Source organism: Streptomyces sp. NPDC086554 (assembly GCF_040686095.1).
Taxonomy (GTDB): Bacteria; Actinomycetota; Actinomycetes; order Streptomycetales; family Streptomycetaceae; genus Streptomyces.
On the sequence record NZ_JBFBJK010000004.1, the window covers coordinates 110,530 to 166,466 of the forward strand.

Annotated in this window: 50 protein-coding genes and 2 pseudogenes (1 of these 52 running past the window's edge); 30 read left to right on the plus strand and 22 right to left on the minus strand. The window is 71.0% G+C overall.

The genetic code is table 11. The annotated features are described in order from the left end of the window. Positions 1 to 120 precede the first annotated feature (120 nt). Positions 121 to 603, minus strand: a complete 483-nt coding sequence (locus tag AB0O76_RS07740) for an ATP-binding protein (protein WP_365486535.1) — start codon at positions 601 to 603, stop codon at positions 121 to 123. A gap of 303 nt (positions 604 to 906) precedes the next feature. After that, complete coding sequence (locus tag AB0O76_RS07745; protein ID WP_365486537.1) at positions 907 to 1,827, minus strand: heavy metal transporter; 921 nt, start codon at positions 1,825 to 1,827, stop codon at positions 907 to 909. Positions 1,828 to 1,889: 62 nt separating this feature from the next. Here AB0O76_RS07745 and dapE point away from each other — a divergent pair, with 62 nt between their 5' ends. Continuing rightward, positions 1,890 to 2,981 carry a succinyl-diaminopimelate desuccinylase gene (gene dapE / locus AB0O76_RS07750; protein ID WP_365486539.1) on the plus strand — a complete coding sequence of 364 codons (1,092 nt, stop codon included), beginning with the start codon at positions 1,890 to 1,892 and terminating at the stop codon, positions 2,979 to 2,981. Between the two features lie 80 nt (positions 2,982 to 3,061). Then, positions 3,062 to 3,817 carry a TIGR00730 family Rossman fold protein gene (locus AB0O76_RS07755; RefSeq protein WP_365486541.1) on the plus strand — a complete coding sequence of 252 codons (756 nt, stop codon included), beginning with the start codon at positions 3,062 to 3,064 and terminating at the stop codon, positions 3,815 to 3,817. Between the two features lie 51 nt (positions 3,818 to 3,868). Here the strand turns inward: AB0O76_RS07755 and folP are convergent, their stop codons facing one another. Further along, positions 3,869 to 4,729 (minus strand): dihydropteroate synthase, encoded by an 861-nt coding sequence (gene folP / locus AB0O76_RS07760; protein WP_365486543.1) that lies wholly within the window; start codon positions 4,727 to 4,729, stop codon positions 3,869 to 3,871. Positions 4,730 to 4,877: 148 nt separating this feature from the next. Between folP and AB0O76_RS07765 the strand changes: the two genes are divergently transcribed. Next, positions 4,878 to 5,270 (plus strand): DivIVA domain-containing protein, encoded by a 393-nt coding sequence (locus tag AB0O76_RS07765; protein ID WP_365486545.1) that lies wholly within the window; start codon positions 4,878 to 4,880, stop codon positions 5,268 to 5,270. Then, positions 5,267 to 5,848, plus strand: coding sequence for a DNA-3-methyladenine glycosylase I (locus tag AB0O76_RS07770; protein ID WP_365486547.1), 582 nt, complete (start codon positions 5,267 to 5,269; stop codon positions 5,846 to 5,848). Before AB0O76_RS07765 ends, AB0O76_RS07770 begins: the two co-directional genes overlap by 4 nt. Before the next feature lie 36 nt (positions 5,849 to 5,884). Here the strand turns inward: AB0O76_RS07770 and AB0O76_RS07775 are convergent, their stop codons facing one another. Further along, complete coding sequence (locus AB0O76_RS07775; RefSeq protein WP_365486549.1) at positions 5,885 to 6,685, minus strand: enoyl-CoA hydratase-related protein; 801 nt, start codon at positions 6,683 to 6,685, stop codon at positions 5,885 to 5,887. A 320-nt stretch (positions 6,686 to 7,005) separates the two neighbouring features. Here AB0O76_RS07775 and AB0O76_RS07780 point away from each other — a divergent pair, with 320 nt between their 5' ends. After that, positions 7,006 to 7,173: a DUF3117 domain-containing protein gene (locus AB0O76_RS07780; RefSeq protein WP_003966491.1), complete on the plus strand. Its 168-nt coding sequence runs from the start codon at positions 7,006 to 7,008 to the stop codon at positions 7,171 to 7,173. Between the two features lie 87 nt (positions 7,174 to 7,260). Here AB0O76_RS07780 and AB0O76_RS07785 read toward each other — a convergent pair whose 3' ends face one another. Beyond that, on the minus strand, positions 7,261 to 7,959 hold the full coding sequence (locus AB0O76_RS07785; RefSeq protein ID WP_135333317.1) for an O-methyltransferase: 699 nt from the start codon (positions 7,957 to 7,959) through the stop codon (positions 7,261 to 7,263). Positions 7,960 to 8,112: 153 nt separating this feature from the next. Here AB0O76_RS07785 and sigE point away from each other — a divergent pair, with 153 nt between their 5' ends. The 5 genes from sigE (at position 8,113) to AB0O76_RS07810 (ending at position 13,533) form a co-directional block, all read left to right on the plus strand. Continuing rightward, positions 8,113 to 8,880, plus strand: a complete 768-nt coding sequence (sigE, locus tag AB0O76_RS07790) for an RNA polymerase sigma factor SigE (RefSeq protein WP_365486551.1) — start codon at positions 8,113 to 8,115, stop codon at positions 8,878 to 8,880. After that, complete coding sequence (locus AB0O76_RS07795; protein WP_365486553.1) at positions 8,877 to 9,899, plus strand: zf-HC2 domain-containing protein; 1,023 nt, start codon at positions 8,877 to 8,879, stop codon at positions 9,897 to 9,899. The genes sigE and AB0O76_RS07795 overlap by 4 nt, the downstream gene beginning before the upstream one ends. Before the next feature lie 126 nt (positions 9,900 to 10,025). After that, a complete protein-coding gene (locus AB0O76_RS07800) occupies positions 10,026 to 12,134 on the plus strand; it encodes a trypsin-like peptidase domain-containing protein (protein WP_365486555.1) in 2,109 nt (702 codons plus the stop codon). An 82-nt stretch (positions 12,135 to 12,216) separates the two neighbouring features. Next, entirely contained in the window at positions 12,217 to 12,690 is a 474-nt protein-coding gene (locus AB0O76_RS07805; protein WP_365486557.1) for a sec-independent translocase, read from the plus strand. A 174-nt stretch (positions 12,691 to 12,864) separates the two neighbouring features. Next, positions 12,865 to 13,533, plus strand: a complete 669-nt coding sequence (locus tag AB0O76_RS07810) for a hypothetical protein (RefSeq protein WP_365486559.1) — start codon at positions 12,865 to 12,867, stop codon at positions 13,531 to 13,533. Positions 13,534 to 13,604: 71 nt separating this feature from the next. Here AB0O76_RS07810 and AB0O76_RS07815 read toward each other — a convergent pair whose 3' ends face one another. From AB0O76_RS07815 to AB0O76_RS07825, 3 genes are read right to left on the minus strand one after another with little or no spacing between them, the layout of a single operon-like run. Further along, a complete protein-coding gene (locus tag AB0O76_RS07815; RefSeq protein ID WP_365486561.1) occupies positions 13,605 to 14,738 on the minus strand; it encodes an Mrp/NBP35 family ATP-binding protein in 1,134 nt (377 codons plus the stop codon). Positions 14,739 to 14,782: 44 nt separating this feature from the next. Further along, entirely contained in the window at positions 14,783 to 15,355 is a 573-nt protein-coding gene (locus AB0O76_RS07820; protein WP_365486563.1) for a DUF1003 domain-containing protein, read from the minus strand. Then, positions 15,342 to 16,625 carry a CBS domain-containing protein gene (locus tag AB0O76_RS07825; protein WP_365486565.1) on the minus strand — a complete coding sequence of 428 codons (1,284 nt, stop codon included), beginning with the start codon at positions 16,623 to 16,625 and terminating at the stop codon, positions 15,342 to 15,344. Before AB0O76_RS07825 ends, AB0O76_RS07820 begins: the two co-directional genes overlap by 14 nt. A gap of 188 nt (positions 16,626 to 16,813) precedes the next feature. Between AB0O76_RS07825 and AB0O76_RS07830 the strand changes: the two genes are divergently transcribed. Beyond that, positions 16,814 to 17,590: a hypothetical protein gene (locus AB0O76_RS07830; RefSeq protein WP_365486567.1), complete on the plus strand. Its 777-nt coding sequence runs from the start codon at positions 16,814 to 16,816 to the stop codon at positions 17,588 to 17,590. A gap of 17 nt (positions 17,591 to 17,607) precedes the next feature. Here the strand turns inward: AB0O76_RS07830 and AB0O76_RS07835 are convergent, their stop codons facing one another. Together AB0O76_RS07835 and AB0O76_RS07840 are read right to left on the minus strand one after the other, a co-directional pair. Continuing rightward, positions 17,608 to 18,114, minus strand: coding sequence for a hypothetical protein (locus AB0O76_RS07835; protein WP_365486569.1), 507 nt, complete (start codon positions 18,112 to 18,114; stop codon positions 17,608 to 17,610). Between the two features lie 24 nt (positions 18,115 to 18,138). Then, the gene (locus AB0O76_RS07840) at positions 18,139 to 19,254 is read right to left on the minus strand and encodes a magnesium and cobalt transport protein CorA (RefSeq protein WP_266870568.1); all 1,116 of its coding nucleotides are present in this window, start codon (positions 19,252 to 19,254) and stop codon (positions 18,139 to 18,141) included. Positions 19,255 to 19,725: 471 nt separating this feature from the next. Between AB0O76_RS07840 and AB0O76_RS07845 the strand changes: the two genes are divergently transcribed. Beyond that, a complete protein-coding gene (locus AB0O76_RS07845; protein WP_266870569.1) occupies positions 19,726 to 20,310 on the plus strand; it encodes a suppressor of fused domain protein in 585 nt (194 codons plus the stop codon). A gap of 18 nt (positions 20,311 to 20,328) precedes the next feature. Here AB0O76_RS07845 and AB0O76_RS07850 read toward each other — a convergent pair whose 3' ends face one another. Further along, entirely contained in the window at positions 20,329 to 21,582 is a 1,254-nt protein-coding gene (locus AB0O76_RS07850) for an MFS transporter (protein ID WP_365486571.1), read from the minus strand. A 172-nt stretch (positions 21,583 to 21,754) separates the two neighbouring features. Here AB0O76_RS07850 and AB0O76_RS07855 point away from each other — a divergent pair, with 172 nt between their 5' ends. The 3 genes from AB0O76_RS07855 (at position 21,755) to AB0O76_RS07865 (ending at position 24,163) form a co-directional block, all read left to right on the plus strand. Next, positions 21,755 to 22,396, plus strand: a complete 642-nt coding sequence (locus AB0O76_RS07855) for a DUF6758 family protein (protein WP_365486573.1) — start codon at positions 21,755 to 21,757, stop codon at positions 22,394 to 22,396. Positions 22,397 to 22,616: 220 nt separating this feature from the next. Continuing rightward, positions 22,617 to 23,483 carry a PHP domain-containing protein gene (locus tag AB0O76_RS07860; protein ID WP_365486575.1) on the plus strand — a complete coding sequence of 289 codons (867 nt, stop codon included), beginning with the start codon at positions 22,617 to 22,619 and terminating at the stop codon, positions 23,481 to 23,483. A 74-nt stretch (positions 23,484 to 23,557) separates the two neighbouring features. Next, positions 23,558 to 24,163, plus strand: coding sequence for a MarC family protein (locus AB0O76_RS07865; RefSeq protein WP_365486577.1), 606 nt, complete (start codon positions 23,558 to 23,560; stop codon positions 24,161 to 24,163). Positions 24,164 to 24,238: 75 nt separating this feature from the next. Here AB0O76_RS07865 and AB0O76_RS07870 read toward each other — a convergent pair whose 3' ends face one another. Next, positions 24,239 to 24,391: a hypothetical protein gene (locus tag AB0O76_RS07870; RefSeq protein ID WP_167829028.1), complete on the minus strand. Its 153-nt coding sequence runs from the start codon at positions 24,389 to 24,391 to the stop codon at positions 24,239 to 24,241. A gap of 210 nt (positions 24,392 to 24,601) precedes the next feature. On the opposite strand from AB0O76_RS07870, the gene AB0O76_RS07875 reads away from it, so the two are divergent. Next, positions 24,602 to 25,498 (plus strand): NYN domain-containing protein, encoded by an 897-nt coding sequence (locus AB0O76_RS07875; RefSeq protein WP_365486579.1) that lies wholly within the window; start codon positions 24,602 to 24,604, stop codon positions 25,496 to 25,498. Positions 25,499 to 25,547: 49 nt separating this feature from the next. Here the strand turns inward: AB0O76_RS07875 and AB0O76_RS07880 are convergent, their stop codons facing one another. The 3 genes from AB0O76_RS07880 to AB0O76_RS07890 form a co-directional block, all read right to left on the minus strand. Continuing rightward, positions 25,548 to 26,243 (minus strand): ester cyclase, encoded by a 696-nt coding sequence (locus AB0O76_RS07880; protein WP_365486580.1) that lies wholly within the window; start codon positions 26,241 to 26,243, stop codon positions 25,548 to 25,550. 44 nt (positions 26,244 to 26,287) lie between these two features. After that, complete coding sequence (locus AB0O76_RS07885) at positions 26,288 to 27,166, minus strand: alpha/beta hydrolase (RefSeq protein WP_365486581.1); 879 nt, start codon at positions 27,164 to 27,166, stop codon at positions 26,288 to 26,290. A gap of 292 nt (positions 27,167 to 27,458) precedes the next feature. Continuing rightward, complete coding sequence (locus AB0O76_RS07890) at positions 27,459 to 29,798, minus strand: DEAD/DEAH box helicase (protein ID WP_365486583.1); 2,340 nt, start codon at positions 29,796 to 29,798, stop codon at positions 27,459 to 27,461. Positions 29,799 to 30,260: 462 nt separating this feature from the next. Between AB0O76_RS07890 and AB0O76_RS07895 the strand changes: the two genes are divergently transcribed. Next, complete coding sequence (locus AB0O76_RS07895; RefSeq protein ID WP_365486585.1) at positions 30,261 to 30,998, plus strand: ferritin-like fold-containing protein; 738 nt, start codon at positions 30,261 to 30,263, stop codon at positions 30,996 to 30,998. 71 nt (positions 30,999 to 31,069) lie between these two features. Here the strand turns inward: AB0O76_RS07895 and AB0O76_RS07900 are convergent, their stop codons facing one another. The 4 genes from AB0O76_RS07900 to AB0O76_RS07915 all read right to left on the minus strand — a co-directional run bounded on the left by AB0O76_RS07900 (position 31,070) and on the right by AB0O76_RS07915 (position 32,893). Continuing rightward, complete coding sequence (locus AB0O76_RS07900; RefSeq protein WP_365486587.1) at positions 31,070 to 31,342, minus strand: hypothetical protein; 273 nt, start codon at positions 31,340 to 31,342, stop codon at positions 31,070 to 31,072. 180 nt (positions 31,343 to 31,522) lie between these two features. Beyond that, positions 31,523 to 31,750, minus strand: a complete 228-nt coding sequence (locus AB0O76_RS07905; RefSeq protein ID WP_360767698.1) for a DUF3107 domain-containing protein — start codon at positions 31,748 to 31,750, stop codon at positions 31,523 to 31,525. Positions 31,751 to 31,894: 144 nt separating this feature from the next. Beyond that, positions 31,895 to 32,536, minus strand: coding sequence for a TetR/AcrR family transcriptional regulator (locus AB0O76_RS07910; protein WP_365486589.1), 642 nt, complete (start codon positions 32,534 to 32,536; stop codon positions 31,895 to 31,897). A gap of 144 nt (positions 32,537 to 32,680) precedes the next feature. Next, the gene (locus AB0O76_RS07915; protein WP_365486591.1) at positions 32,681 to 32,893 is read right to left on the minus strand and encodes a hypothetical protein; all 213 of its coding nucleotides are present in this window, start codon (positions 32,891 to 32,893) and stop codon (positions 32,681 to 32,683) included. Positions 32,894 to 33,063: 170 nt separating this feature from the next. Here AB0O76_RS07915 and AB0O76_RS07920 point away from each other — a divergent pair, with 170 nt between their 5' ends. From AB0O76_RS07920 to moeZ, 9 genes and pseudogenes are all read left to right on the plus strand, one after another. Continuing rightward, positions 33,064 to 34,053: an alpha/beta hydrolase gene (locus AB0O76_RS07920; RefSeq protein ID WP_365486593.1), complete on the plus strand. Its 990-nt coding sequence runs from the start codon at positions 33,064 to 33,066 to the stop codon at positions 34,051 to 34,053. Between the two features lie 71 nt (positions 34,054 to 34,124). Then, positions 34,125 to 35,504, plus strand: coding sequence for a DUF3152 domain-containing protein (locus AB0O76_RS07925; RefSeq protein WP_365486595.1), 1,380 nt, complete (start codon positions 34,125 to 34,127; stop codon positions 35,502 to 35,504). A 149-nt stretch (positions 35,505 to 35,653) separates the two neighbouring features. Continuing rightward, positions 35,654 to 35,971: pseudogene (locus tag AB0O76_RS07930) on the plus strand (ABC transporter permease subunit); the annotation flags it as partial. Further along, positions 35,971 to 36,435, plus strand: a pseudogene (locus tag AB0O76_RS07935) (hypothetical protein); the annotation flags it as partial. The pseudogenes AB0O76_RS07930 and AB0O76_RS07935, both read left to right, overlap by 1 nt. Positions 36,436 to 36,636: 201 nt before the next feature. Beyond that, entirely contained in the window at positions 36,637 to 38,373 is a 1,737-nt protein-coding gene (locus AB0O76_RS07940; protein WP_365486597.1) for a DUF3492 domain-containing protein, read from the plus strand. Beyond that, positions 38,370 to 39,719: a hypothetical protein gene (locus tag AB0O76_RS07945; protein WP_365486599.1), complete on the plus strand. Its 1,350-nt coding sequence runs from the start codon at positions 38,370 to 38,372 to the stop codon at positions 39,717 to 39,719. Before AB0O76_RS07940 ends, AB0O76_RS07945 begins: the two co-directional genes overlap by 4 nt. Positions 39,720 to 40,594: 875 nt before the next feature. Next, positions 40,595 to 41,548 carry an NAD-dependent epimerase/dehydratase family protein gene (locus AB0O76_RS07950; protein ID WP_365486601.1) on the plus strand — a complete coding sequence of 318 codons (954 nt, stop codon included), beginning with the start codon at positions 40,595 to 40,597 and terminating at the stop codon, positions 41,546 to 41,548. After that, positions 41,536 to 42,285 (plus strand): spherulation-specific family 4 protein, encoded by a 750-nt coding sequence (locus tag AB0O76_RS07955; RefSeq protein WP_365486603.1) that lies wholly within the window; start codon positions 41,536 to 41,538, stop codon positions 42,283 to 42,285. Before AB0O76_RS07950 ends, AB0O76_RS07955 begins: the two co-directional genes overlap by 13 nt. A gap of 63 nt (positions 42,286 to 42,348) precedes the next feature. Next, entirely contained in the window at positions 42,349 to 43,527 is a 1,179-nt protein-coding gene (moeZ, locus tag AB0O76_RS07960; RefSeq protein ID WP_266870597.1) for an adenylyltransferase/sulfurtransferase MoeZ, read from the plus strand. A 46-nt stretch (positions 43,528 to 43,573) separates the two neighbouring features. Here moeZ and AB0O76_RS07965 read toward each other — a convergent pair whose 3' ends face one another. The 3 genes from AB0O76_RS07965 to AB0O76_RS07975 all read right to left on the minus strand — a co-directional run bounded on the left by AB0O76_RS07965 (position 43,574) and on the right by AB0O76_RS07975 (position 49,808). Beyond that, the gene (locus AB0O76_RS07965; RefSeq protein WP_365486605.1) at positions 43,574 to 45,133 is read right to left on the minus strand and encodes an alpha/beta hydrolase; all 1,560 of its coding nucleotides are present in this window, start codon (positions 45,131 to 45,133) and stop codon (positions 43,574 to 43,576) included. Between the two features lie 108 nt (positions 45,134 to 45,241). Next, entirely contained in the window at positions 45,242 to 46,786 is a 1,545-nt protein-coding gene (locus AB0O76_RS07970) for an alpha/beta hydrolase (RefSeq protein WP_365486607.1), read from the minus strand. 127 nt (positions 46,787 to 46,913) lie between these two features. Then, positions 46,914 to 49,808, minus strand: coding sequence for a lysylphosphatidylglycerol synthase transmembrane domain-containing protein (locus tag AB0O76_RS07975; protein ID WP_365486609.1), 2,895 nt, complete (start codon positions 49,806 to 49,808; stop codon positions 46,914 to 46,916). Between the two features lie 161 nt (positions 49,809 to 49,969). Here AB0O76_RS07975 and AB0O76_RS07980 point away from each other — a divergent pair, with 161 nt between their 5' ends. From AB0O76_RS07980 to AB0O76_RS07995, 4 genes are all read left to right on the plus strand, one after another. After that, on the plus strand, positions 49,970 to 50,380 hold the full coding sequence (locus tag AB0O76_RS07980; RefSeq protein ID WP_365486611.1) for an MGMT family protein: 411 nt from the start codon (positions 49,970 to 49,972) through the stop codon (positions 50,378 to 50,380). A gap of 189 nt (positions 50,381 to 50,569) precedes the next feature. Next, a complete protein-coding gene (locus AB0O76_RS07985; RefSeq protein WP_365486613.1) occupies positions 50,570 to 53,992 on the plus strand; it encodes an ATP-dependent DNA helicase in 3,423 nt (1,140 codons plus the stop codon). A 149-nt stretch (positions 53,993 to 54,141) separates the two neighbouring features. Continuing rightward, positions 54,142 to 54,852, plus strand: coding sequence for a hypothetical protein (locus AB0O76_RS07990; RefSeq protein ID WP_365486615.1), 711 nt, complete (start codon positions 54,142 to 54,144; stop codon positions 54,850 to 54,852). A gap of 73 nt (positions 54,853 to 54,925) precedes the next feature. Then, on the plus strand, positions 54,926 to 55,937 hold the beginning of the coding sequence (locus AB0O76_RS07995) for a UvrD-helicase domain-containing protein (RefSeq protein WP_365486617.1). 2,552 nt of this gene lie beyond the right edge of the window; the window shows 1,012 of its 3,564 coding nt (coding positions 1-1,012); it begins with the start codon at positions 54,926 to 54,928; its stop codon lies off the right edge, out of view.

Consider the following 55,937-nt stretch of genomic DNA (forward strand, 5'->3'; position numbering starts at 1 on the left):
GGGGGGTCGGGCCGGGCGGGGCGGTGTGGGGGGGGGGGGGGGGTGGGTGCGGGGGGGCGGGGGGGGCGGGGGGGGGGGGGCGGGGGCCCGCCGCCCCCCCCCCCCCCCATGCCTGGTGGATCAGCCGAGCGGGAGGCCCTTGACCGGCAGCTGGTCGGCGGGCAGGCCACCGCCTACGGCGCCGGTGGGCAGACCGCCCTCGGTGGCCGTGTTCGCGGTCTGGCCGAGCAACCTGCCCGCGCTGCCCGCGACGCCGCCGGCGGCCTTCTGCGCCGCGGGGGCGGTGGTCTTGGCGCTCTTGGTGCCCGAGCGGACGGCCTTGCCCGCGGTCGGCACGGACTTCTTCACTGCCTTGCCCGCGGGCGGCACGGACTTCTTCACGGCCTTGCTGCCGGTCTCGCCCGCGAGACGGGTGACGTTCTGTGCCGCGCCGTCGACGGCGTTGCCCAGGCCGGCACCGTCGAGGGCGGTGACGCCGCCGAGGTTGGGGGTGGCGGGGAGTTCGGCGGCGCTTGCGGAGCCGGCCGCACCGACCACGGGAGCCGTCCCCGCTGCGATGAGCAGCGCGGCGCGGGCGATCCGGCGGGTCAGGGGGAGGGACATGATGCTCCTTCAGACGGGAGAGAACGTGGGTGTGTCCGGCCGGATGGGGCCCGGCGTTCGGACGCAGTGAATACCGCTCGAAGCCCGCGAAGGTTGCGGTGGCCCAACGTAAAGAGTTGGCAATGCATCGCATAATCGGCTGCGGATAAAGACGGGCAAAGGACTCGCCTCACGCGAGCCTGCTGAATCGTCAATGCCCTGTGTTCGCAAGGGGTTTGGCGGATGTGGCGGGCAGTGCGCGAAAACCTGGACGGTGCGTCGCCCCTGAGTGATCAGCGTGGTCAGATCGGGTGAAGCGTCGTACTACTGTCCAGTGACGATTCGGACCTCGCCCGCGCCGTTCCCGGCGTCCGTGCCCGACTCGTCCGCGTCCGCCTTGCCGGGCTTGTGCCATTTCTTGCCGGAATCCCCGACACGCCACTCCCGGCCCGCGTACGACACCTTCTCGATGCCGAGCGCGGACGCCTGGGCCACCGCCCAGTGCGCCAGCTCCCAGCCCCGCTGTCCGGCCCCGCCCCCGGCGGTCCCCGCCGTCGCGGACACCGGCACGGTCACCGCGCGGCCGTCACCCTCGGGCGCCACATCGCGGCCGAAGTCGCGTACGAGCGCGGCCTGCACCTGAGCCGGATCGCCCGGCTCCGCGGGCTCCCGGCCCTCGCAGCTGAGGGTGGCGGGGGCGCGGCCGGTCAGCGCGGCGGCAAGCAGCGCCGCGTTCGGCTCGTGCTTCGCGTACGCCTGCGGATAGCCGCTGCGCTGCACGCGCTGCGCGGCGACCGTCAGGGGGAGGCGGGAGTAGCCGGGGACCTTGTCGAGATGGGCGTAGAAACGCGCGGCCGAGTACGCCGGGTCCATGATCTGCCCTTCATTGCCCCAGCCCTGCGAAGGCCGCTGCTGGAAGAGGCCGAGCGAATCCCGGTCGCCATGGCTGATGTTGCGCAGACCGGACTCCTGCAGGGCGGTCGCGATGGCGATCGTCACCGCGCGCTCGGGCATGCCGCGGGATGTGCCCACGGCGGCGACCGTCGCGGCGTTCTCCGCCTGCTCGGCCGCGAACTCGTACGACGCCCCGTCGCCGTCGCCCGACACGACCTCGCAGCGTGGCGCGGCCCTGCCCCCGGATACGTACTGCACCACCACATAGCCGACGAGGGCGAGCAGCACCGCGACGGCCGCCCCGATACGGAGGAGGCGGCCGCGCCGGACGAGGGTGGGGGGCTCAGGCACGCGACCAAGGTACTGGAGGCCGCTGACAAGGCGGCGCGCCGAGGGGCGTTAGGGTCGAAGCCATGGCTCAGACCTCGCATCAGCCCCCGCTCGACCTCACCCTCGACGCCGCCGAGCTCACTGCCCGGCTCGTCGACTTCCCGTCGCCGAGCGGCGAGGAGAAGGCGCTCGCGGATGCCATCGAGACGGCGCTGCGGGGTCTGCCGCACCTGACCGTCGACCGGCACGGCAACAACATCGTGGCCCGCACGAACCTGGGCCGCGCCGAGCGCGTGATCCTTGCCGGGCACATCGACACCGTGCCGATCGCGGACAACGTGCCCTCCCGCCTGGACGAGCACGGGATCCTGTGGGGCTGCGGCACCTGCGACATGAAGTCGGGCGTCGCGGTGCAGCTGCGCATCGCCCAGACGGTCACCGAGCCCAACCGCGACCTGACCTTCGTCTTCTACGACAACGAAGAGGTCGCCGCCCACCTCAACGGCCTCGGCCATGTCGCCGATGCCCACCCCGACTGGCTCGCGGGCGACTTCGCGGTCCTCCTGGAGCCGACGGACTGCCAGGTCGAGGGCGGCTGCCAGGGCACGCTGCGGGTGTTCCTGAAGACGAAGGGCGAGCGCGCCCACTCCGCACGCGCGTGGATGGGCTCCAACGCGATCCACAAGGTCGCGCCGATCCTCGACAAGCTGGCCGCGTACGAGCCGCGCAAGCCGGTGGTCGACGGGCTTGAGTTCCACGAGGGACTCAACGCCGTACGGATCGAGGGCGGCGTCGCGACCAACGTCATCCCCGACGAGTGCACCGTCGTCGTCAACTTCCGCTACGCGCCCGACCGCACCGAGGACGAGGCGCTCGCCTTCGTGCGCGACTACTTCGCCGACTGCGACATCGCCGAGTTCATCGTCGACGACCACACCGGCGGCGCACGGCCCGGTCTCACCCACCCCGCGGCGGCGGCCTTCGTGGCGGCGGTCGGCGGCACTCCGCGGCCCAAGTTCGGCTGGACGGACGTCTCCCGCTTCAGCGCGCTCGGCGTGCCCGCGGTGAACTACGGGCCCGGCGCCCCGCTGCTCGCCCACAAGGTCGACGAGCGGGTCGAGGCCGCGCTGATCCCGGAGGCGGAGAAGCGGCTCACCGCCTGGCTGACATCGTGAGTTCCCGCAAGGATGCGCCGTTTGTAACGCCCGTAGACCTACGCTGAAGCGGCAAGTGAGCGTGACCGCAGCGGAAGGGGATGTTCGTGGGTAATCCAGAAGCGCAGGGGCCGCCGGAGGAGCAGTACCTGGGGCCCGTGGTGCGGCGGCGTGAACAGATCACTCCCGGCACCACCGACCAGCGGCTGCTCGACACCGAGGGCGACTCGGAGTGGGTGCACACCGACCCCTGGCGGGTCATGCGCATCCAGTCGGAGTTCGTGGAAGGCTTCGGCGCGCTCGCCGAACTCCCCAGCGCCATCAGCGTCTTCGGCTCGGCGCGTACGCCGCCCGGTTCGCCCGAGTACGAGGCGGGCGTCCGCATCGGCAAGGCACTGGTCGACGCGGGCTTCGCGGTGATCACGGGCGGCGGCCCGGGCGCGATGGAGGCCGCGAACCGGGGCGCGCGCGAGGCCAGGGGCATCTCCGTCGGCCTCGGCATCGAGCTGCCCTTCGAACAGGGGCTCAACGACCACGTCGACATCGGCGTCAACTTCCGCTACTTCTTCGTACGCAAGACCATGTTCGTGAAGTACGCCCAGGGCTTCGTGGTCCTGCCCGGCGGACTCGGCACCCTGGACGAGCTCTTCGAGGCGCTCACCCTCGTCCAGACCCGCAAGGTGACCCGCTTCCCCATCGTCCTGTTCGGCTCGGAGTACTGGGGCGGCCTCGTCGACTGGCTCCGCCACACGGTGGTGGCGGGCGGCAAGGCCTCGGAGCACGATCTGCACCTGTTCCACATCACGGACGACGTGGAAGAGGCGGTGGCCCTGGTCACCAAGGAGGTCGGCCGCTAGGCCCTGCCGGGCGGGCGGGTCTCTCCCGCCCGCTCACGCGACCGCCTGGTGTTACGCCAGTCCGCGCCGGGCGACAGCCGGGTCCCGGTGCCCCGCGATCGTCGCCACCATGTCAAGGACCTGCCGCGTCTCCGCGACCTCGTGCACCCGGTACACCTGCGCCCCCAGCCACGCCGAGACCGCGGTCGTCGCCAGCGTCCCGATGACCCGCTCCTTCACCGGCCGGTCCAGCGTCTCGCCGACAAAGTCCTTGTTGGAGAGGGAGACAAGCACCGGCCATCCCGTCTCCACCATCTCGCCGAGCCGCCGGGTCGCCTCCAGCGAATGCCGGGTGTTCTTCCCGAAGTCGTGCCCTGGATCGATCATCACGGACTCGCGCGGGACTCCGAGCTCCACGGCGCGCTCGGCAAGACCGACGGTGACGTCGAGGATGTCGGCCATCACGTCCTCGTACGCGATCCGGTGCGGACGGGTCCGCGGCTCGGCACCGCCCGCGTGCGTGCACACAAGACCCACCCCGTACCGCGCGGCGACCTCCGCCAGCTTCGGGTCGACGCCGCCCCAGGCGTCGTTCAGGAGATCGGCCCCGGCCTCGCAGACCGCCTCGCCGACCTCGTGCCGCCACGTGTCAACGCTGATGACGACGTCGGGGAAGCGCTTGCGTACATCGGCGACGAAACCGACTGTCCGCCGCGCCTCCTCCTCGGCCGTGACTTCCTCGCCGGGACCGGCCTTGACCCCGCCGATGTCGATGATGGCCGCGCCCTCGGACACCGCCTGCTCCACGCGGGCGAGCGCGGGTTCGTCGCGGAACGTGGCGCCCTGGTCGTAGAAGGAGTCAGGGGTCCGGTTCACGATCGCCATGATCACCGGCTCGTGCGCGTCGAATGCACGCCTGCCAAGCCTGAGCATCCCCTGTGATCCTCCTCTGTCGGTGCCGTAGGCCGCCGCTGCCCGGCCGCCTGCGACCTTAACTGTCACAGCCGCATGGCACGATCGGACCCTGACAGATTCAGCACCGAGTTGCTGCATGGGCAGTCGAGCGTGGGGGCCCGAAGAGATGGTCTTGTTCTTGTTCCTGGTCATCGCCCTTGTGGTGGTGGTCGGCGCGGTGACGCTCGCGGTGGTGGGCGGCGGCGATCGCGCCGCGCTGCCCGACGTGTCGCCCGAGCGGTTCACCGATCCGCTGCCCCAAGGCCGCGCCCTGCGCCGCGCCGACGTCGAGGCGCTGCGCTTCCCGCTGACCGTGCGGGGCTACCGCATGGCGGACGTGGACGACGCGCTCGGCCGCCTCGGCGCCGAACTGGCCGAGCGGGACGCCCACATCGCGGAGCTTGAGGCGGCCCTGGCCGGCGCGCAGGCGGCCGCGGTGGGCGGCCCCGGCCTGTTCAAGACGCACGGCAAGGACACGGAGCCGGTGCGGGACGCGGCCGAGGAGGAGAACGACCAGTGAGCGGCGACGCGGTGGCGGGCCCGGACGGCGGACTGCGCTGCCCCTGGGGGCTTTCGACCGAGGACTATGTGGCGTACCACGACGAGGAGTGGGGCCGTCCGGTCCACGGGGACGACGCGTTGTACGAGCGCCTCTGCCTGGAGGCCTTCCAGTCGGGCCTGTCCTGGATCACGATCCTGCGCCGCCGCGAGGGCTTCCGCGCGGCCTTCGCCGGCTTCAAGATCGCCGAGGTGGCGCGGTTCACGGACGCCGACCGGGAGCGGCTGCTCGCCGACCCCGGCATCATCCGCAACCGCGCCAAGGTCGACGCGACGCTCGCCAACGCGCGCGTGCTCGTCGACTGGGCCGAGGGCGAGCTCGACGAGCTCATCTGGTCGCACGCCCCGGACCCGGCGTCCCTCAAGGCGCCGGGCAGGCTGGCCGACGTACCGGCGATCACGCCCGAGTCCACGGCCCTGTCCAAGGCCCTCAAGAAGCGCGGCATCCGGTTCGTCGGCCCCACCACGGCGTACGCCCTGATGCAGGCCTGCGGCCTGGTGAACGACCACCTCGAGGACTGCGTGATCCGGGTCCCCTAGGTCCTGTCAGGCCCTGTCCTCAAACGCGGCCGGGGCTCAGCGGCCCAGGTACTTCGGCTTCGCCTTGTCCAGGAAGGCCTGCACGGCGATCGCGTGGTCCTCGGACGCGCCCGCCTTCGCCTGGAGTTCGTCCTCCTTCTCCAGGGCCTCCTCCAGGGTGCGCCCGGCCGCGTAGGCGAGCGACTCCTTGAGCGCGCCGTACGCGAGCGTCGGGCCCTCGGCGAGGGTGCGGGCCAGCTGCTCTGCCTCGGCCGCGAGATCGTCCGCGGGGACGACCTTGTTGACGAGCCCCAGGTCGTACGCCTCCTGCGCGCTGATGTTGCGCGGGAAGAGCAGCAGGTCGGCGGCCCTGCCGGGGCCGATCAGGCGCTGCAGCGTCCAGGAGACCCCCGAGTCGGCGGTCAGCGCGACCCCGGCGAAGGAGGTGTTGAAGCGCGCGGTGTCCGCGACGATCCGGTAGTCGGCGGCGAGCGCGAAGCCGAGCCCGGCGCCGGCCGCGACGCCGTTGACGCCCGCGACGACCGGCTTCGCCATCCCGGTGAGCGCCTTCAGGATGGGGTTGTAGTGCTCGTGCACCGTGCTCATCGTCTGCCGGGTGCCCGCCTCGCGGTCGGCGAGCAGCGAGCCCACGTGCTCTTTCAGGTCCTGTCCCACGCAGAAGGCGCGCCCGGTCGCGGTGAGCAGTACGGCGCGCACCGCGGGGTCCGACTCGGCCGATTGCGCCGCCTCCCGCAGGGCGACCTTGGCCTCGGTGTTCATCGCGTTCATCGCGTCGGGGCGGTTCAGCGTGATCGTCGCGAGTCCGTCGCTCACCTCGTAGAGCACGGTGTCGGCCATGGTGAATCCCCTCCGGTGGTCCTGTCCTTGCCATCTTTGTCCGCACCCAGCATGTCGGAGATCATCGACCTCCGACATGAGGGGAGATATGTGACCTGCGTCAAAGAATTCCGGGCCCTGCAAGGCTATGAAGCGGCGAAGTATCGCAGCCACATCGCCGAATTGAGTGGTTTTGCGGGCGCGCGTTGCGCAAGCGATGCAGACCGATGTTGGTCATCGGGTCCCGCCATGCGGGATAATGGCCTGGAAGCAATGTGTTCGATGCCGGTGACACCTGGGTTGTCGGCTGCGATGAGCTGGTTTCAGGAAGGGGAACGAGCATGGCGGCCATGAAGCCGCGGACGGGCGACGGCCCGCTCGAGGTGACCAAGGAGGGGCGGGGCATCGTCATGCGCGTTCCGCTCGAAGGCGGCGGACGACTTGTCGTCGAACTGACTCCGGACGAGGCCGATGCACTCGGCGACGCCCTGAAGAAGGTCGTCGGCTGACGCGGAAGCGCGCCCAAACTTTTCACTGCCCCGGCATCGTAAAAGGTGCCGGGGCGGTGCTGTGTCCGGGGTTCGGGCGCCCCGAAGCTAGCGCTTCACGGCGCAGAGAAGCCCGTCGCCCACCGGCAACAGCGACGGCATCAGATCCTGGCTCTCGCGTACGGCGCGCAACAGCTCGCGGATGCGCAGCACCTCGGCCGGCTGCGGGCCGGAGTCGACCGTGCGGCCGTCCGCGAAGGTGCCCTCGAAGCAGACGAGCCCGCCGGGCCGCAACAGGCGCAACGATTCAGCGAGGTAGTCGAGGTACTCCGTGCGGTCGCCGTCGCAGAAGACGAGGTCGTAGCCCCCGTCCGCGAGGCGCGGCAGTACGTCGAGGGCGCGTCCGGGGATGAAGCGCGCGCGGTTGCCGGCGAACCCGGCGGCGCGGAAGGCCTGCCGGGCGAACTGCTGGCGGTCGGGCTCCGGGTCGACGGTGGTCAGCACCCCGTCGGGCCGCATGCCGTGCAGGAGATGGATTCCGGACACTCCTGTGCCCGTCCCGATCTCGGCCACGGCCTTGGCGTCCGCGGTGGCGGCGAGCATCCGCAGCGCGGCGCCGGTACCGGGCGACACCGAGGGCAGCCCCGCTTCCCGGGCCCGGTCACGGGCCCAGCGCAGAGCTTCGTCCTCGGCGACAAAGGCGTCGGCGAACGCCCAGCTCGTCTGCCGGTTGCCGGTAATGGCCCTCTCCTGTCCCCGTGGATGCCTGGCCGTGACTGTATCCGTTGGGGGTGGGAACCCGCAGATGGGACCGGGCGTTTAGTAAGGGTGTGAGGACAGCGGGGGTAACGAATGGATCAAGACTGGGCGCGGGCCCTTCGGCCAGGCAGGACACCTGGCGAGAAGCCCGTACCAAATTCCGGTAAAAACGCTTATCCGGAGCTAACGGGCGAGGTGGCTATGGTAGGGGCTCCACTGGACACCACCAGAGCCGACAGGGGAGGTGCGGCTGCGTCCGCGGATCGGGGAGGAGCGCTGAGGCGCTTTCTCAGGTTGGCGGGTGAGCCGAAATCCGTGACCGACACCGCTGACCGATCCCACGCTGCCCACTCCGCTCAGACCGCGACCTTTGCCGCTGATGCGGAATCGCAGGCGTGGACCCCTCCCACCTGGGAGGAGATCGTCAGCACGCACAGCGGACGGGTCTATCGCCTCGCGTACCGCCTGACCGGCAACCAGCACGACGCCGAGGACCTCACGCAAGAGGTCTTCGTCCGTGTCTTCCGGTCCCTCTCCACGTACACGCCCGGCACCTTCGAGGGCTGGCTGCACCGCATCACCACGAACCTCTTCCTGGACATGGTGCGCCGCAAGCAGCGCATCCGCTTCGACGCCCTCGGGGACGACGCGGCGGAGCGCCTTCCCAGCCGCGAGCCGTCGCCGCAGCAGGTCTTCAACGACACGCATTTCGACGCGGACGTGCAGCAGGCGCTCGACACCCTCGCTCCCGAGTTCCGCGCGGCCGTGGTCCTGTGTGACATCGAAGGTCTCTCGTACGAGGAGATCGCCGCGACCCTGGGCGTCAAGCTGGGTACGGTCCGCAGCCGTATCCACCGTGGCCGTTCGCAGCTGCGCAAGGCGCTTCAGCACCGGTCGCCCGAAGCCCGCGCCGAGCGCCGCTCGCTCGCCGGAGCCATGGCGCTGGGAGGAGGGGGCGCGACCGCGTGAGTGGATCACGGTCGAATCCTGCCGAACGGCATCTAGCCGAGGCCGAGCAGCATCTGGGGGACCGACTCGCCGCCCTGGTGGACGGTGAGTTGGGCCATGACGCGCGTGAGCGGGTTCTCGCTCATCTCGCGACCTGTCCGAAGTGCAAGACCGAGGCCGACTCGCAGCGGCGGCTCAAGAGCGTTTTCGCGGAGGTGGCGCCGCCGCCGCCCTCCGAGAGTTTCCTCGCCCGTCTCCAGGGGCTTCCCGGCGGCGGCAGCGAGCCGCCCGGCGGTCCCCGTGCGCCAGGTGGCGGCTTCGCCACCGCGGACACCGAGTCAGGGCTGCCCCCGACCGGGGTCTTCGGCGTCAAGGGCGAGAGCTTCGGCTATGTGCCGTCGGGGGCTCATGCCACGGTGCTGCCCGGAGCGGGGCGCGGTTTCCGCATCCATGACGTCAGCCGGCACGACGCCGAGCGGTCGCTGTGGCGTGGCAGGCGCTTCGCGTTCGCCGCGGCGGGCGCGGTGTCGCTGGCCGCGATAGCGCTGGGCGGCGTCACCACGGGCATTCCCGCCGATCCGGGCGACCCGCGCGCGGGCGGCTCGGGAAGCAGCAGCAACAGCAATGCGTCGCCGCTGCGTTCGCAGGGCTCGGGCACCGGCACGGCTCCCGCCGACTCCTCGCGGCGCCGCGGCAGTGGCCCGCTCACCGTGCAGGGGCAGCGCCCTGGCGTCCTCGCGGCGCCGGTCGCGCCGACGGAGGCGGCAGGTCCGCTGCTGCCCGGCGGGCCGGGACGGGGGCCACGCGTACCGGAGCCGGTCCAGGCCACGGCGCCGCTCTTCACCGGCGCGGCGGTCATGTCCCCGTTGATACGGCCGGTGGCTCCCGTCTCGCCGGGCGCCATGTCTCCCGGTGTCGCCTCCGGTGCCGCACTGCCGACCCCGGGGCCCGCGGCTCCGGGGCAGACAGCGGACCCGGCGCGCACTTCCGCGTCCTCGCCGATAGAGGGCACGCTGCAGGGCACTTCGCAGATCCGCTGACGTGCTCTGCGCTTCGGCGCGGGAACCTGATTGAATCCTGGGTGGGCCGTGCCTGCCCAGGTTTCGTGGCGGGCGCGGAGTTGAGCACGTAATCGGCGTCCGCCGCAGGCCAGTTGTGGGGAGAGCATGGACGAGGGCAAGCCCACGAAGGCGAAGTGGTGGAGCCGTCCCCGGCCGGCGTCCGCGTCCGCGTCCGCGCCCGACGGCGGACCGAGCGGCACGGGCACCGGGCCCGCGGGTGAGCCGGGCGGCTCCGACGACGCGATAGCCGCCGCCGGACCGGCGACGGACGCGGCCTCGGGCGATTTCACCTTGGCAGCGGCGAACCCACCGGAGCCGGCCCCAGCCGCGGCGCAGCAGACGACGCCCGTACCTCCGGCTCCCGCACCGGCGGCTCCCGCAGAGGCAGCCGTCGCACCTGCGGCTCCCGCACAGGCAGCTCCCGCAGAGGCAGCCCAAGCACCAGCGGCTCCGGCGCCGAGCGGTCCCGCACAGGCGACATCCGCCGAGCCCGTTCCCGACCAGCCCGCCGCCGCGCAAGCTGCGCAGGACGCGCCCGGCCCGGGTCGGCTCGCTCCCGACCAGCCCGCTGCCGCGCAAGCCGCGCAGGACGCGCCCCGCCCGGGCCGGCTCGCTCCCGATCACCCCGCTTCCGCGCAAGCCGCGCAGGACGCCCAGGCCCCGGCCCACACGGCCCCCGCCCCCGCCGACACGCCCCCCGCGGACTGCCCACGCCCGCTGCACGACCCCGACCCGTACAGCACGCCGCCCTACGGCGAGCCCGGTCCCTGGGCCCCCGCCCCGCCCGTCCAGCACCCGGTGGCGACCCCCGCCCACGGCACGCAGCTCCCGGCGGCGACCCCGGGCGCGACCCCGCCCCACGGCACCCCGGGCCAGGCCCCAGCGGCCGCCGCCCCCGCCCCCGTACACGGCGGTACCACGCCCCACGGCACCGCGCACCCCACGCCCCCGCAGCAGCCGGCGGCCCAGCAGTCGCTCCCGCAGGCACAGGCACAGCCGCACCCGGACCCGCAGGCCCAAGCGGCCCCGCCCCGGCAGCCGTACGACCCCTGGAACGCGCCGCTTCAGCAGAGTGGGGCCGTCCCCGTCGACCCGGTCAAGAAGCGGAAGCGCGCGAACCGCGCACTCCTGGTCTTCGTCGCCGTCATCGCCATCGTCTCCGGCGTCATCGGCGGAGCCGTCGGTGGCTACCTGGAGCGCAACGGCGGCACGGAGGTCGAGCTGCCGCAGGTGGACACGGAGGCCAAGGGGCGGGCCAAGGACAGCGTGGCCGGCATCGCCGCGAGCTCGCTGCCCGGCGTCGTGACCCTGCACGTCAGCGGCGACGATGCACAGGGCACCGGCACCGGCTTCGTGCTCGACGGCAAGGGGCACATTCTGACCAACAATCACGTGGTCGAGCCCGCAGGCACCGGCGGTGAGATATCGGTGACGTTCAGCGGCGGTGAGACGGCGGAGGCCGAGGTCATCGGGCGCGACTCCGGGTACGACCTGGCCGTCGTCAAGGTGTCGGGCGTACGCGGACTCAAGCCGCTGCCCCTCGGGAACTCCGAGAGCGTCCAGGTGGGCGACCCCGTCGTCGCCATAGGCGCCCCCTTCGACCTCGCCAACACCGTCACCTCCGGCATCATCAGCGCCAAGGAGCGCCCCATCACCGCCGGTGGTGAGAAGGGCGACGGCAGCGATGTCAGTTACGTCGACGCGTTGCAGACCGACGCCCCGATCAATCCCGGCAACTCCGGCGGTCCCCTGGTCGACGCCCAGGCCCGTGTCATCGGCATCAACAGCGCCATCCGCTCCGCCGACGACAGCTCGGCGCCCGGCGGCGGCCAGGCCGGTTCCATCGGGCTCGGCTTCGCCATCCCTATCAACCAGGGCAAGCGCGTCGCCGAAGAGCTGATCAACACCGGCAAGGCCACGCACCCTGTGATCGGTGTCACGCTCGACATGGAGTACACGGGCGACGGCGCCCGCGTCGGCGCCAAGGGCAAGGACGGCGGCCCCGCCGTGAACAAGGGCGGCCCGGGCGACCGCGCGGGAATCGAACCGGGCGACGTCATCACCGAAGTGGACGGCCAGCGCATCCATTCCGGCGACGAGCTGATCGTCAAGATTCGCGCCCACCGCCCCAAGGACAGTCTGGAACTGACCGTCCAGCGCGACGGAAAGGACCGGAAAGTGACCCTCGTGCTCGGCTCGGCCGGCGGGAGCTGATCCCCGCCTGTCGCCCAGCGGCTACCGGACGGACAGGAACGCCGGGTACCGTGGACCCGGTCCGGATGGCAAGGAGTTCAAGGTGTTCTCAGACATTGGCCCGCTCGAGGTAGTGGCGCTGATCATCCTCGCCGTGCTCGTCTTCGGCCCGGACAAGCTGCCCAAGCTGATTCAGGACGCCTCGCGCACCATCCGTAAGATCCGCGAATTCTCGGACAGCGCGAAGGCGGATATACGCAGTGAACTCGGCCCGGAATTCAAGGACTTCGAGTTCGAGGACCTGAATCCGAAGACCTTCATCCGCAAGCAGCTCGACAACGACGAGCTCGGCCTGAAGGAAATCCGCAACGGCTTCGACCTCAAGAAAGAGATGGCCGAGGTCACGGACGCCGTGCACGGGCGCGAGAGCGAGTCGGACGCTTCGGATGGCCGAGATGGCCCAGATGGCTCAGTCAGAACGTCGGACGCGGCCTCAGGTGGCAGGATCGACATGACGAAGAGGTCCGAGCAGGCCCCGGCCGTCGAGCGCCCGCCGTTCGACTCCGACGCCACCTGACCTCCTGCTGCGCACCCTCGGTGCGCCCCGTGGCACGCCCTGTGAGGCACCCGTGTGTCGACCGGTGTCCCGGCTTCCCCAACCGGTGTGGCTATCCTGCCTTGTTGTCCGGCTGAGGACGCCCGAGGGGGGCGGGCCCTGCGGACCGACGAGAACGAGGAGGCGGCCGGGTACATGGAGACGACAAGTCGCGTAGGCGCACAGGCGCCGGCCGCGGACGGTGCCGCACAAGCGGCGCCCTCCGCCCGGCACACGGTCGACGGCTATCTGCGGGCGTCCTTCCCCTGGTACGGCCTGGACGAGGCCTTCACGGGGCAGCGCTGGCTGATGCAGGTCGGCACTGCGGACGGCGAGGTGGCGCACGGCTCCATCGGCCACGGCGACGAGCCGTCGCTCCGCAGCGAGGGGCCGCTCGGCACGAACGACAAGGAGCGCTTCGCGGTCGTGGTGACCGTCGAGGCCAACCCCGTCCGGCGCAGCGCGGACGGCACGGGCCTGCTCGAAGCGACCTCGGTGTCGTCCGCCGCCTGGCTCGCCGGGGTGGGGCTGCTCGCCGTCACCTGGCCGGGGCAGATGGACCACAACCTGCGCAACGACTGGCTGGACCAGCAGACCGAGACGGCCTGGGTGCTCGCCGACGATCTTCAGGGCGAGGACTGGTCGACGCTCTCGCTGCCGGTGGACGGGGCGCCGACCTCGTTCCACTACCGCGAGACCGAGTTCGGCTGGGTGCTCGCCGGGTCCACCGACGAGGGCGTCCACCTGGGCGCCTACGGCCGTGGCATGAGCGCGTACGGCCTGGGCTTCTCGGTGGTCAAGGACATCGCCGAGTACGGGGCCTGACGACTTCCGGTCACGCCGATGGGGGCGCCGCTTATCACGAGCGGCGCCCCCATCGGCGTACGGAGGAAGACCTAGAACTTGTTGCGCGGCGTGATGCCGAGCGTCATGCCCGCGAGGCCGCGCTGGCGGCCGCCCAGCTTGCCCGCGATGGCGCGCAGGGCCGAACCCGCGGGGGAATCCGGGTCGGTCAGGACGACCGGCTTGCCCTCGTCGCCGCCCTCGCGAAGGCGGACGTCGATCGGGATGGAGCCGAGGACCGGGACGTTGGCGCCGGTGGTCTTCGTCAGGCCCTCGGCGACCTTCTGGCCGCCGCCCGTGCCGAACACGTCGACCATCTCGTCGCAGTGCGGACAGGGCAGACCCGACATGTTCTCGACGACGCCGACGATCTTCTGGTGAGTCTGTACGGCGATGGATCCCGCACGCTCGGCGACCTCGGCCGCCGCCTGCTGGGGCGTCGTCACGACGAGGATCTCGGCGTTCGGGACCAGCTGCGCCACGGAGATCGCGATGTCGCCCGTGCCCGGCGGCAGGTCGAGCAGGAGCACGTCCAGGTCGCCCCAGAACACATCAGCGAGGAACTGCTGGAGCGCGCGGTGCAGCATCGGGCCTCGCCACACCACCGGCGCGTTGCCCGGCGTGAACATGCCGATGGAGATGACCTTCACGCCGTTCGCCGACGGCGGCATGATCATGTTCTCGACCTGGGTGGGCTTGCCGTAGGCGCCCAGCATGCGGGGCACGGAGTGGCCGTAGATGTCCGCGTCCACGACGCCGACCTTGAGGCCGTCCGCCGCCATCGCCGCCGCGAGGTTCACCGTCACCGAGGACTTGCCGACGCCGCCCTTGCCGGACGCGACCGCGTAGACACGGGTCAGCGAGCCGGGCTTGGCGAAGGGCACCTCGCGCTCGGCGGTGCCGCCGCGCAGCGCGGAGGCGAGCTCCTTGCGCTGCTCGTCGCTCATCACGTCCAGCGTGACGTCGACGCGCGTGACGCCGTCCACACGCGCGACCGCGTCCGTCACGTTCTTCGTGATCGTCTCGCGCATCGGACAGCCGGAGACCGTGAGGTAGACCGTGACGGCAACGGCGCCGTCCGCGCCGATCTCCACCGATTTGACCATCCCCAGCTCGGTGATGGGTCGCTGGATCTCGGGGTCGTTCACTGTCGCCAGTGCTTCACGCACCGCGTCTTCCGTAGCCATACGACCGATAGTACGGCGCGGTAACCGTGGGTCGGAAAGCCCCGTCAGCGGTCGCCTACATCACGTACGCCGCGCTCCTCGGCCGGGAATACGACGCGGTTCGCCGTCCGCTGCTCCTCCAGCTCCTTGACCAGGTCCTGGAGCTCGGAGCGGATCCAGTCGCGGGTGGCCACCTCGCCCAGGCCCATGCGCAGCGAGGCGATCTCGCGGCTCAGGTATTCGGTGTCCGCGATGGAGCGCTCGTTCTGCTTGCGGTCCTGTTCGAGATTGACGCGGTCCCGGTCGTCCTGCCGGTTCTGCGCCAGGAGGATCAGCGGGGCCGCGTAGGACGCCTGCAGGGACAGGGCGAGCGTCAGGAAGAGGAACGGGAAGGGGTCGAAGCGCAGCCCGTCGGGTGCCGTGACGTTCCAGACGACCCACACCGCGATGGTGACCGTCATCCAGACGATGAAGCGCCCGGTGCCCAGGAACCGCGCGATGCGCTCGGAGAGCCGCCCGAAGGCCTCGGGGTCGTACTCGGGGAGCAGCTTGCGGCGCCGCGGCCGCGGCAGGTCGAGACGGAAGCGGGCGGGCCTGGGCTCGGCGCGGGGCTCACGGTCGCGGTCAGCCGGTGGCACGGCGGGCCTCCCCCTGCTGCTCCAGGTGGAACTCCGTCTCGCGCCAGTCGTCGGGCAGCATGTGGTCGAGTACGTCGTCGACGGTGACCGCGCCGAGCAGCGATCCGCCCTCGTCGACCACGGGGGCCGCCACCATGTCGTACGTGGCGAAGAACCCGGCGACCTGCGGCAGCGCGGTCTCCGGCGTGAGCGGCAGCAGATCGTCGTCGAGGATCGAGCCGACCAGGGTGTACGGCGGATCGCGAAGCAGCCGCTGGAAGTGGACGGTGCCCAGGTATTTGCCGGTCGGCGTCTCGTCCGGCGGCCGGCACACGTAGACCTGTGCGGCGAGCGCGGGGGACAGGTCCTGCTGCCGCACGCGGGCCAGCGCGTCCGCGACGGTGGCGTCGGGCCGCAGCACGATCGGTTCGGTGGTCATCAGACCGCCGGCGGTGCGCTCCTCGTACGCCATCAGGCGCCGCACATCGGCGGCGTCGTCCGGCTGCATGAGGGTCAGCAGCCGCTCCTTGTCGTCCTCGGGCAGCTCGGCGAGCAGGTCGGCGGCGTCGTCCGGGTCCATCGCCTCAAGGACGTCCGCGGCGCGCTCCTCCTTGAGCTTGCCGAGGATCTCGATCTGGTCGTCCTCGGGGAGCTCTTCGAGCACGTCGGCGAGCCGGTCGTCGTCGAGCGCGGCGGCGACCTCGGCCCGCCGCTTGGGCGAGAGGTGGTGGAGCACATTGGCGAGGTCGGCGGGGCGCAGCTGCTCGAAGGTGGCGAGCAGGCTCTCGGCGCCCTGGCCGTGCTCCTCCAGGGAGAAGCCGTCGACGGCGGACCAGTCGACGGTGAGCGTCTCGCCCTTGCGCCGGAACGTGCCGCCCTTGCCCTTGCGTACGAAGACCCGGTCGATCTCCCAGTCCCTGCGGGCCGGCAGCTGCAGCACCGACACGTCGAGGACGGTCACCTCCTCGCCGCTCTCGACGAGCCTGACCCGGCGGTCGAGCATCTCGCCGAGCACCAGCCGCTCGGTGGGCCGCTGCTCGAAGCGCCGCACGTTCAGTACGCCGGTGGTGATGACCTGGCCCGACTCGATGCCGGTCACGCGGGTCATGGGCAGGAAGATGTGGCGCCGCGTGGACAGCTCGACGACGAGGCCGAGCAGCCGCGGCGGCCTGCGGCTCACCCGCAGCATCGCGACGAGGTCGCGGACCCGTCCGACCTGGTCGCCGTTCGGGTCGAAGACGGCGATGCCGGCGAGGTGCGAGACGAAGATCCGGGAGGGGCTTGCCGCCATCACGCGCGCCTCCTCCACCCGTAGGGATTTATGCCGTCCTGTCCGGTATTGCGGGCTTCAGGCTAGCCCGTCCCGGTCGGATACGCCCCGGTGGTGCGTCCGGACGGACTGGGGCCGAAGGGCGTAGTCGGCCCAGGTACGCTGCCGTACTGCCGTAGCCGTCGTCCCCACGAGAGGCAGTGCCACCTGTGACTGCGATTCCCCTGGCCCGCCGCACCCGCAAGGCGGCAGTCGTGAGCGCGCTGTGCGCGGGTCTCGTCGTGGGGGTGACCGGTCTCACCGGGTGCAGCAGCAGCGAGGAGGACCCGGACGCGGGCACGAACGGTGTCGGCAAGCTCTCCGCGTCGAAGATCCAGCGCAAGTCCCTCGCGGCCGCCGACGCGGCGGACGCGGTGCGGCTCTCGGGCACGGTGGTCAGCAAGGGCCACACGTACAAGCTCGACATGCGGCTCAAGGGCGAGGGCGGCGAGGGCTCGGTCACCTCGAAGGGCGACACGTTCAAGCTGCTCCGCGTCGGCAAGCAGCTGTATCTGATGGCCGACTCCGGCTTCTGGGACCACGCGGACGCCAAGGACGGCGAGAAGCCCGGCAAGGCGGACGACGAGGCCGCGGCCAAGCTCGACGGCAAGTATGTGAAGGTCCCCCAGGAGGACGCCGCCTACAAGCAGCTGAGCGGCTTCACGGACAAGGACGTCCTCCTGTCGGGCATGCTCACCCTGCACGGCAAGCTGGAGACCGGCGAGCGCGGCAGGACCGGCGGCATCCCCAGCATCAAGATCACCGGCGACAAGGGCGCGGGCGGCACCCTGGACGTCTCCCTCCAGGGCAAGCCCTACCCCCTGCGCCTGCAGCGCGCGGGCGACGCGGGCACGCTACGCCTCACCGACTGGGGCAAGGACTTCAGCCTCGAAGAGCCGCGCAAGGACGAGATGGTGGACTACGGGGAGCAGCTGCCGACGTCGTAGGAACGAAAGCGGAGCTCTCAGCGCTTCTTCCGCCTGAAAAGCAGCCGCGGCAACGCATCCGGCACAGGAAGACGGGTCGTCGCCCCGGTCGCCAGCGGCGCCGCGGCGAGCGATCCATCGGGCAGGTCCGTGACGATCTGCTCAGGCGTGAGACGCACGACCCGGCACTCGGCGGCCCAGCGCTCCGCAATCCGCTCCGCGTCGGGCGCGTTCAGCCGCTTGCCCTTGAGCTCCGCGACGGCCGCCTCCCACGCCTCCGAGCGCGGCGCGAGCTCGCTCACCGCGGCCGTCCAGGCGATGAGGCGCCCGCCCTTGTCCTTGCTGCGTACGGTCACCTCGGCGGTGGAGCCGTCGGCGAGACCGGGCAGCGGCTGCTCGCCGGGGCCGTCGCCGATCAGATGGACCGCGCCCTCGTGCCATACGTGCCACAGGGCGCGGACCGGCCCTTCGCCACGCACCCAGATGAGGCCCGACTTCTTGGTGGCCTCCTCGACGAGGGCCCGGTCGAGCAGCGTTTCTGTCATGCGCGCAGCCTACCGAGTGGGGTGCTACAGCCAGCCGTTGCGCTTGAGGGTGCGGTGGATCGCCCAGCAGACGCCGCCGATGAGGCCGAGCACCATGGGGTAGCCGTACCGCCAGTGCAGTTCGGGCATGTGGTCGAAGTTCATGCCGTAGACCCCGCAGACCGCCGTCGGCACGGCGATGATCGCCGCCCAGGAGGTGATCTTGCGCATGTCCTCGTTCTGCGCGACCGCGGCCTGCGCGAGGTTGGCCTGCAGGATCGAGTTGAGCAGTTCGTCGAAGCCGACGACCTGCTCCTGGACGCGCGCCAGGTGGTCGGCGACGTCACGGAAGTACTTCTGGATGTCGGGGTCGACGAGCCGCATGGGCCGCTCGCTCAGAAGCAGCATGGGACGAAGCAGTGGAGAGACCGCCCGCTTGAACTCCAGGACCTCGCGCTTGAGTTGGTAGATCCGCCCGGCGTCGACACCGCGCGCGGACCCCTTGCCCTTGCTCGGCGCGGAGAACACCTCGCTCTCGACGTCGTCGATGTCGTCCTGCATCGCGTCGGCCACCGCGAGATAGCCGTCGACGACATGGTCGGCGATGGTGTGCAGAACGGCGGAGGGGCCCTTGGCGAGCAGCTCGGGCTCCTCCTGGAGCCGCCGCCGCAGCGCCCGCAGCGAGCCGTGCCCGCCGTGCCGCACGGTGATGAAGAAGTCCCGCCCGGTGAAGCACATGACCTCGCCGGTCTCGACGACCTCGCTGGTCGCGGTGAGCTCGGCGTGCTCCACGTAGTGAATCGTCTTGAAGACGGTGAAGAGCGTGTCGTCGTAACGCTCCAGCTTGGGCCGCTGGTGCGCGTGCACCGCGTCCTCGACGGCGAGCGGGTGCAGCCCGAACTCGGCGGCGATACCGGCGAATTCGGCCTCGGTCGGCTCGTGCAGACCGATCCAGGCGAAGCCGCCGTCGCGGCGCACCTGGAGCATCGCCTCGTGCGGGGTGAGGGTGTCGTCGCAGGCGGCGCGGCGGCCGTCACGGTAGACGGCGCAGTCCACGACGGCGGACGCCGCCTCGCGGGTCGCGTCGTACGAGATGTAGGTGTTGCCGTCCTTGCGGGGCGCGGGGCGGACGGCGGCACGCAGGTCGCGGATCATCGACATGGGCAGGCTCCTTTGACGGAGGCCGCCGGCGACGGTTGGAACTGCCCGGAATGGGGACGTCCTGCTGAGGATGTTTGGCACGTCCACAAAGCGGGGAGCACCGCACCGTCGCGGTGGCAGCTTCGCTACTGACTCAGACCGGAGAACTCAGAGAGATCAGGTGGAAACGAAGTGCTCTTCCGTCGCACGCGGCACCGAGGAGTACGTACGCACAGTGGCAGCTACAGGGCTGCGTGAGGTGTCAGACGGAAGAACGGGTGGTACTGCACGGTCGACTTCGATCCATGGCAGCCCCACCTCCTCCGGCCGGTCCCCCGTGGGGGAAGTCCCAAGCGCGTAGCGCGCGAAGTCATCTGCCCGGGCTGGAGAGCGCGCTCTGCGTGCTGCCCGGAACCAGCTGCCAACACTATCAGCCGACTGAAAGGTCAAGCTCCGCCTTTACCCATCACTGACGAGATCTATGCTCGCGTCATGGCTGATGTTCTTGCTCTGGTGGAGGCCCGTCTCCGTACTGGCCTCGGCGAACCCGACGCGCGCGCCGCGGTGACCTTCCTCGGCACCGACCGCGTCGAAGTGCTGCGCTTCACAGACGGGGACGTGGTCAGATACGCCACCCTCGGCATGTCGGTCCATCCGATGACCGACCCCACCGCCGCCCTCGCCGACCCGGTCAAGGGCCCGCGCGCGGAACTGGTGTTGTCGGTACGAGGCGGCATCGCCGACACGGACAAGGTGCTCCGCCCGCTCGCGGTCCTCGCGGCCTCCCCGCAGGTCGAGGGGCTCGTCGTGGCCCCGGGCGCCTCGCTCGACGTGGGCGAACCGCTGTGGCCCGGCGCGCAGTTCACGTCCGTACTGGTCGCGGAGCCGGGCGGCTTGGTGGAGGACCTGGACCTCGATGAGCCGATGGATCCCGTACGTTTCCTGCCGCTGCTGCCCATGACGCCGAACGAGGCCGCGTGGAAGCGGGTGCACGGTGCGGGGGCGCTCCAGGAGCGCTGGCTGAACAGCGGAACGGACCTGCGCGATCCGCTGCGCAAGTCCGTTTCCCTGGACTGAAGTTCCTTACTGGGGACTTCAGTTGGCGAAGACCGTGACGCCGTCCTCCGTCGCGTGCTTCGGTTCGAGTTCCTCGGCTTCGTGGGTGAGGGCGTCCTTGCGGACCCAGACCACGACCGCGCCGAGGACCGCCGTGACGGCCGCGACCACGAACGGGATGTGGATGTCGCTCCACTCCTCGATCTTCGGCGCGAAGAACGGGGCAGCGGCCGCCGCGAACCACCGGACGAAGTTGTAGCCGGCGCTGGCCACCGGGCGCGGTGCGTCGGAGACCCCGAGGGCGAGCTCGGTGTAGACGGTGTTGTTCACGCCGATGAAGGCGCCGGACAGGATCGTGCAGACGATGGCCGTGGTGTGGTTGCCGTACCCGAGCACCAGCACGTCCACGGCGAGCAGCACCAGCGAGCCGCCGAGCACCTTCAGGGAGCCGAGCCGCGCTTGCAGCCGCGGGGCCACGAGCACCGAGAACACGGCGAGCAGCAGACCCCAGGCGAAGAAGATCGCGCCCGACTTGTACGGCGTCATGTTCAGCACGAACGGCGTGAAGGCCAGGACCGTGAAGAACGTGTAGTTGTAGAAGAACGCGGAGGCCGCGGCGGAGGCGAGCCCTCCGTGGCCGAGCGCCTTGATCGGGGCGAGCAGTGACGTCTTCTGCGCGGGCTTCGGCTGCTCCTTCAGGAACGCCGTGATGCAGAGGAAGCCGACCGCCATCAGGGCCGCGGTGCCGAAGAACGGGTAGCGCCAGCTGGCGTTGCCGAGCACCGCGCCGAGCAGCGGACCGCACGCCATGCCGAGGCCGAGCGCCGACTCGTACAGCAGGATCGCGGCGGCGCTGCCGCCGGCTGCCGCGCCGACGATGACGGCGAGCGCGGTCGACACGAAGAGCGCGTTGCCCAGACCCCAGCCGGCCCGGAACCCGACGAGTTCGCCGACCGAACCCGATGTGCCGGCGAGGCCCGCGAAGACCACGACGAGCGCGAGACCGAGGAGCAGGGTCTTCTTGCCGCCGATGCGGCTGGAGACGAAGCCGGTCACCAGCATCGCGACGGCGGTGATCAGGAAGTACGAAGTGAAGAGCAGGGAGACCTGGCTCGCCGACGCGTCCAGGCCCTTGGCGATGGAGGGGAGGATCGGGTCGACGAGCCCGATGCCCATGAAGGCGACGACGGACGCGCCTGCCGTGGCCCAGACGGCCTTCGGCTGCCGCAGCAGGCCGGTTGCGCCCTCGTCGAACGGATCCCCTTCTGCGGGGCCTCCTGTACTGCTGTTCATGCCTGCTCCTTCGTGGCTGCCGGCGGGATCGTTGACGTATACACATATTAGTTAGCAAGGCTAAAAGATGCAAGCTACATCTAAGTTTGCCTGGTGATGAGGGGTACGCCGCCGACTCCGGACGGGTGATCGTCCTTGACGCGGCGACGACCGGGGAGGACCGTTGGGCGCTATGAGGGGCGAACCCAGTTGCCCGAAGTGTGGTGGCCGGGTCAGGGCTCCCGGTCTCTTTGCCGACTCCTGGCAGTGCGATGTGCACGGGACGGTGCATCCGCTGCAGCCTGTGATCCCGCCCAGCGTCGAGGCCCTCCAAGTCGTGGTGCACCGCGCGCAGGTGCCCGTGTGGATGCCGTGGCCGCTCCCGGTGGGCTGGCTCTTCACGGGTGTGGCCTGCGCGGGTGACGACAGAAGCGGCGGCCGCGCGACCGCCGTGGCCTGCTCGGGTCCCGCACCGCTCGGCGGCATCGGCGAACTCGTCCTGGTCGCCGAGGAGCTCGGCGTCGGCCTCGGGGCGCGGTACGCCGGCATCGACGGTCCGGATCCCGGTCCCTATATGAGCGTCGAGAAGCCGCCGCAGGTGAAGGTCCTCGCGGCGGGGCGGCCGACCCCGATGTGGCATGTGGCGGGCACGCCGGACGACCGGGCCGTCTTCGCGGGTGAGGCGCGCGGGCTCTGGCTGTGGGCGGTCGCGTGGCCGGAGCAGTCGGGGCTCTTGATGTACGACGAGCTGGTCCTGACCGATCTGCGCGACGCGGGCGCCGAGGTGGACCTGCTGCCGTGCGGGGCGCTTTCGCCGCGGATTCTGATGCCGTAGCGGTCCCCTCGGTGGGCGGTGAGGGTTCTCCGGGGCGGTGAGCGGTGCGCTGCGGGTGCTCTCGGCCCGCGGTCGTGTTTCCCGCCCACCCGCCCGTTTGCCCCGCAGCGTCCTCTGCGGGCGTGAGCAGCGCCTCCCTCGCGGCGGCAGGGGGAGCGGTCGACTCCCGTTACCCTTGAGTGCCCCCTCGTCCGCCCCGTCAGAGCCTGGAGTCCGCGTCGTGCGCATCGACCTGCACACCCACTCCACCGCTTCCGACGGCACGGACACCCCGGCCGAGCTGGTGCGGGGCGCTGCCGCCGCCGGGCTCGACGTCGTCGCGCTCACGGATCACGACACCACCCGCGGGTACGCGGAAGCCATCGCAGCCCTGCCCGCCGGTCTGACGCTGGTCACCGGCGCCGAACTCTCCTGCCGCCTCGACGGGGTGGGCCTGCACATGCTGGCCTACCTCTTCGACCCCGAGGAGCCGGAGCTCGCCCGTGAGCGCGAACTCGTGCGCGACGACCGGGTGCCGCGCGCGAAGACGATGATCGGCAAGCTCCAGGAGCTCGGCGTCCCCGTCACCTGGGAGCAGGTGGCGCGCATCGCGGGCAACGGCTCGGTCGGCCGCCCGCACATCGCCGAGGCCCTGGTGGAACTGGGCGTCGTACGCAGCGTCTCGGACGCCTTCACGCCCGACTGGCTCGCCGACGGCGGCCGCGCGTACGCCGAGAAGCACGAGCTCGACCCCTTCGACGCGATCCGCCTGGTCAAGGCGGCGGGCGGCGTCACCGTCTTCGCGCACCCCGCGGCCGTCAAGCGCGGCCAGGTCGTGCCCGAGACCGCGATAGCGGAGCTCGCCGCGGCGGGCCTCGACGGCGTCGAGGCCGACCACATGGACCACGACCCGGCCACCCGCGCCCGGCTGCACGGCCTCGCCACGGACCTCGGCCTCCTCGCCACCGGGTCGAGCGACTACCACGGCAGCCGCAAGACGTGCGTGCTCGGGGAGTTCACCACCGACCCCGAGATCTACGGGGAGATCACGCGCCGCGCGACCGGGGCGTTCCCGGTGCCGGGCGCGGGCGGACGTCCCACCGCGTAGTCCTCACTTCCACCTTTTCGCCGTCGCTCTTCCGCGCGGCGCTTTCGTACGACTCTCTCTGCAAGGCCATCACTGTGTTCGACGTCGCCGTTTTCGGCTCTCTCTTTCTCACCCTTTTTGTCATCATGGATCCCCCTGGGATCACCCCGATCTTCCTGGGGCTCACCTCCGGCCGACCCGCCAAGGTGCAGAAGAAGATGGCCTTCCAGGCCGTGTGCGTCGCCTTCGGCGTGATCGCGGTCTTCGGGCTCCTGGGGCATCAGATCCTCGACTACCTGCATGTCTCCGTCCCCGCGCTGATGATCGCGGGCGGTCTGCTGCTCCTGCTCATCGCGCTCGACCTGCTCACCGGCAAGACGGACGAGCCGAAGCAGACCAAGGACGTCAACGTCGCCCTCGTGCCGCTCGGCATGCCGCTGCTCGCCGGGCCCGGCGCGATCGTCTCCGTCATCCTCGCCGTGCAGAACGCCGACAGCGTCGGTACGCAGATCTCCGTATGGGCGGCGATCGTGGCGATGCACGTCGTGCTGTGGCTCGTGATGCGCTACTCGCTGCTGATCATCCGCGTCATCAAGGACGGCGGCGTGGTCCTCGTGACACGGCTCGCGGGCATGATGCTCTCCGCGATCGCGGTGCAGCAGATCATCAACGGCGTGACCCAGGTGATCCAGGGCGGCTAGCCGCCGCGCGGCCGGTCCCGGCATGCGAAGGGCCCCCGTACTCGGTGAGTACGGGGGCCCTTCGACGTCTCTGCGTTACGAGGCCGGGGATTCGGCCGGTCGGATGTAGATGCGCTGGCCGATCGCTGCGGCCTGCTGCACGATCCGATTGACGGAGGCGGCGTCTACGACGGTCCGGTCCACGGCGGCGCCGTCGACGTCGTCGAGTCGCATGATTTCGAAGCGCAAGGGCTTCTCCCTTCGTCTGGTCATCCTCCTGAAGGAGAACTACTGGAGTGAGCGGAGCGCGGGGCATCGGTGTCCCGCGTTCCATACGGGTACAACGGGTTGCCTCATGCAAACATTCCCTACGCTAAAGAAATTTTTCGACAGCCTAATTACTCGCGGGTAGTGAGACCGGTTGTGTTCGCAGCGTGACCGGCGGGACAATGTGCACCAATGGACGACGAAACCGAGATCAGAGCTCAGCTTGAGCGCGCCAACGGACTGCTCGAGCGGATGCTCGCCGAGGTGGCGAAGACACCGTCCACCCACGCGATCTTCGTCGACGCGGGGTATGTGTACGCGGCGGCGGGCCGGCTCGCGGTCGGCACCGAGGACCGGCGTGCCTTCGACCTGGACGCGGAGGGCTTGATCGAGGCGTTCATCGACAAGGCCCGCACGATCTTCGCGGACAGCAGGCTGCTGCGCGTCTACTGGTACGACGGTGCGCGGCGCCGCATCCACACGATGGAGCAGCAGTCGATCGCGGAGCTGCCGGACGTCAAGGTCCGCCTGGGCAACCTCAACGCGAACAACCAGCAGAAGGGCGTCGACTCCCTCATCCGGACCGACCTCGAGTCACTGGCCAGGCACCGCGCGATCAGCGACGCGGCGCTCGTCGGGGGCGACGAGGACCTGGTCTCTGCGGTGGAGGCGGCGCAGGGGTACGGCGCGCGGGTCCATCTCTGGGGCATCGAGGCGGCCGAGGGCGGCCGCAATCAGGCGGAGCCGCTCCTGTGGGAGGTCGACAGCCAGCGGACGTTCGACCTTGAGTTCTTCAAGCCGTACGTGTCGCGGCGCACCGTCACGACGTACGAGACGGCGGGCACCCCCCGGCCCTCACGTGAGGACGTCCGCTTCGTGGGCGCGCAGATCGCCGCGAAATGGCTGGCCGCGCGGGGGCGTGAGGCGCTGGTGGACCTGCTGCCCGGGCACCCCTACCTGCCCGGGTCGGTCGACCAGGAGCTCCTGGTGGAGGCGGAGAAGCTGCTCGCCTACTCGCTGCGGGGCCAGTCGGATCTGCGGCGGGCGCTGCGGGACGGCTTCTGGGAACACCTGCGGACGCAGTACTGAGCGGTCTTCACTGAGTGCTCTTCGAAGCCGCGTGGCGAGGCCAGGCGGGTCAGCTCTCGACGACGCCCAGCTGCTGCATCAGGCCTAGGTCGTCCACGTTCCACCAGCTCTCCGCCATCTTGCCGCCCTTGCAGCGGAAGGTCGCGTGGCCGGTGCCGGCGACATCGCGGCCGGTCGCTTCCAGGCCTTGGTACGGGGCGACGTGGCGGCCCTTGAACGAGAACCGTGCGCACACCAGATCGCCGTCGGCCATCAGGCTTTCCACGGTGGCCGTCGGCTGGAACGCTTCCATGATCTCCCGGTTCGCGATCTTGGTCTCCGCCAGGGTCATGTCGTAGGAGGGCTGCGAGGGGTCGTGCTCCCGGTAGTCGGCGGTACACATCCCGTCCATCGCGTCGATGTTGCCCTTGTTCACCACTTCCTCGAAGAAGCCGCTGACCACGCTCTTGTTCAGCTGCTCGTCGCGCACCACGTCGAGATCGGTGAACGACGGCTCCTCGTCGCAGAGTGCGACCATCTCCCGGAAGATCCGGTCCGTTTCCGGCAGCTGCGAGTTCTTCATCGCTGCCTCGTAGGACGGAAACTCCACGATTTCCATCAGGTGAGTGGAGTCGGAGCGGTCTCGGCCCATCATCGCGTGAGTGGCCGTCCGCTTGCCCTGGGTGGCTTCGACCCAGGTGTCCATCACCTTGTTCAGCGCGTCGATTTGATGTGTCTTACAGTCGATGACCTGGACGAATGTCATGACGCCCGCCTCCTGTGATGGGGCCGTACAGGCCCACTTTCAGGCTAGGCCCGTCCTAGGTGGCTGTCCTCCCAGAAGGCGAGGAGGGCGGCGGTGGTCTCTTCCGGGCGGTCGGTGTTGGGGGAGTGCTCGGCGCCGGTGATGACGGTGCGGTGGGCGCGCAGACGCTCCGCCATTTCATCGAGCCAGGGGATGGGCCAGGTGTCGTCGCGCTCGCCCGAGATGACGTGCTTGGGCAGGGGTGTGGCGGCGAGTTCCGTTACGCGGTCGGGCTCGGCGCAGAGTTGCTTGCCGGTGGCGATGAGCTGGGCGGGGCTGTGCCGCAGCCAGCGCTCGCGGAGCGCGTCGTCGCCGTCGAGGTCCGCGTCCTCCGGCGGGTCGAGGGCCTGGATGGCCTCCCAGGCCTCGGCCATGGACAGCACGGCGAGCGCGTCCGTCAGCATCTTGGCGCGGGCCTGCTGCGAGGGGGAGATCTGGGCGGGGCCTGACGACATGAGGGTGAGCGAGGCGAAGGTGCGGGTGCCGGTGGCTTTCAGCACCGCCGCGCGGGCGATCAGGCCGCCGAGGGAGTGGCCGAGGAGGTGGAGTCCACCGGGCGTGCCACCGGCTGCGACGGCTTCGCTCTGCGCGAGCACGTCCATCGCCAACTCGTCCTGTGCGTAAGGGGATTCGTCGTCCGCCGGGCCGGTGCTCTCGTACTGTCCGCGGCCGTCGACGGAGACCGCGCGGTACCCGGCGTCGGCGATGGGCCTGAGGAGAGCGATGAAGTCCTCCTTGCTGCCGGTGAACCCGGGCAGCAACAGGACGGTGCCCTTGGCCTCGCCGGCCGGGCGGGCGTCGAGGGCGGCGAAGTCGCCGCGCACGGTGCGGAGGGCGTGGGCGTCCACGCCGGGGGGCGGGGTGAAGGTGGGGGGCCTGCTCATGCCTTGAGGCTAGCCGGGGTCGGGCGCGGGGGGCTTGGGAGGAGCTTGGGCGGGGTCGGGCGCGGGAGCCTTGGACGGAGCTCGGGGCGGCGGAGCTCCTGCCTTCCCGCGCTTCGCGCGGATCCTCCTCGCCCACCCGCCCGATCACCCTGCGGGGTAAACGGGTGGTGGGCGGGAAGAGAACCGCCGCGGAGCGGCGGGCCAGTTGGGAGTGGACCGCAACTGTAGGTACGGACACGCCGAAGGCCCGGCCCCGAGGGGAACCGGGCCTTCGTAAGGCAACAGGCCGTGCCTACTCGGCGGCCTCAGCCGCCTCCGCGGTCTTCCGAGTACGCCGACGAGGCTTCGCGACAGTTGCCGCCGCCTCGGGAGCGTTCCCCTCAGCCGTTGCGGCAACAGCCTTCCGCGTACGGCGACGCGGCTTCGACTCCTCCGTGGGCTGAGCGGGAATCTCCGCCTCGACCACGGCTTCCGCGGCCTTCTTCGTACGGCGACGCGGCTTGGCGGGGGCTTCGGTCTCCACGGCCTCGACGGTGTCGACCACGGCCTCCGCGGTCTTGCGGGTGCGGCGGCGCGGCTTGGCGGGGGCCTCGGCCTCAGCAGCCTCGACCGTGTCGACCACGGTCTCGGCAGCCTTGCGCGTACGGGTACGCGGCTTGGTCGGGGCCTCGGTCTCCACGGCCTCGACCGTGTCGACCACGGTCTCGGCAGCCTTGCGGGTCCGGCGACGCGGCTTGGCCGGAGCCTCGGTCTCGGTAGCCTCGACCACGGGCTCCGCCGCCTTGCGCGTACGGGTACGCGGCTTGGTCGGGGCCTCGGTCTCCACGGCCTCGACGGTGTCGAGCACGGTCTCCGCGGCCTTGCGGGTGCGGCGACGCGGCTTCGCGGGAGCCTCGGTTTCCACGGTCTCCGCAGCCTCGACCACGGGCTCCGCCGCCTTGCGCGTACGGGTACGCGGCTTGGTCGGGGCCTCGGTCTCCACGGCCTCGACCGTGTCGACCACGGCCTCGGCGGCCTTGCGGGTCCTGCGGCGTGGCTTGGCGGGGGCCTCGGCCTCAGCAGCCTCGACCGTCTCGACGACGGTCTCCGCGGCCTTGCGGGTGCGGCGGCGTGGCTTGGTGGGGGCCTCGGCGGCCTCCGGCGCCACGGTCTCGACCGTCTCGACGACAGCCTCGGCGGCCTCGCCGGAACGGGTCCGGCGACGGCGGCGAGGCGTACGCGGCTCCACCGTGTCCACCACGGTCTCCGCGGCGGCCGGGGTCTCGACCGACGGGGTCGCCGTCGCGTCCAGCGGGCTGCCCGAGCGCGTACGGCGGCGACGGCGCGGCGTACGAGCCGGACGCTCCTCGGTGACGGCGGCGGCAGCGGGGCCCGAGCCGCCGGAACGGCCACGGTCCTGCGAGCGGCCGTTGCCGCGGCCCCCGCGGGCGCCACGCCCACCCGTCTCGCCGAGGTCCTCGATCTCCTCCGCGCCCAGACCCGCACGGGTCCGCTCGGCGCGCGGCAGTACACCCTTGGTGCCCGCCGGGATGCTCAGCTCCTCGAAGAGGTGCGGAGAGCTCGAGTACGTCTCGACCGGGTCGGCGAAGCCGAGGTCGAGCGCCTTGTTGATCAGCTGCCAGCGCGGGATGTCGTCCCAGTCGACCAGCGTGATCGCGATGCCCTTGGCACCCGCGCGGCCGGTGCGGCCGATGCGGTGCAGGTACGTCTTCTCGTCCTCGGGGGACTGGTAGTTGATGACGTGCGTGACGCCCTCGACGTCGATACCGCGGGCGGCGACGTCGGTGCATACGAGCACGTCCACCTTGCCGTTGCGGAAGGCGCGCAGCGCCTGCTCGCGGGCGCCCTGCCCGAGGTCGCCGTGCACGGCGCCCGAGGCGAAGCCGCGCTTCTCGAGCTGCTCGGCGATGTCGGCGGCGGTCCGCTTCGTACGGCAGAAGATCATCGCGAGCCCGCGGCCGTCGGCCTGCAGGATGCGCGCGATCATCTCGGGCTTGTCCATGTTGTGCGCGCGGTAGACGAACTGCGCGGTGTTCGCGACGGTCTGGCCCTCGTCGTCCGGCGCGGTGGCGCGGATGTGCGTGGGCTGCGACATGTAGCGGCGCGCGAGGCCGATGACGGCGCCCGGCATGGTCGCCGAGAACAGCATCGTCTGGCGCTTGGCCGGCAGCATGTTGATGATCCGCTCGACGTCGGGCAGGAAGCCCAGGTCGAGCATCTCGTCGGCCTCGTCGAGGACGAGGCACTTGACGTGCTTGAGGTCGAGCTTGCGCTGACCGGCGAGGTCGAGCAGCCGGCCCGGCGTGCCGACGACGATGTCGACGCCCTTCTTGAGCGCCTCGACCTGCGGCTCGTAGGCCCGGCCGCCGTATATGGCGAGGACGCGTACGTTCCGCGCCTTGCCGGCGGTCAGCAGGTCGTTCGTGACCTGCTGGCACAGCTCACGCGTGGGGACGACGATGAGGGCCTGCGGCGCCTCGGTCAGCTGCTCGGGCTTGGCCCGGCCCGCCTCGACGTCCGCGGGGACGGTGACGCGCTCCAGGAGCGGGAGACCGAAGCCGAGCGTCTTGCCGGTGCCGGTCTTGGCCTGGCCGATGACGTCGGTGCCGGAGAGGGCAACGGGGAGCGTCATCTCTTGGATGGGGAACGGGCTGATGATGCCGACGGCTTCGAGAGCCTCGGCCGTCTCGGGGAGAATCCCGAGATCGCGGAAAGTCGTAGTCAGGGCATTGCCTCTTCTGTGAGACGCGGCCTGAGGCGAACACTGGGGGTCGTGACCGTGCCACTACCGCCGGCTGCTTGGGGGGCGGGCCGGGGGCGCGGGACCACTGCCTGCGCTCGAGCGCTCATACCGCTGAGGTTCCCTCCTCGTGCCGTACGCACTGTGCGTACCGCCTGGAGGGCTGTCGGGTCGGAGCCGATCGGGCCTCCGACCGGGCATCCTCATTCATACGGCCCGTCGAATATTCGGCGGGCGCTTTATCACTGTACCCCGGAATCGCGCAGCCGTGTCTGGCGAATTGGTCACGTAGTCGTAGTCACAGTCACTGACCAGGCCCTTACGCGTTGCTGCGAGCGGGCTATTGTGCGGTTTATGGAGACGCCTGACACCGCCGCTGACACGCCCGCCGAACCGACCGGAGTCGCCGCCCAGGACTGGGCGACCGCTTCCGCCGACCCGCACTACCGCGCCGCGGTGGTGGATCTGCTCGGCGCGCTCGCCTATGGAGAGCTCGCGGCGTTCGAGCGGCTCGCCGAGGACGCGAAGCTGGCGCCGACGCTCGGCGACAAGGCGGAGCTGGCGAAGATGGCGTCGGCGGAGTTCCACCACTTCGAGCAGCTCAGGGACCGGCTCTCGGCGATCGGCGCGGACCCGACCGAGGCGATGGAGCCGTTCGTCGCGGCGCTCGACGGCTTCCACCGTCAGACGGCGCCGTCCGACTGGCTGGAGGGCCTGGTCAAGGCGTACGTCGGCGACTCGATCGCCAGTGACTTCTACCGCGAGGTCGCGGCGCGGCTCGACGGCGACACGCGCGGGCTCGTGCTGGGTGTGCTCGATGACACGGGGCACGCGTCCTTCGCCGTGGAGAAGGTGCGCGCCGCTATCGACGCGGATCCTCGCGTGGGCGGGCGGCTTGCGCTTTGGGCTCGGCGCTTGATGGGGGAGGCCCTTTCGCAGTCCCAGCGGGTTGTTGCCGACCGTGATGCCTTGTCGACCATGCTGGTCGGGGGCGTTGCCGATGGGTTTGACCTTGCTGAGGTCGGGCGGATGTTCTCTCGGATCACTGAGGCGCACACCAAGCGGATGGCTGCGCTGGGCTTGGCTGCCTAGGGGTCTCGTCTTTGGCCGCGCGTGCTTCGTGGCTGGTCGCGCAGTTCCCCGCGCCCCTTCGGGGGCGCCCCTTACGCCGTCGCCGAGCGACGGCTCAGTCTGTTGCGGCTTGGGCGGAGCAGGAGTGACAGCAAGGCCGCCGACACTGCCACCGCGCCCGCGATCATTGCGGGGGCGTGGCCCGCGCCCAGGGCCATATGTGCGACGAAGGAGCCGATCAGGGCGCCCGCTGTGCCGGTCGCGAGGACCAGGTTGCGCGCGGGGAGCCGGTGGGGCAGGCGGTGGGCCGCGGCCCATGCCAGGGCGAAACCGAGCAGTGTGGAGCCGAGTGCTTCCAGAATCACAGGGTGTCCCTCCCTCGCGGCCAGGTGCAAAACGGTCGTAGCCGGTATTACCCCTGGCGGCCGGAACGCAACCCTCCGAGCGAGGTCAGGTACGTACAACGAGATAGGTATGACGACGAGAACGGCCCGGTGGTGATCCACCGGGCCGTTCTCCTTGTGCGCCTTGCGTGCGCACCCTGCTTACAGGGCGCTGAAGCCCACCTTGCGCGCGGTCGGCTCGCCGAGCTCGACGTACGCGAGGCGGTCGGCCGGAACCAGGACCTTGCGGCCGTGGTCGTCCACGAGGCTCAGCAGCGGCGACTTGCCGGTCAGCGCCTCGGACACCGCGTGCTCGACTTCCTCGGCCGTCTGGCCGCTCTCCAGCACGATCTCGCGGGGCGCGTACTGCACGCCGATCTTGACCTCCACGGCTATGTCCCTCCGACGGTCAGTGATGTGCGCGGCCGTCCGCGCCGTACTCAGCACACATTAGCCCGGTGAAGCGATGCTCACGGTTCCGCCGCCGCACGCCAGTAGCGAACAGAAAACGGGAACAGGGAGCACCGCCGCCGATCAGTGGCCTTCCGTGCCGTGCAGCGGGAAGCCCGCGATGCCCCGCCAGGCCAGCGAGGTGAGCAGCTGCACCGCCTTCTCGCGCGGGACGGTGCTGCCGCTGGAGAGCCAGTAGCGCGCGACCACCTGCGAGTAGCCGCCCAGGCCCACGGCGAGCAGCATCGCCTCGTCGCGGGGCAGGCCCGTGTCCTCGGCGATGACCTCGCAGATCGCCTCGGCGCACTGGAGCGTCACGCGCTCCACGCGCTCGCGGACCGCGGGCTCGTTGGTCAGGTCGGACTCGAAGACCAGGCGGAACGCGCCGCCCTCGTCCTCCACGTACGCGAAGTACGCGTCCATCGTGGCCGCCACGCGCAGCTTGTTGTCCGTCGTGGACGCGAGGGCCGTGCGGATGGACTGCAGCAGCGACTCGCAGTGCTGGTCGAGCAGTGCGAGGTACAGGTCGAGCTTGCCGGGGAAGTGCTGGTAGAGCACCGGCTTGCTGACGCCGGCCCGCTCGGCGATGTCGTCCATCGCCGCAGCGTGGTACCCCTGCGCGACGAAGACCTCCTGCGCCGCGCCCAGGAGCTGATTGCGTCGGGCACGACGCGGCAGGCGTGTGCCCCGCGGGCGTGCTGCCTCTGTCTGCTCGATGGCTGTCACGCCGCCTCCCATGATCGTGAACGTGCGGTGTGCGCCGCGCGGCCATCGTACTTTTCGGTAACCGTGATGTGCGCGGTACGAGCGGAGAATTTCACGGACTGGATGGCCGTGAAAGCCGTGCGTAGCAGGGCAAACACGGGCAGGTCAGCGATAGTCGTCCTCGTCGATGCTGACGACGCGGGCCTGTTCGGCCAGATCGGCCTCGTTCGCCGCGTTCTGGTCGGCATCCTGCAGGGAGTCGTCCTGGCTCGGGGCGAGGTCGGTGTGCTGTTCCGCGGCGTCGGCCTCGGGGGTCTCGCCGCTGCTCTCGGTCTCCTCGACCTGGAAGGTCTCGGGGTCGGACGGGTCGACGGTCATCGTCACTCTCTTCCCTAGCGCACTACTAGTGGTGCGAGTGCCCTGTTCGCCCTCATCTACGAGCCTAGAAGAGGGCCGAACCAGGCGCTACGCGATCTCCTCGCGACATCGGCCGGATCTGTGACTGCGAACACACGAACCACCGTGTGATCGTCTCGTAACATTGCCGCATGTCTTCGACCGAGTTGCCGCACTTGCTCGCCGCCACCGCCGCGCCCAAGCCGGGTGCCGTCGGCGTCGCGGCGGGCGAGCGGCTCGACTCGGTGGGCCTTCCCGGACTCACGCTTTCCGTACGTTCCAGGCCGGCCGTCCGCGAGGGGCTGCCGCCCGCCCTGTTCGTGCACGGGCTCGGGGGGTCATCGCAGAACTGGTCGGCCCTGATGCCGCTGGTCGAGTCCGTCGTCGACTGCGAGGCGCTGGATCTGCCCGGGTTCGGGGACTCGCCACCGCCCGACGACGGCGACTACTCGGTCACGGGGCACGCGCGCGCGGTCATCCGCTACCTGGACGCGAGCGACCGTGGCCCCGTCCACCTGGTGGCCAACTCGCTGGGCGGCGCGGTCACCACCCGCGTCGCCGCAGTCCGCCCCGACCTCGTACGCACGCTCACGCTGATCTCCCCCGCACTGCCCGAGCTGCGGGTGCAGCGCACGGCGGTGCCGACCGGGCTGCTCGCGGTGCCCGGCGTCGCGAGCCTTTTCACCAAGCTCACCAAGGACTGGACGGCCGAGCAGCGCGTCAGCGGCGTCATGGCGCTCTGTTACGGCGACCCGGCCCGGATCACGCCGGAAGGTTTCGCCGCCGCGGTCCGCGAGATGGAGCGCAGGCTCGCGCTGCCCTACATGTGGGACGCGATGACGCGCTCGGCGCGCGGCATCGTGAACGCGTACACGCTGGGCGGCCAGCACGGTCTGTGGCGGCAGGCCGAGCGGGTGCTCGCGCCGACGCTGCTCATCTACGGCGGCCGCGATCTGCTCGTCTCGTACCGGATGGCCCGCAAGGCTGCCGCCGCTTTCCGCGACTCACGGCTGCTTACGCTGCCGGATGCGGGGCATGTGGCGATGATGGAGTATCCGGACACGGTGGCCACCGCCTTCCGTGAACTGCTCGCGGACACGGGCGAGTTGGGCGATACCGGCGACGCGGGTTCGGGGAGCTGAGGCGGCACGTGGGACGTCACAGCCGCCGGGGTTCGGCCGACCTCGCAGACAACAGCAGCAGCACGAGCAGCATGGGTATTCCGCCGGCGCAGGGCGCACGCCCGCCGGGTCCCGGCACCGGGCGGCGCAGGCGCGTCGGCCCGCCGGCCGACACCACCCCCGCGCACGGCGTCCCGCAGGCCACGCCTCCGCGCGGCGTGCCGCACGTCCGCGGCGGGCACCCCGAGCAGCGTGAGGCGGGCGGCGGCTGGGGTGCCGGGTCGCGGATGGGGGCCTCGTACGGGGTTCCGGGCGCGCGGACCGTGACGGGGGCGGGGGCCGCGCCGTACGCGCCGGGGCCGCGTCGCGAGTACGTGGACGCGTTCGGCGACGAGTTCGCGGACGAGGACCTGTTCGCGCCGGGAGCGCCTGGCGGGCCGGGAGTGCCAGGCGGGCCGGGAGTGCCAGGAGCCGTGCCGGGCGCTCCCGGCACGGCAACCGTGCCGCCCATGCGGACGCCCCACGATCCGTACGCCTCCGTCACCGACTGGGACCGCGCGGTCGACGCGGAGGAGCAGGCCCACGGAGACCTGTGGTCCGACGGCACCGGCGGGCCCGGTGGTGTGGACGATCCTCAAGACAACGACGCCACGGACGCCACGGACGGCAAGGGCGGCAGGGGCCGCACCTTCACCGGCATCGCGGCCGCCGCGGTCACCACCGTGCTCGCCGTGGTCGTGGCAGGACAGGTGACCGACGACCCCAAGGACTCGGCTCCGAAGGCGGAGGCCGCGCAGGGCAAGGAGAAGCGCGAGGCCGACGACCCGGCGTCCCGCTCGGACGACCGTCCCACTCCGCCTGGCGCCGCCCCTGGGACGTACGAGACGAAGATGGGCGAGAAGTACCCGCTCGACGCGAAGCTCACCGCGTCCGGTGACTTCGACGCCATGGCGGGATTCGACAAGGCGCCGGGCAAGGGGCAGTTGTTCCGCTACCGCGTCGATGTCGAGAAGGGGATGGGCCTGGACGGCGAGCTGTTCGCGGCGGCCGTGCAGAAAACCCTGAACGACGACCGGAGTTGGGCACACGCCGGAGGCCGGACCTTCGAGCGGATCTCCTCCGGGAAGCCCGATTTCGTCATTACGCTGGCCAGCCCCGGTACGACGGCGAAATGGTGCGCGAAGTCGGGGCTCGACACGCTCGAACAGAACGTGTCCTGCGATTCCGCGGCCACCGACCGCGTCATGATCAATGCCTATCGATGGGCGCAGGGCGCCAAGACGTACGGCGACCGCATCCACCCGTACCGCCAGATGCTGATCAATCACGAGGTCGGCCACCGGCTCGGCTTCAATCACGTCGACTGCACGAAGAACGGTGAACTCGCCCCGGTCATGCAGCAGCAGACCAAGTTCCTCGACCACGACGGAATCAAGTGCAAGGCCAACCCCTGGGCGTTTCCCAAGAGTTGAGGACGAAATGATCGGCATGCGCACTGCGTGTCAGCGTGTCCGGCATTCACTGTTACTGACGCCCGCCCCTGGCGCGTGCGTCGCTTGCATTCTCATGACCTTTCTCAGGCCCTGACCCTCTTCGGCGCCTCACCGGGCTAAATGGCCTCGCGAAGCTGCCGGTCACCGGGGCGCTCGCGCTCGGCGCCATGGTGATGTGGCTGATCCTCGGCGTCGGCACGGGCGTCCTCTCCGCCTGGCGGCGCGGACGCGTCACCGAGCGCGTGCTGACCGCCGTCACCCTCGCGGGCACGGCCACGCCCGTCTTCGTCATCGGCCTGCTGCTGATGATCGTGGTCTGCGGCCAGCTGAACTGGCTGCCCTTCCCGCAGTACGTCGCGTTCACCGACGACCCCCAGCAGTGGGCGTGGAACCTGCTGCTTCCCTGGCTCTCGCTCGCGCTGATCGAGGCCGCCAAGTACGCGCGCTCGGGCGGATGCTGGTCGGGCTCCTCGAACCGACGGCAGGGGAGATCCGCCACGAAGGCGTCGACGGCGGCGGCGTACGGCCCGATGTGCAGATGGTGTTCCAGGACCCCGTCTCCTCGCTCAATCCGCGGCGCGGCGTGGGGGGAGCCCATCGCCGATCCGCTGCGCGCGCGGGGCGGGCGCGACGATTCTTGGGTACGCGATCGCGTACGGGACCTGATGGCGCGTGTCGGCCTCGATCCGGCGCACTACGGGCGCTACCCCCACGAGTTCAGCGGCGGCCGGCGGGCGACCGGGTCGGGGTGATGCGGCAGGGGCGGATCGTCGAGTCCGGCACCGTCGACGAGGTGTACGGCGCGCCCCAGGAGGCGTACACCAGACAGCTGTTGGCGGCCGTCCCCGCACTCGATCCGGACGCGGCGGCGCGCCGCCGCACGCCCCGCAGGGAGCTGGCCGCAGCATGACTCTCCGTAGCTGAAAAGCGCTTTCGTGGCGCCATAGCGCGACGGAACGCAACCGGCACGGGAAAGTTACGGCCGTTCACCCCTTTTGGTGGCGTGATGGACAACCGTCCATCACGCCACCGTCATGTCCGCATACGTTCGTCCCGCTGCGAGCCGCCGGACCAACGGCGGCTCCCCACATGGGAGATCGGGGGTGTGCGCGTGCGCATCGGACTGCTTACGGAGGGTGGCTATCCGTATGTGAGCGGTGAGGCCAGGCTCTGGTGCGACCGGCTCGTGCGCGGGCTCGGGCAGCACGAATTCGACATCTACGCCCTCAGTCGCAGCGAGCGGCAGGAGGCGCAGGGCTGGATCGAGCTGCCGCCCCAGGTCAGCCGGGTGCGGTCGGCGCCGCTGTGGACCGTCGACGACGACGGCATCGCCCTCGGCGCGGGGTACGGACGGCGGGCCCGGCGGCGCTTCGCCGAGTCCTTCGGGGAGCTGGCCGCCGTGATCTGCCGCTCCGGTGCGGCAGGCGGCACCGAGGAATCCGACGAGTTGGCGGACCGTTTCGGCAGCGCGCTCTACGGCCTCGCCGAACTCGCCCGCGACGAGGGCGGCCTGGTCGGCGCGCTGCGCTCCGAGGCGGCCGTGCGCGCCCTGGAGGCCGCCTGCCGCGCACCGGGTGCGCTGCGGGCCGCGCGCACCGCGCGGGTGCCCGATCTGCTCACGGTGGCGTCCCTCGTCGAGCGCGCGCTGCGGCCCCTCTCCCTCGACTGGTACGAGGACGACGACCTCGGCGCCGTGGACCTGTGCCACGCCACGTCCGGCGGCCCCGCGGCGCTCCCCGGACTCCTCGCCAAGTACTTCTCCGGAGTGCCGCTCCTGGTTACCGAGTACGGGGTGCAGTTGCGGGCGCACTATCTGGCGGCGGGCGACGAGGCGCCGAGCGCGCCGGCGCGGGCGCTGCTCACCTCCTTCCACGGGCGGCTCGCTGCGGAGGTGTACCGCCAGGCCGCGATCGTCACGCCGGGCAACACGCACGCGCGGCGCTGGCAGGAGCGGTGCGGCGCCGAGCGGTCGAAGCTGCGGACGGTCTACCCGGGCATGGAGGTGTCCCGCTTCGCGGAGGTCGGTGAGCGGGAGGACCCCGGCGACCCCGACACCCTCCTCTGGGTCGGGCGCATCGAACCCGCCAAGGACCTGATCTCACTCCTTCACGCCTTCGCGGAGATCCGCAAGGAGGAGCCGAAGGCGCGGCTGCGGATCGTCGGGGCGCCGGTGCAGGGCCCGGAGGCTGCCGCGTATCTCGCGCACTGCGGGGCGCTCGCCGCGCAGCTTTTCCCGGACGAGGCGGAGGGCGTGCACGCCGTCGGCGACAACCCCGTGTCCTTCGAGGAGATCGGGGCGCCCGCGACGCCCGAGCTCGCGGACGCGTACGAGGCGGGGAGTGTCGTCGTCCTCTCCAGCGTCGTGGAGGGCTTTCCGATCAGCCTGGTCGAGGCGATGTTCTGCGGGCGCGCGACGGTCTCGACGGACGTCGGCGCGGTCGTCGAGGTCATCGGCGGCACGGGGCTCGTGGTGCCGCCGCGCAATCCGCGGGCGCTCGCCGAGGCGTGTGTGGCGCTCCTCAGGGATCCCGGGCGGCGCGAGCGGCTCGGCGCGGCGGCGCGTGCGCGGGCACTCGAACTGTTCACCGTGGAGCAGAACGTCGAGGCGTTTGGCGGCATTTACCTGGAGATCGTCTCGCACTGCCCGGTGCGCAGGGACGCGGTCGACGACGCGGGCGAGCCGCTGCCGTTCGGCAATCCGGCGGAGGCGCATGTGCCGGGGCGGTGGGCCGTCGCCGCGGGTGGCGGGGGCGGGGATGCGAGGGCGTCGGGTGGGGGGCCGAGCTGGGCGGTGCCTACGGCGCAAGAGGCTGAGGGGCAGGGGCAGTTGAGAGGGGCGGGCGTATGACGCGGCGGCAGAAGGTGGACACACCGAGAGCCCCGGAGGGCGCCGCAGGGTGGGACGCCCGCTCGGTGGAGCTGGTGGCGGAGGCGTTCGGGGAGTCGGAGGCGATCGTGGGGGAGCCGGCGGCTTGGCGGGCCTCGGGTGATTCGGAGGCTTCGGGGGCTTATGGGGGGGCTTCGTCGGAGGGTCCGGAGGTTTCGGCGGCCTCATCGGAGACTTCGGGGGCTTCGGGGGCCGCCGCCGGGCGTGGCAGGAACCCGCGGCGCGGTGCCGTCGACCCCGTGAAGGCGCTGATGCACCGGCACCGTGAACTGTGCGAGCGCGCCGTCGATCCGCTGGAGATCGCCGCGGGGCTCGAGGCGCACGGGGTGACCGACCGGACCGCCGCGCGGTACCGGCACCGGGACGTCTTCGGACTCGCCGAGGAGATGTACGCGCGCGTGCCCCGCGATGACGACGAGCGGCACCTCCTCGTGGCGCCGCCCTCACCGGGAGCGTCCGGCACCTCTGCCGGGTGGGCGCTGCTCGCGCTGCTGCCGGGAGCGGTGTGCGGGCTCGCTGTCGCCGGGTCCGAGCTGACGGAGGGGCGTGCGCGGTTGGCGGTGGGGCTCGGCGGGGCGCTCGCCGTGGCCGTGGCGCTGAGGGTCGCGCTTCGCTACGGGCAGCCGCGTCCGGGGCCCGCTTCTTCGCGCGGCACGCACCACGCCCTTCCGGTCACGCGCGCGTGGGTCTGCTGGCTCGTCGCGTACGCCCTTCTCGGTGACGGCCTGCTGCGGGCTGCCGTCTCGGGCGGGCCCGACGGGCCGTGGGCGGCTTCTACGGCCACCGCTCTGGGGCTCTCGCTTGCTGTCGCTCCGGCGGTGTGGTGTGCCCGGCTGTTCGCCGTGCGGGCGCGGGGGCGGCTCTCCGCCAGTCGGGGGCTCGCCGAATTCGCCTCCGCCGCACGGCCGTTGCTCCTGGGCGTCGTCCTGCTCTTCGTATGTGCGCTGGGGGTGCTGCTCGCGGTGTCCGCGTCGGTGGTCCCTGCGGGCGGCGGGGCGGGCGCTGGGGCCGGGGCGTTGGGGGTGCTGCTGTTGCTGGCGTGGCTGCTTTCTTCGTACGGCTTCACTCGGGCTCCTCTGCTGATGCTGGGGGCCGCGGGGGCGGCGGAGGCGGGGGCTGTTGCCTCGGTGTTCGTGGGGCGGTTGCCGGGGGTCGAGTGGGTGGCGGTGCCGGTGGAGCGGACGGTCGACACCTGGGGGCCCGGGGTGGTCCAGCTGGCCGCCTGTGGCGTCGCCGCGATCACGCTGTTGCTCCACTGCGGCCGGACCCTGACTCGGGCCTCCGCGCATTCGTATGGGGCGCCGTGAGGGTGCCTTGGGCCGGCCGCGGCTTACTTGACGCCTTTGCAACAGGCGCCCGGCAGCTGGGCGTTGCACCTACCCCTTCCCTCAGCTCTCGGCTCCTCTCGACCAGGGGGGACCGCATTCGCCGCGCGGACCGCTTGCCTGCGATGCGAGCAGTTCTTCGTCCGCGGGCGTTGGGGGTGGCGGGTCGTCTGCCTGCGTTGGGGGTGGCGGGTTGCCTGGCTGCGGGGCGCGGGGCGGAATGCCTGCGCCCAACGCGGGCGGCGGGTCGTCTGCCCGCAAGGCGAGGGGTGGAATGCCTGTGCCCAATGCGGGCGGTCGGATGTCTGTGTGCGACGGGAGCGGCGGATCGCCTGCCCGCGACGGGAGTGGCGGATCGCTTGCCTGCGATGCGAGCAGTTCTTCGTCCGCGGGCGTTGGGAGCGGCGGGTCGTCTGCCTGCGATGGGGGTGGCGGGTTGCCTGGCTGCGGGGCGAGGGGCGGAATGCCTGCGCCCAACGCGGGCGGCGGGTCGTCTGCCCGCAAGGCGAGGGGTGGAACGCATGTGCCCAATGCGAGCGGTCGGATGCCTGTGTGCGACGGGAGCGGCGGATCGCCTGCCCGCGATGCGAGCAGCGCACCGCAGGCCCGCAAGGGGAGCCGCCCAATACCTGCTCGCAGCGCGTGAAGCCGAACGCCTGCTCGCAACGCGTGCGGCCAGACGCCCGCCCGCGACACCCGCGGCTGATCGCCTCCCCGCCACGCCGCGCCCACCCCAAGCCCTTCTCTCCCGCGGGGCCGACACCGCGGGCCTTACCCCGTGAATCACGGCAACCCCTTGAAGGAGAACCCCAGATGAGCACCCTCAGCATCCGAGAATCCGACCCGGGAGCCGCCCGATGAGGGTGCTGCTGATCGGAGCCAATGGATACCTCGGCCGTTTCGTCGCCGACCGGCTGCTCGCCGACCCGGCCGTGCAGCTCACCGCGCTCGGGCGCGGCGACGACTCGGACGTACGGTTCGACCTCGCGAGCGGCAGCCCCGGCGCGCTCACCCGTTTCCTGGACGCCGTGCACCCCGGAGTCGTCATCAACTGCGCGGGCGCCACCCGCGGCGGCGCCCGCGAGCTGACCCGGCACAACACGGTGGCCGTCGCCACCATCTGCGAGGCCCTGCGCCGCAGCGGCTGCGGGGCGCGGCTCGTGCAGCTGGGCTGCGGTGCCGAGTACGGGCCGAGCCAGCCGGGCTCTTCGACCGCCGAGGACGCCGTGCCGAGGCCCGGCGGCCCTTACGGGGTCAGCAAGCTGGCCGCCACCGAGCTGGTGCTCGGGGCCGGGCTCGACGCCGTAGTCCTGCGGGTGTTCTCGCCCGCGGGGCCCGGCACCCCCGCCGGATCACCGCTCGGCCGGCTCGCCGAGGCCATGCGGCGCGCCATGCAGTCCGGCGACGGCGAGCTGAAGCTCGGGGGGCTCGGCGTGCAGCGGGACTTCATCGACGTACGCGATGTGGCGCGCGCCGTGCACGCCGCCTCGCTCTCCGCCGCCCAGGGGATCGTGAACATCGGCGCGGGCCGGGCGGTGCGGCTGCGTGACGCGGCCGCCGTCCTGGCGCGCGTCGCCGGGTACGGCGGAGCCCTGCACGAGCTCGACCAGGCACCCCTGCGGCAATCCATCGGGCACCCGCGCACCGAATCCGACCACGGGAGCCCGGCCGCCTACCCCTACCCGGACGGCTGCGGCAGCTGGCAGCAGGCGGATGTGCGCACCGCGCGCGACCGCCTCGGCTGGCGCCCCCGGATCAGCCTCGAAGAGTCACTCGCCGACATCTGGATGGAGGCGGCATGCCGCATCTGACCAGCACAGCCACGGGCACTGCGCACACGGACGTACGACTCGGCTTCGGCATCCCGGGTTTCGCACACCCGCTCGTCGCGCCCGTCGAATGGTCGGAACTCACCCGTCCGGGCACCCCTGTGCACTGGGTCGTCCTGAATGTGGCCGGCGGCCCGGGGGACCGGCCCGACCCGCACTGCCTGGAAGCGGCGGGGCGGCTGCGGAACGCGGGCGTCCGTGTTCTCGGTCACCTCGACACGACGTACGGCGCACGCTCCTTCGGGGAGATCGTCTCCGATGCGCACCGCTACCTCGACTGGTACCAGGTCGACGGCTTCTCCCTCGACCGCTGCCCCACCGAGCGCGCCGCGCTTCCCGAGGTGCGCCGGACGATCACGACCCTGCGCGCGCTCTGCGACGACGCGCACATCGTCCTCGGGCACGGCACCCATCCGCATCCCGGATACGCCGAATCCGCCGACCAGTTGGTGACCTTCTCCGGCCCCTGGAGCGACTACCGCTGGTCGCAGGTGGCCGAGTGGACCGCCGATTACCCGCCCGAGCGCTTCTGCCACTTCGTGCACGGCATGCCGCGCGGCCATCTCGACGAGGCGCTGCGCATCGCGCGCTGGCAGGGGGCCTCGACGATCTACTTCACCGACCGCATCGAGCGGGGCGGACCGAGCGACCCCTGGGAGTCCATGCCCGCGTACTGGGACGAAATCGTCTCGCGTATCGGAACGGGTGTCTCGGAATGAAGAAGGGCGTGGCAGTGTTACGGACAGAACAACCGTTCCGCAATAACGACCAACGGAGTCCCCGTGTCGCTGCCACCCCTGGTCGAGCCAGCATCTGAGCTCACCGTCGACGAGGTTCGCAGGTACTCCCGCCACCTGATCATCCCCGACGTCGGGATGGACGGGCAGAAGCGGCTGAAGAACGCCAAGGTGCTGTGTGTCGGCGCCGGCGGCCTCGGGTCACCGGCGCTGATGTACCTCGCCGCGGCGGGCGTGGGCACGCTCGGCATCGTGGAGTTCGACGAGGTCGACGAGTCGAACCTGCAGCGCCAGATCATCCACAGCCAGGCCGACATCGGCCGCTCCAAGGCGGCGTCGGCGAAGGACTCGGTCCTCGGCATCAACCCGTACGTGAACGTGATCCTCCACGAAGAGCGGCTCGAGGCCGAGAACGTGATGGACATCTTCAGCCAGTACGACCTGATCGTCGACGGCACGGACAACTTCGCCACGCGCTACCTGGTCAACGACGCGTGCGTGCTGCTCAACAAGCCGTACGTGTGGGGTTCGATCTACCGCTTCGACGGCCAGGCTTCCGTCTTCTGGAGCGAGCACGGTCCCTGCTACCGCTGCCTCTACCCGGAGCCCCCGCCGCCCGGCATGGTCCCGTCCTGCGCCGAGGGCGGCGTGCTCGGCGTGCTCTGCGCGTCGATCGGTTCCATCCAGGTCACCGAGGCGATCAAGGTCCTGGCCGGTGTGGGCGACCCGCTGGTCGGCCGCCTGATGATCTACGACGCCCTGGAGATGCAGTACCGCCAGGTCAAGGTCCGCAAGGACCCCGACTGCGCGGTCTGCGGTGAGAACCCCACCGTCACCGAGCTCATCGACTACGAGGCCTTCTGCGGCGTCGTGTCCGACGAGGCCCAGGAGGCGGCGCTCGGCTCGACGATCACTCCCAAGCAGCTCAAGGAGTGGATCGACGCGGACGAGAAGATCGAGATCATCGACGTGCGCGAGCAGAACGAGTACGAGATCGTCTCGATCCCCGGCGCCAGGCTGATCCCCAAGAACGAGTTCCTCATGGGCACCGCCCTGGAGAGCCTCCCGCAGGACAAGAAGATCGTCTTGCACTGCAAGACGGGTGTCCGCTCCGCGGAAGTCCTCGCCGTCCTGAAGTCCGCGGGCTTCGCGGACGCGGTGCATGTGGGCGGCGGCGTGATCGGGTGGGTCAACCAGATCGAGCCCGACAAGCCGGTGTACTGACCTGCTGGAGTCAGGCCCCGCTCACCTCTGGTGAGCGGGGCCTTTCTCATGAGCAGACCTTGCCGTCCTGCGGCACCTTTCCGTCCAGCAGGTAGTCGTCGACCGTGTCGTCCACACAGTCGCTTCCGCTGCCGTACGCCCCGTGGCCCTCGCCCTTCCAGGTCAGCATCGTGCCGACCCCCTTGCCGAGCTCATCGGCCATCTTCTGCGCACCCTCGTAGGGCGTCGCCGGGTCCCCGGTGTTGCCGACCACCAGGACCGGCGCCGCGCCGGGGGCGCTGACCTCGGGGGACTCATGCAGCCCGGCCACCGGCCAGGAATGGCACCAGCCCGCCGTGTCCCAGCCCATGAACTCGCCGAAGACCGGCGATATCTCGCGGAAATCGGCGAGCTGCCGCTTCGCCTCCGCGGGCGTCGTCCGCTCCTTGTCGTCGCGGCAGGAGATCGAGCGCTGCGAGTGGCTCTGTGTGCTGTAACTGCCGGACGAGTCCCGCTCGTTGTAGGCGTCGGCCAGCTGCAGCAGCGCCGATCCTTCGCCCTTCTCGGCCTGTTCCAGACCGCGGGTCAGGGCGGGCCAGCTCTGCTGGCTGTACAGCGTGACCGTGATGCCGGTGAGCGCCAAGGACTGGGTGAGCTTCCGGTCGCCCGATCCGGGCAGCGGCTCGGCGTCCAGGCGCTTCAGGAGGCGCACTATCTTCTGCGAGCCCGCCTCCGGGTCCTGGCCCGAGGACTTCAGATAGTTCTCCAGGGCGCGCTGGAAGCCCCGCGCCTGGTTCTTGGCGTGACCCACCGAGTCCGCACTCGGGTCGACGACGGCGTCCAGCGTGAGGCGCCCCACCTTCTTGGGGAACAAGTGCGCGTACGTGCCGCCCAGTTCGGTGCCGTACGAGATGCCCATGTAGTGCAGCTTCTTGTCGCCGAGCACCTGGCGCATCACATCCATGTCGCGGGCCGCCTCGACCGTCGAGACATGTCCGAGAAGCTTGCCCGAGTTCCGCTCGCAGCCCGCGCCGAAGTCGGCCGCGTCCTTGAAGTACGCCGCTTCCTCGGCCGGGGTGTCCGGGGTGAGGTCGACGGACTCCGCGGCCTGCGTCTCCTTGTCGCTGCGGCAGCGCACACCCGCGCTGCCCGCGACGCCGCGCGGGTCGAAGCTCACCAGGTCGTACCGCTCGCGCAGCTTCTCGTACCCGTCGGCGAACGACGGCAGCATCGAGACGCCGGAGCCGCCGGGACCGCCGAAGTTGAAAAGGAGCGAGCCGATGCGCTCACCCTTGCCGGTGGACCGGGCGCGTATCAACGCGATGTCGATCGTCTCGCCGTCCGGCTTCTCGTAGTCCAGGGGGACCTTGAGGGTCGTGCACTGCCACTCGGAGCCCGGCGCGGGTTCCTGGCCCGACGCCTTGCAGCCGCCCCAGTCGAGCTTCTGGGCGTTGATCGTGGCGGGCAGCGTGGAGGAGGGATCGGGCCTCGGCTCCTGCTCGGGTCCCGTCGGGGCCGGCTTGGCGTCGTCCTCGCCGCTGTCCGACGAACCGCCGCAGCCGACGGCGAGCCCCGCCACCAGGACCCCTGCGGCAGCCAGAGCTGCTGACCGTACAAAACGCGGCATGGAGCGCTTCCCCCTTGGAAGACAGTCAAGCCATAGTAGGCGGGGCCTCTGACAGCGGCCTTGGCGGGCTTGGTCCCTTATGTTCCGCTTATGCGCAGACCGTGCCGTTCATGCGCAGACCGTGCCCGCCTTCGGCACCGTGCCGTCCAGCAGATAGCCGTTCACCGCGTCCCGCACGCACTTGTTCTTGCTGTCGTACGCCCCGTGCCCCTGGCCCTTGTACGTCAGCTCGACGCCGACGCCCTCGCCCAGCGCCTGCGCCATCTTCTTCGCGCCCTCGTACGGCGTGGCAGGGTCGCCCGTGTTGCCGATGACGACGATCGGCGGCGCGTCCGGCGCGCTGACGTCCGGGTGGTCGGCGGCGCCCTGCACCGCCCAGTCGGTGCAGCCGACCATGCCCCAGGCCAGATAGTCGCCGAACAGCGGGGACGCGTCGCGGAACGCGGGGAGCTTCTCCCCGACGTAGTCGGCGGTGTAACGCGCCTTGTCGTCGGCGCAGTTGATGGAGATGTTGGCGGCCTGGATGTTGCTGTACGAGCCGTCCTGGTTGCGGCCGTTCATGGCGTCGGAGAGCGTCATCAGGATCCTGCCGTCGCCGTCGTACGCCTGCTCGAGGCCGTCGGTGAGATATGGCCAGAAGTCCTTGGAGTACAGCGCCTGGGCGATGCCGTTGGTGGCGGCGGTCTGGGTCAGTTCGCGCGGTGGAAGGGCCGGCAGCGGCTTGGCGTCCAGGTCCTTGAGGAGCTTCGCGATCCGGTCCTTCACGTCCTGCTCGGTGTCGCCGACGGGGCAGTCCTCGACCTTGGATGTGCAGTCCTTGGCGAAGTTGTCGAGCGCGAGCTGGAAGCCCTCGGCCTGGCCGATGGAGCCCTGTTCCGCCGTCTGGGTGGGGTCGACGACCGCGTCGAAGACGGCACGGCCCACCTTCTTGGGGAACAAGTGGGCGTAGACGCCGCCCAGTTCGGTGCCGTAGGAGATGCCGAAGTAGTGCAGCTTGTCGTCGCCGAGCACCTGGCGCATCAGGTCCATGTCGCGGGCCGCGTCGGTGGTGCGTACGTGCGGGAGCACCTCTCCGGAGTTCTTCTCGCAGGCGCCGTTGAAGCTCTTCACGTTGTCGACGAGCTGCTTCTGCTCGGCGTCGTCGTCGGGCGTGGAGTCCTGCTGGAAGTACTCGTCGAGCTGCTCGTCGTCCTCGCACTTCACGCCTGCGCTGCGGCCGACGCCGCGCGGGTCGAAGCTCACCAGGTCGTAGCGGGTGCGCAGCTTGGCGTAGTCCTGTCCGAAGGCGGGCAGCGTGGTGATGCCCGATCCGCCCGGGCCGCCGAAGTTGAAGACGAGGGAGCCGATCCGCTGGTCCTTCTTGCCGCTCGCCGCTGCGCGGATCAGGGCGATGTCGAGGGTGTCCCCCTTGGGCTTGTCCCAGTCGAGGGGGGCCTTCATGGTGGCGCACTGCCACTCGGCGCCGCCGGGCAGCGGGGATGGGGCTTCACCGCCGCCTTCGGAGGCGGAGGGCGCGGGGCAGTCCTTCCAGCTGAGCTTCTGGGCCGACAGATCCTCGTCCTTGGCGTCGTCGCCGCCGCAGGCCGTGGCGGTCGATGACAGCAGGGCGACGGTGGCGGCCAGGACAGCGGCACGCGCCTTCAGGTTGGGCATGCTTCCCATCCTGCGGGGGGCGCGGACAGGGCGCACGGCTGGCTCGGCCTTCCGTGATCAGGCGCTCTCCTCGACGTGATCAGCCCTCTTCTTAAGAAGAGCCCCGTCTTAAGAAGAGCCCCGTTTCCTAAAGAAGGCCCTTCCTCGTCAGGTGGTTGAAGTACAGCCACCCCGGAAGCACCGGAAGCCACAGGGTGAGCAGCCGGTAGAGCAGCACCGCGGGTGCCGCCACGTCCTTGGGCACGCCCACGGCGATCAGACCGAAGGTGAGCGTCGCCTCGACCGCGCCGACACCGCCGGGCGTGGGCGCCGCCGAGCCGAGCGCGTTGCCGGCGAGGAAGACCACGGCGACGCTGGCCAGGGTCAGCGGCTTCATCTCCGTCGTGCTGAACGCGCGTACCGAAGCGTCCAGGCACAGGACGAACAGCAGGGTGAGCAGCAGCATGCCGCCGATGCCGGTGAGCAGCTTCTGGGGGCGCTGCAGTACGTCCAGCATGCGCGGCACGACGCCCGCGAACAGTGAGCGCACGCGCGTGACGACGAACTTCCGCAGGAACGGGATCGCGGTCACCACGAGCACCAGGACGGCGACCGACAGCAGACCGGCGATGACGGTGCGGGACGGCGACAGGGACGGCGTCTTCTCCGTACCGGTCAGATAGCCGAAGATCATCAGCAGCATGATGTGCGAGCCGAGCCCGAACAGCTGCGAGGCCCCGACGCTCGCCACCGCGAGACCGGAACGCACCCCGGAGCGCTGCAGGAACCGCGTATTGAGCGCGACGCCGCCCACCGCCGCGGGCGCCACGATCTTCACGAACGACCCTGCGACCTGCGCCTGCACGGTCCGCAGGAACGGCACCCGCTCCGGCACGAAGCCGAGCAGGCTCATCGCCGCCGCGAAGTAGCTCAGCGCCGAGCAGGCCACGGCCACCGCGACCCAGCCCCACTCGGCCTCGCCCACGATCGTGCCGAAGTCGACCTGGGTGAGCTGCGAGAGCAGGAAGTACGCGCCGATGGCACCGGCGATGAAACTGATCAGCGTGCGCGGCCTGATCCGCTCGAGCTGGGCGGGCTCGACCGGCGCCTGCGGCCGGATGAGCAGCACCTGGTGGCGGATCTGGGTGAGCAGATCCTCCTCGCGTGCCTGCTCCAGGGCCACGTCTATGGCCTGCTTCTCGGCCTGCTTCTCCGCGCGCACGGCCTTGCGGTCGGGGCTCTTGGCGCCTTCGGTGGTCTCCGTCTCGGCGGCCTCGGCGGTCGCCGACGCGGCCTCGCTGCGGGCCAGCTTCTCCTTGCGGGACGCTTCGAGCACGGCCTCGCGCTCGCGCTGGGACCGCTCCCTGGCCCGCTTGCGCAGCGTGGCGCGGGTGGCGCGGGTGAGGGCGATCGGCTGGAGCAGCGGCAGACAGTCGGCGACCGTGTCGGGGCCGAGCACATCCAGGGCGGTCGCGACCGCGCGCTCGGCGCCCACCCGCAGCCCGAAGGTGGTCAGGAGCTGTGCGATGTCCATGCGCAGGACCAGATCACCGGCGGCGATCTCACCGCCCCGCAGGTCCGTCAAGATCACCGTGCCGGAACGATCCACCAGAATCGCGTCGCCCTGGAGCCTGCGGTGCGCGATCCGCCGCGACTGCAGCGCCTGCACCTGCCGCCAGGTGTCGCACAGCAGCTCGTCGGTGATGGCGTCGTCCGGCAGCGAGTCCAGGGAACGGCCGCCCGTGTGCTCGTACACGAGCATCACCGCGTCGGGGCCGAGCTCGGAGGTGGCGATCAGCTTGGGTGCGTCGGCCCCGGCCGAGATCGCCGCGTACGCGAGAAGGGCCTCCTGCTCCAGGGCCTGACGCAGCGACTGCAGGCTGCGGCGCTGGGTGATGCCGCGCAGCGTGAGTCTGCGCCATACGCGGTAGAAGAAGCCCTGCGCCTGCTGCTCGCGGTCGATGACCGTGACGTCCAGGGGCGGGCCGTCCTCCAGGGTGACGAAGTAGCGGCGGCCGCGGTCGCCGTGCTCCCCGCTGTCCGGGGACTCCTCGCGGGCCGCGCTCACGGGGTGGAAGCCGACGTGCCGCAGGCCGGCGAGGAGGGTCTGGCCGGTGGGCCTGACGTTCGGCGAGCCGACCGCGTACAGCGTTCCGTAGGCGACGCTCCAGCCGAGGAGCACGGTCAGGATGATCGAGAACGGCGTCGTGTAGCCGGTGACCAGCATGGTGAAGGCGTCGAGCAGCAGCACCACCCACAGCACCACGCGCCAGCGTGGCCGGCGGGACATCCCGACCGCTGTCATGTACGCGATTACGGGGGCGAGATAGCCGTGCACCGGATCGGTGAGCGCGTTCAGATCGCCGGGGGACGGCCGGGTCAGCGCCTCCTGGATGGAGTCCGGGGCGGCCTTGGCGACCCAGAGGTCGGTGGCGAGCGTCACGCCGTGCGCGAGGACGGCCGCGAGGACACCGTCGGCGATGCGCAGCCCGTCCCGTTTGACCAGGCGCTCGATCGCGAACGCGACGGGGACGAGCAGGACACCGATGCTCGCGGTGAGGCCCGCGAACCTGATCAGCGCGTCGGGTGCCTGTTCCGTGCCCTTGTCGATGTCCTGGGCGAGGCCCGACGTCGTACCGTGCGCGAACGCGGCGATGGCGAGGACCACGGCGATCCCGAGGATGCCGATGAGCAGCCGCATCAGGTCCGAAGGACGGTGCACGCGCGCGGCGAGCAGCGGTTCGTCGCCCGCGACACGGTCGGTGTGCGGCTCCGTGTCGTCGGCGCCGTCGTCGGAGACGAAGGCGTGCGCGCCCTCTTCTCCGTCGCCGGACTGCTCGTCCGTATTCTTTGCGTTCTTTGCGTTCTTTGCGTTCTTTGCGTTCTTTGCGTTCTTTGCGTGCTTCTCGCGCTTCTCGTGCTTCTCGTTCTTGTTCAGGGAGTGCCCACCGGTGTCCGGGTGCGACTCGGCCGCAGGGGTGCCCGCCGTCTCATCGGGGTGCACATCCTGCTGCTCCGTCGTCTCTTCTTGATCTCGTATCACCAGTCACCGCCCGCACGATGGTGGCATGTCCGGCCGACAGAGGGGGGCATCAGGGTGCGATGCGGGGGCGCGAAGTGTTCCCTGAGCGCCAGTTTGTCTCGTACCGCACGCTCTGTCGCGGGACGGTCACGGTGTCGGTGGGGTACGGCAGGATGGTCCGGATGAGCGAGGAGAGCCGATCGGAGCAAGGGCTTCCGGAGTACCCCGAGTACCCCGAGTACGCAGAGCGGGTTCTCGAGGTGGCGGAACTGATCCCTCCGGGGCGGGTGATGACCTATGGGGACGTGGCGGAGTGGCTCGAGGAGGGAGGGCCCCGGCAGGTCGGCCGGGTGATGGCCCTCTACGGAGGAGCGGTTCCGTGGTGGCGTGTGGTGCGCGCGGACGGTGTGCTGCTGCCGGGCAACGAGCTGCGGGCACTCGACCACTACCGCGCGGAGGGCACGCCCCTGCGCGGGGCGAGCCGCGCGTCCGACGGCCATCTTCCCCGCATCGACATGCGGCGGGCGCGCTGGGACGGCGACGCGGCGGGCGGCGGTGCCGACCGCCCACAGGCTCCTCAGGCTCACACCTGACAGCTTCCGCCATCGGGCGGCCGCACGGGGAACCGGTGGCCCGTACGGGGGAAGCGACGCGTCCCGCACGCCCGCTGGCGTAGCGTCGACAGCACGCATTTCTCTCACCCCGCAGCCATCGCGCAGCCGTTTTTCGACCAGTAGACCCACCAGTTTCGACCAGCAGACCCACCAGGACCGGCGACCCACGTGAGTTCCCCTTCATCAGCTCGGCACACCCGGCACCCGTCGCACCACCAGGTGCGACAGGGGACCCCGGGCGCCTATCGACTGGTGCGTACCCCGCCGGTCCGCGTGGATCCCCCTCGTCTTGACGCACCCCAGCGCGCGGTGGTTGACCACTCCGGGGGACCGCTGCTCGTGCTCGCGGGGCCCGGTACGGGCAAGACGACGACCCTCGTGGAGGCCGTCGCCGCGCGGATCGCGAAGGGCACGGAACCGGAGCGGGTCCTCGTCCTCACCTTCAGCCGCAAGGCCGCCGTCGAGCTGCGCGACCGCATGGCGCTGCGCATAGGGGCGGCGAAGGCCCCGCAGGCGACGACCTTCCACTCGTTCTGTTACGCCCTGATCCGCGCCCACCAGGACGCCGATCTGTTCGTCGAGCCGCTCCGCCTCCTCTCCGGGCCCGAGCAGGACGTGGCCGTACGCGAGCTCCTGGCGGGCCAGATCGACCTGGAGTCCGAGGGCATGGGCCGCGTCCGCTGGCCGGACGAGCTGCGCGCCTGTCTGACGACACGGGGCTTCGCCGACGAGGTGCGCGCGGTGCTCGCCCGGAGCCGTGAGCTGGGCCTGGGGCCCGACTCCCTGGACGCGTTCGCCCGCCGCGCGGGACGGCCCGACTGGGGCGCGGCGGCGGCGTTCCTCGCCGAGTACCTGGACGTGCTCGACATGCAGGGCGTGCTCGACTACGCGGAACTGGTGCACCGCGCGGTGCTGCTCGCGCGGCGCCCCGAGGCGGCGCGGGCGCTGGCCGCGCAGTACGACGCCGTGTTCGTGGACGAGTACCAGGACACCGATCCGGCGCAGGTGCGGCTGCTCGACGCGCTTGCCGGGGGCGGGCGTTCGCTGGTCGCCTTCGGGGACCCGGACCAGTCGATCTACACGTTCCGGGGCGCCGATGTGAACGGCATCCTGGAGTTCCCCGACGACTTCCCGCGCGCGGACGGCACCCCGGCGCCGGTCGAGGTCCTGACCACGTCCCGCAGGTCGGGCGCCGGTCTCCTCGACGCCACCCGGCTTCTGACCCGCCGCATGCCGCTGACCAGGCTGCCGGCGGAGAAGGTGCGGGCCCACCGCGAGCTCGCGGCGGTCCGGGACGGCGGCCGCGTCGAGGCGTACACATATCCGACGTCCGGCGCGGAACTCGACAACATCGCGGACATCCTGCGCCGCGCGCACCTGGAGGACGGCGTCCCCTGGGGCGAGATGGCGGTCCTGGTCCGCGCGGGCGCCCACACGATCCCCACGGTCCGCCGCAGCCTCACCGCCGCGGGCGTCCCCCTCGACATAGACGGCGACGACATCGCCCTGCGCCACGAGCCGGCGGTGACGCCACTGCTGACGGCGCTGCGGGTGGTGGCGGAGGCAGTCACTTCTGGAGGGGGTGTCTCCGTGGGAGGTGCCTCTGAAGAGGGGGTCTCCGAAGCGGGTCTCTCCGAAGAGAGCGTCTCCGAGGCGGGTCTCTCCGAAGAGAGCGCCCCAGGGGCGGCTGACGCGGGGAGTGAGTTCGTCCCGCCCGCCTGGCTCGACTCCGAGACCGCGCTCACCCTTCTGACGTCCCCCCTCGCCGGGATGGACGCCGCCGACCTCCGTCGTCTCGGACGCGCGCTCCGCGAGGAGGAGCGCGCCGCGGGGAATCATCTGCCGCCGCCCTCGGACGAGCTCCTTGCCCGCGCGCTCGCCGAGCCGGAGCGGCTCGTCGCGCACGATCCCGCGTACGCCCGTGGCGCCCAGCGGCTGGGTGCGCTGCTCCGCAAGGCCCGTGAGCGCCTCGCGGGCGGTGGCACGGCCGAGGAGGCGCTCTGGGAGCTGTGGGACGGCACTCCGTGGCCGCGCCGCCTGGAGCGCGCCGCACGTCGCGGTGGCGCCGCGGGGCGCAACGCGGACCGCGATCTCGACGCGGTCTGCGCCCTGTTCGCGTACGCGTCCCGCGCCGAGGAGCGCACGGGAGGGCGCGGCGCCCTCAACTTCCTGGAGGAGACCGAAGCGCAGGACATCGCCGCGGACACCCTCAACCGCAGGGCCGTACGCCCCGACGCCGTACGCCTGATGACGGCGCACCGCTCCAAGGGCCTCGAGTGGCGGCTCGTGGTGGTCGCCGGCGTACAGGAAGGCCTCTGGCCCGACCTGCGCCGTCGCGGCTCCCTCCTGGAGGCCGACCGCATCGGCAGGGACGGCCTCGCCGAGCCCCTCACTCCCGGAGCGCTCCTCTCCGAAGAGCGCCGGTTGTTCTACGTGGCCGCCACGCGCGCGCGGGAACGCCTCGTCGTCACCGCCGTCAAGGCACCCGCGGACGACGGCGACCAGCCGTCCCGCTTCCTCACCGAACTCGGCGTCGAGCCCAAGGACGTGACCGGCCGCCCGCGCCGCCCCCTGTCCGTCTCGGCGCTCGTCGCGGAGCTGCGCGCCACGACGGTCGACCCCCGGGTGTCGGACACCCTCAGGGAGGCCGCGGCGCACCGCCTTGCCCGCCTCGCCGCGCTCAGCGACGCCGACGGACGCCCCCTCGTGCCGTCGGCGCACCCGTACCGCTGGTGGGGCATGTACGAGCCGACGGCGAGCGAGGTCCCGCTGCGGGACCGCGACAAGCCCGTCGTCCTCTCCGGAAGCGCCCTGGACCAGCTCGCCAACACCTGTTCCCTGCAGTGGTTCCTGGGCCGCGAGGTGAAGGCGGACGCCCCGGCGACCGCCGCCCAGGGCTTCGGCAACGTGGTCCACGTCCTGGCCGACGAAGTCGCGTCCGGCAGGACCCCCGCCGACCTCGCCGTCCTCATGGAGCGCCTCGACTCGGTCTGGGACTCCCTCGCCTTCGACGCCCCCTGGAAGTCGGCGCAGGAGAAGGAGCACGCGCGCGTGGCGCTCGAACGCTTCCTCCAGTGGCATGTGATGGACCGCGCGAGCCGTACCCCGGTCGCCAGTGAGCACGACTTCGACGTGACCCTCGAAGCGGGTCCCTACGAAGTACGCGTGCGCGGCTCCATGGACCGCGTCGAGCAGGACACCGAAGGCCGTGCCTACGTAGTCGACTTCAAGACCGGCAAGCAGACTCCGAGCGCCGCCGACGTGGCCCGCCACCCCCAGCTCGCCGTCTACCAACTCGCCCTCCGTGAAGGCGCGGTGGACGACGCCTTCGACGGCGTACGCCCGGAAGCGGGCGGTGCGGAACTCGTGCAGCTGCGCCAGGGCGCCGCCAAGAAGGACGGCGGCGAGAGCCTCCCCAAGGTGCAGGCGCAGGAGCCGCTCTCCGGAGAGTGGGTGGGCGACTTGCTGGCCACCGCCGCCGGCAAGGTCCTGGACGAACGCTTCTCGCCGACCACGGGCCAGCACTGCACCCACTGCGCCTTCCGCGCCTCGTGCAGCGCGCGGCCGGAGGGCCGTCACGTCGTGGAGTGACACGTGCGGCAACAGTGCCGTCAGTGGCCAAGCTCACGTCGTGGCAGCCGCGTTCATAGCAGCCTCACAGGCCCTCTAAAGTCTCGGTAAAGCTGATCTGTGCACTCAGCGGACCCTCCGATCGTGCACCTTTCCGAGGAGATACATACATGGCAGCCAACCGGAAGCTCCTGGCCGCGGCAGTCGCCTGTGCCGCCGCGATCGTCGGCCTCACGGGCTGCTTGGGCGGGGACGAGGAGAAGGACCCCTTCGAGGGCATGAGCGCCGACAAGATCGCCGACAAGGCGGCCGACGCGTCCAAGGGCGCGGGCTCCTTCAAGGTGGCGGGCGAGGGCCAGCAGGAGGGCAAGCCGCTCAAGGTCGAGTTCTCGATCGCCAAGTCCGGTGACTGCAAGGGCAATGTGGACGGCGGCGCGGACGGCACCGCCGAGCTGCTCGTGTCCGGCAAGACCCAGTACATGAAGGGCGACGAGGCGTTCTGGAAGGACGCCATGGGTGGCAGCGGCCAGGCCGGCAAGGCCTCGAAGTTCAAGGACAAGTGGGTGAAGACGCCGACCGAGAAGGAGAGCGGCGTCTGCGACGCGGACGAAATGTTCCGGTCCGACGAGCTCAAGGGCCTCAAGCGCGAGAAGGACGCCGAGGTCGACGGCGAGAAGGCGGCCGTCCTGACGAAGAGCAAGTCGGGCAAGAAGTCCACGTTCTACGTCGCCATGGAGGGCAAGCCGTATTTCCTGAAGGTCGTCACCTCGGGCAAGGACGACCCGGGCACGATGAACTTCACCGACTACGGCAAGCCCGTCGTCGTCAAGGCCCCGGCGCCCAACGAGGTCATGGACATGCAGGAGCTCATGGCGTCCTGACGCCCTGAGTGACGGCGGCCGCCGGCAGCCGGGCACGCCCCGGTTGTCAGTGGCCGCCGCTAGCCTCTCTGACGTGCCACCTCGCATCACCGACCCCGAGCAGCTCAAAGAGCTCCTCGGCATCCCGTTCACCCCGGAGCAGACGGCGTGCATCACCGCGCCGCCCGCCCCGCAGGTGATCGTGGCCGGAGCCGGGTCGGGCAAGACGACGGTGATGGCGGCCCGCGTGGTCTGGCTGGTCGGCACCGGCCAGGTCGCCCCCGAGCAGGTCCTCGGCCTGACGTTCACGAACAAGGCGGCCGGTGAACTCGCCGAGCGGGTGCGCCAGGCGCTGATCAAGGCCGGGGTGACCGACCCCGAGGCACTGGGCCCATCGGGCCCCGGCGATCCTCCGGGCGAGCCGGTCATCTCCACGTACCACGCCTTCGCGGGCCGCCTCCTGACCGATCACGGGCTGCGCATAGGGCTCGAGCCCACGGCCCGTCTCCTCGCCGACGCCACCCGCTTCCAGCTCGCCGCGCGCGTGCTGCGCGAGGCGCCGGGACCGTATCCCGCGCTGACCCGCTCCTTCCCGGACCTCGTCAGCGACCTCCTCGCCCTCGACAGCGAGCTCGCGGAACATCTCGTACGGCCCGACAGGCTCCGCGCGTACGACACCGAACTGCTGCGCACTCTGGAGAGCGCCAAGCTCTCCAACGCGGACCTGCGGAAGGTGCCCGAGACGGCGGCGGCCCGGCTCGACCTTGCCGAGCTCGTCGGTCGCTACAGGGAGGCGAAGCGCTCCCGCGACCTCCTGGACTTCGGCGACCAGATCGCCCTCTCCGCGACGCTGGCCCGCACCCGCGCGGAGGTCGGCGAGATCCTGCGCGACGAGTTCCGGGTCGTCCTGCTCGACGAGTACCAGGACACGTCCGTGGCCCAGCGCATCCTCCTGGCAGGCCTCTTCGGAGGCGGCACGGGCCACCCGGTGACGGCGGTCGGCGACCCCTGCCAGGCGATCTACGGCTGGCGCGGCGCGTCCGTGGCGAACCTGGACGACTTCCCCGAGCACTTCGCGTACGCCGACGGGCGCCCCGCCACGCGCC

What these genes read in the sequence shown, in the direction of transcription:
- AB0O76_RS07740 (WP_365486535.1), bottom strand. Translation starts at nt 603, where the DNA reads ATGTCCCTCCCCCTGACCCGCCGGATCGCCCGCGCCGCGCTGCTCATC.
- dapE (WP_365486539.1), top strand. Translation starts at nt 1,890, where the DNA reads ATGGCTCAGACCTCGCATCAGCCCCCGCTCGACCTCACCCTCGACGCC.
- AB0O76_RS07755 (WP_365486541.1), top strand. Translation starts at nt 3,062, where the DNA reads ATGTTCGTGGGTAATCCAGAAGCGCAGGGGCCGCCGGAGGAGCAGTAC.
- folP (WP_365486543.1), bottom strand. Translation starts at nt 4,729, where the DNA reads ATGCTCAGGCTTGGCAGGCGTGCATTCGACGCGCACGAGCCGGTGATC.
- AB0O76_RS07765 (WP_365486545.1), top strand. Translation starts at nt 4,878, where the DNA reads ATGGTCTTGTTCTTGTTCCTGGTCATCGCCCTTGTGGTGGTGGTCGGC.
- AB0O76_RS07775 (WP_365486549.1), bottom strand. Translation starts at nt 6,685, where the DNA reads ATGGCCGACACCGTGCTCTACGAGGTGAGCGACGGACTCGCGACGATC.
- AB0O76_RS07780 (WP_003966491.1), top strand. Translation starts at nt 7,006, where the DNA reads ATGGCGGCCATGAAGCCGCGGACGGGCGACGGCCCGCTCGAGGTGACC.
- sigE (WP_365486551.1), top strand. Translation starts at nt 8,113, where the DNA reads ATGGTAGGGGCTCCACTGGACACCACCAGAGCCGACAGGGGAGGTGCG.
- AB0O76_RS07800 (WP_365486555.1), top strand. Translation starts at nt 10,026, where the DNA reads ATGGACGAGGGCAAGCCCACGAAGGCGAAGTGGTGGAGCCGTCCCCGG.
- AB0O76_RS07810 (WP_365486559.1), top strand. Translation starts at nt 12,865, where the DNA reads ATGGAGACGACAAGTCGCGTAGGCGCACAGGCGCCGGCCGCGGACGGT.
- AB0O76_RS07815 (WP_365486561.1), bottom strand. Translation starts at nt 14,738, where the DNA reads ATGGCTACGGAAGACGCGGTGCGTGAAGCACTGGCGACAGTGAACGAC.
- AB0O76_RS07825 (WP_365486565.1), bottom strand. Translation starts at nt 16,625, where the DNA reads ATGGCGGCAAGCCCCTCCCGGATCTTCGTCTCGCACCTCGCCGGCATC.
- AB0O76_RS07835 (WP_365486569.1), bottom strand. Translation starts at nt 18,114, where the DNA reads ATGACAGAAACGCTGCTCGACCGGGCCCTCGTCGAGGAGGCCACCAAG.
- AB0O76_RS07840 (WP_266870568.1), bottom strand. Translation starts at nt 19,254, where the DNA reads ATGTCGATGATCCGCGACCTGCGTGCCGCCGTCCGCCCCGCGCCCCGC.
- AB0O76_RS07845 (WP_266870569.1), top strand. Translation starts at nt 19,726, where the DNA reads ATGGCTGATGTTCTTGCTCTGGTGGAGGCCCGTCTCCGTACTGGCCTC.
- AB0O76_RS07850 (WP_365486571.1), bottom strand. Translation starts at nt 21,582, where the DNA reads ATGAACAGCAGTACAGGAGGCCCCGCAGAAGGGGATCCGTTCGACGAG.
- AB0O76_RS07855 (WP_365486573.1), top strand. Translation starts at nt 21,755, where the DNA reads ATGAGGGGCGAACCCAGTTGCCCGAAGTGTGGTGGCCGGGTCAGGGCT.
- AB0O76_RS07875 (WP_365486579.1), top strand. Translation starts at nt 24,602, where the DNA reads ATGGACGACGAAACCGAGATCAGAGCTCAGCTTGAGCGCGCCAACGGA.
- AB0O76_RS07880 (WP_365486580.1), bottom strand. Translation starts at nt 26,243, where the DNA reads ATGACATTCGTCCAGGTCATCGACTGTAAGACACATCAAATCGACGCG.
- AB0O76_RS07885 (WP_365486581.1), bottom strand. Translation starts at nt 27,166, where the DNA reads ATGAGCAGGCCCCCCACCTTCACCCCGCCCCCCGGCGTGGACGCCCAC.
- AB0O76_RS07890 (WP_365486583.1), bottom strand. Translation starts at nt 29,798, where the DNA reads ATGACGCTCCCCGTTGCCCTCTCCGGCACCGACGTCATCGGCCAGGCC.
- AB0O76_RS07895 (WP_365486585.1), top strand. Translation starts at nt 30,261, where the DNA reads ATGGAGACGCCTGACACCGCCGCTGACACGCCCGCCGAACCGACCGGA.
- AB0O76_RS07915 (WP_365486591.1), bottom strand. Translation starts at nt 32,893, where the DNA reads ATGACCGTCGACCCGTCCGACCCCGAGACCTTCCAGGTCGAGGAGACC.
- AB0O76_RS07920 (WP_365486593.1), top strand. Translation starts at nt 33,064, where the DNA reads ATGTCTTCGACCGAGTTGCCGCACTTGCTCGCCGCCACCGCCGCGCCC.
- AB0O76_RS07925 (WP_365486595.1), top strand. Translation starts at nt 34,125, where the DNA reads ATGGGTATTCCGCCGGCGCAGGGCGCACGCCCGCCGGGTCCCGGCACC.
- AB0O76_RS07945 (WP_365486599.1), top strand. Translation starts at nt 38,370, where the DNA reads ATGACGCGGCGGCAGAAGGTGGACACACCGAGAGCCCCGGAGGGCGCC.
- AB0O76_RS07950 (WP_365486601.1), top strand. Translation starts at nt 40,595, where the DNA reads ATGAGGGTGCTGCTGATCGGAGCCAATGGATACCTCGGCCGTTTCGTC.
- AB0O76_RS07955 (WP_365486603.1), top strand. Translation starts at nt 41,536, where the DNA reads ATGCCGCATCTGACCAGCACAGCCACGGGCACTGCGCACACGGACGTA.
- AB0O76_RS07965 (WP_365486605.1), bottom strand. Translation starts at nt 45,133, where the DNA reads ATGCCGCGTTTTGTACGGTCAGCAGCTCTGGCTGCCGCAGGGGTCCTG.
- AB0O76_RS07970 (WP_365486607.1), bottom strand. Translation starts at nt 46,786, where the DNA reads ATGCCCAACCTGAAGGCGCGTGCCGCTGTCCTGGCCGCCACCGTCGCC.
- AB0O76_RS07980 (WP_365486611.1), top strand. Translation starts at nt 49,970, where the DNA reads ATGAGCGAGGAGAGCCGATCGGAGCAAGGGCTTCCGGAGTACCCCGAG.
- AB0O76_RS07990 (WP_365486615.1), top strand. Translation starts at nt 54,142, where the DNA reads ATGGCAGCCAACCGGAAGCTCCTGGCCGCGGCAGTCGCCTGTGCCGCC.